The organism is Paenarthrobacter sp. NCHU4564, from assembly GCF_052156435.1.
GTDB lineage: Bacteria > Actinomycetota > Actinomycetes > Actinomycetales > Micrococcaceae > Arthrobacter.
In genome coordinates this window covers 1-55,281 of record NZ_JBQLIS010000027.1, presented here as the reverse complement: position 1 = coordinate 55,281, position 55,281 = coordinate 1, and the positions used below count along the sequence as shown (strand labels likewise).

Genomic DNA, 55,281 nt, shown 5'->3' with positions numbered 1-55,281 from the left:
ACTTCACCATGGCAATCGACACCCTTCAATAATCAGGCGTTGCGATCACCGCATGATACGAAGGGCTCAAAACGCGCTTAACTGCGACCTAGTTGGGTGGGAGGGTTTCGAGTGCCCGTTCGAGGAAAGTCTTCAGTTCGCTGTCTCCCAGGATCGGGGTGACCACGCCCAGTTCCAGGGTGGGCTGGGTTCTTGCGCCGGCAGCCGTCAGTGCCCGCTCTACGTTCCGCCGGCCCTCAGCCACTCCTGCTGAATCGTTCCGTGCGGAGGCCTCCAGCATCTCGAGGGCGTCTTCCACACCGCGGCCATACTCAGCGGCCGCGGTACTCCAGTGCGAGGCATCGGATGCGAACCCGGGGACCGCCATCCGTTGCAGCAGCTCGGGCAGCCGCTGCAGTAGCCGCGCCCTGGCGAGGAGATCCCCTGAAGGTGACCTGCCGGCGTCGTAATCCGACCAGAACCGCTCAATATCAGCACGCAGCTGTGGAGCTGACGGTGTCAGCGGATCATCCTGCCACTCCTGGTTCAGGTCAGCGAAGGCGCGGACTGCCGAGCGCACCTCAGGGTCCGGCCCGGCCAGGAGGTCCAAGGCAGCGTCCATGGAATCCTTGGGATCGTAGGCCGGTCCGTTCCAGGTGAAGTCCGCATACGTGAAGACTGCCGGGAGGGACAGATACGGCTGGATCATGGGGTTGGTGACCATCCCGCGGACGGTTTGGTGCAATGTGGCATCACGGCCAACGACGGGAGCCATGAAGAGGTGGTCCTGGGAAAAGTCGTTGACCGGGTAGTTGTCCCAGACCACCAGGGCACGGGGTGTGCCGGCAGTCCCGTAGGTGCGGCTGGCGTCCCGAGCGGACTGTCCGGTGATGCGGTGGGAGACGACGTCCTCGCCGGTCCACTGCACCACGATCGAGGGATCAAGCGATTCGCCCAGCAGTTCCTTGTAGGCATTGCTTGCCGAGCCGTTATAGAAGGTGGGGACCGTCTCCAGTGGCTGGAGGCCCTCCTTGGCCGCAATGAATTGTTCATTCACGCGGTTAAGGAACCGGGCCTGGGCCCTGGCCAGGTTGGCCTGTCCCGCGCCGAATTCCTCCAGGTCCCCCGCACACTGCACGCGGGTGGCAATGTCATCCAGCGGAATGACAAAGGACCTGACCCCCAGCGAATACAAGGACTCAAGTTTGGCCAGCGCGTCCTCAAGATCGGAGGGACGCGAATAGCAAATGTCGATTCCGGGCGACAGGGCGTAGCTGAAGCGGACATGGTTGGCGGTGGCCGTGGTGATGAGCTCCTGCAGCTCCGCCAGCTCTTCGTCCGTGTACAACTCCCGCCATTTGTCCCGCAGCAAGGGATCGTCCTTGGGTGAATAGATGTAAGTGTTCATCTTTTGGCGGCCCGCGAACGCTATGACATCAAGGCGTGCCTGGTGCGACCAGGGAGTGCCGTAGAACCCCTCGATCACGCCGCGGGTTTCCATCAGCGGCCAGTCGCTGATCCGTACGCTGGCCACCGCACCGTCCTTCACGAGCTGGCGGAGGGTCTGCACGGCATGGAACAGCCCGTCACCGTCGCGCGCGGCGAGTACCGCCGTCGGGATCCCCTCCCGCTCTCCGGTGGCGATCGCGTAACCTTCCGGGCGCTCCAGGGCGTCCTGCACGGTTTCGGGGTTCCCTCCCGCCACGTCCTTCAGCAGCGTGCCCGCAGCCTCATCAGTCCCGAGGTGGACTTCCGAGGAACCCTCCTCCGGACTCCCGGTGGCGGCCCCGGGTTCGGACATACCCCCGGCATCTGCCACAAGGTCCTGGATGACGCTGATTGACGCCGGGTCCGTTCCCGGCGCGGCCACAATGTAGACCCGCCCGTTCAAGGGAACAGTGCCGTTTCCGGACCTGACATCCTGGGGCATCGGATGGACGGCCGGTATGCCTTTCCGGTCCTCCCCCCGGGGATCCCCGCCATCACGGGCAACTGTGATCCACGCCACCACAACCACCAATGCCATCGCGAAAGCCGCGGCAACGATCAGCAGGGATCGCCTCCGCCTGGTGCCAGCGCCGGCAGGTGCTGCGTTCAAATCGGGTATCCCCTTGGGTATGCCGTCTCCGGCTCACTGGAACGATGTGTCAAGACAATCACACCCCGATGGTGCTGGATAGGGGCGGGACGAGCGTCGCGCCAAACTAGAGTTGTTGCGTGAACCTCCTCATTGCCGCGCTGGGTGTGCTGGGCGTTGCGTCGTCCGGGCCCCTGATCGCAGGTACCCTCGGCGCTACCTCCGTGACGGCACTGGCCATCGCGTTCTGGCGGAACGCTCTTGCGGCCGTCATCATGGCGGCGCCGGTGGCCATCAAGGAGCCAAGGCAGTTTGCGCAGATCACGCGCCGCGAGCTGGGCTGGTCCGTTGTTGCGGCCGTGGCACTGGCATTCCACTTTGCCTGCTTCATCACGGCGCTCCAGCTGACGTCGGTCGCGGCCGCCACGGCACTTGTCTGTCTGCAGTCGGCATGGATTGCCGTCTTCCAACTGTTCCGCGGCACCCGTCACCGCTGGCCTGTGCTGGCGGGCCTCGGCATCGCCTTCGCCGGTGTCGTGGCTATTACGGGATTCGACATGGGCTCGTCCCCGGAAGCGCTGCTGGGCGACATCCTGGCCTTGGCCGGCGGAGCTTTGGCGGGCCTGTACACGCTGGCCGGCGGAAAGGCGCGGCAGAGCATGGGTATCGGGACGTACACCGCCCTGTGTTACGGAATGTGCGCGGCCTTGGTGGCGGTCATGGCGTTGGTGGGCGGCCAGCAACTGACAGGGTTCGACGCCGGAGGCTGGCTTGGGATCCTTGCCATCACCGTCTGCGCGCAACTGGTGGGACATACGGCGTTCAACCATCTGCTGGCAACCATGAGCCCGCTGGTCGTCTCCATGATCATCCTGCTGGAGATCCCCGGCGCTGCCGTCCTTGCGGCGGTTTTCCTGGCCGAGGCCCTACCCGCCGGGATTTACGCGGGCCTGGGGCTGATCCTCGCAGGACTAACGGTGGTGGTGGCCGGCCAGCGCCGGGACCGGGCGGAAGCACACCGGCGCGAGGCGGAACTTGGCGCTGACTGACGTGCCGCCGTCGGGCTGTTCCGTAATTACAGCCCGACGCGTCGGGCGCCCTGGGCAGCGTTGGCCGTGTGGATTGCGCGCAACAGCTTGGCCGGGAAATACACGGAGAAGAACACCACCATGGGTGCCTTCAGGGCCATCTTCTTGACGTTGTGTGCCTTGTACGTGCGGTCGAACCGCGTCACGTAGTAGCGGTAATCCCGCGGTGAATCTTCGAGGCGGCGCGCTGACATGCCGGAGACCATCTGCGGACAGTACTGGATGTGGAGGTCGTGTTCAGCCAGGTGCAGTGAGAGGTCGATGTCTTCATGCATCTCATCCTTCTCATCCAGGCAGGCTTCGTCCCGGATGGTTTCCCAGGCGGTGCGCCGGAGGGCCATGTTGGAGCCGAACAGGAAGTGGTACTGGTGCTTGGCCAGGCGCAGCATGAGCTGCCGCATTTTGTCGTCCGCCTTAAGCCCGAAGCGGCGCATGGGCATGTCGTAATAGACCACCGGGCCGGTGGCAGCCTGCACATGCCGGTCCATGAAGGCTTTCTGCACCTGCTCCACCCAGTCGGGCTCCAGCACCGAGTCGGCATCGATGCGGCCCACGATGTCAGAGGTGGCGCTGTTCAGTCCGAAGTTGCGGGTAGGGATGAGGCCCTGCACCGTGTCCTGCTTGAGCAGGATGATGGGGCTTTCCGGGTACTCCTGCTGCATCTGACGCACGATCCGCGCCGTCCGGTCCGTGGACAGGTTATCCACCACGATGATCTCATTGGCCGGAACAGACTGGTAGATGGCCGCGATGAGGCACTGGCGGATCACGCTTTCCTCGTTATACGCCGGGATGACGATTGATACGCCGGGCGGTTCCGGAGCATCCTTGAGGGCACCCGCGAGGGGTCTATCGGCAGACATCACTTCAAATCTAACACCAGCCACACCGCGTCAGGCTGAGCGCCGGATGACGCCCCGGCAAACACTGAAGGGACCCCTTCCGGGATCCCTTCAGTGTTTTGTCCGGCAGTGATTGCCGCGCGTTCCTAGAGACCGGAGTCCTTGGATTCGGCGCCCTTGTCCTTGTCCAGGCTTGCGGCGATGTTCTTGACAGCCGTCTTGGCGTCGGTGGCGACGGTGCCCTCCACGTTGGCGAAGGCGTCCTTGGTGGCCTGCTCGGCCTCGGCTGCAGCTTCCTCCGGCGTCAGGTCAGCAGTGTGCTTCTCCGGACCAGTGGATGCTGCCGCGGTGGCGGCGGTTGCCGATGCCGTGGCATCCGACGCAGCCGTGTCCGATGCCACGGGAGTGGTTGACGGTGTGGGGGTCACGGGCGACGGTGTCTTCCAGGGATCTTCAACCGGCTTCGCAGCCTTCCAGGCTGCTACCCCGGCGGCCACGGCAGCAGCGATGACGGTGACGATCAGCAGTCCACGCTTCCGGGGCTTCTGCTGCTTGCCGAGCTGCGCGGAGACAGCGTTACCGGCCTCGTCCGCAACGACCTTGATGTGCTTGCCAGTTGCCTGGGCCTGTTCCTGCACACTGTGGACAACACCCGAGTCTGCAAGTTTCTGGGCAACGGCGTCCACCTGCGCCGGAGCGTTCTCCAGGACGTGATGGACTGCCACCGAGGCCTGGCCAAGCTGTTCGGACAGCTTGGGCAGGTACTCCACCACAACTTTGTCCCGTGCAAGGCCGATGGCCGGGGTGGCCTTGTTCAGTGCTTCCTGGATCCTGGGAGTCGCATCCTCCACAGCGTCATGGATCTTCGGCGCGAGGTGGGCCAACCCATCCTGGATCCGCGGGGTTACGGTCGCAACGCCGTCCGCCAAGTTGTGGGCTGCGCTCTTCAGGCCCTCCTGGATCTTGGGGGAAGCGGTGTCAATGCCGTGCTGGATGCGGGGAACAGCCCAGTTGACGGCAGCTTCAACGCGGGGCGCCGCCCAGTCGCGGGCGTTATCCACACCAACCACCACGGAGTGTTCAATGTCGCGGGCAATACGGTCTGATTTCTTCACAACTACCTCCCGATACACATGCTCGTTTGTTGCTAGCCTACGTGGCTTGGGGAACACCGGCTATTCATCTGCGCGATTCTTCCCGGATTTCACCCAGCGCGGAACCGGCTTGCGGGCCCCACCGGCGTTGACCCTGCATGAAAGAATGGCTCCATGACCATTGCAACCGCAAAAGCAACAATCCACACGAGCCTGGGCGACATCAAGGTTGACCTCTTCGGTAACCACGCCCCCAAGACCGTGGCCAACTTCGTCGGCCTCGCCACCGGTGAAAAGTCCTGGACGCACCCGGAAACCGGTGAAGACAAGACCGGCACGCCGCTGTACAACGGCACCATCTTCCACCGGATCATCAAGGACTTCATGATCCAGGGCGGCGATCCCCTGGGCCGTGGTGTTGGCGGACCGGGCTACAAGTTCGACGACGAAATCCACCCCGAGCTGACCTTCAACGCCCCCTACAAGCTGGCCATGGCCAACGCGGGCATCCAGATGGGCAAGGGAACCAACGGTTCACAGTTCTTCATCACCACTGTCAACACCGACTGGCTGTTCGGCAAGCACAGCATCTTCGGTGAAGTCACGGACGAGGAATCCCGCAAGGTTGTGGACGCGATCGAGGCCGTCCGCACCGGTATGGGCGACCGCCCTGTTGAGGACGTCGTCATCAACAGCATCGACATCGAACAGCTCTAACCTGCACCCATGAGCTACGGAATCCCGTCGGCAGAGCCGTCCGCTGATATCCCGGTGTGCCCGAGGCACCCGGACCGGCCCTCCTATGTGAGGTGCCAACGCTGCGGGCGCCCCGCGTGCCCCGAATGCCAGCGGGCGGCCGCCGTCGGGTTCCAATGCGTTGACTGCGTCAACGAGCAAAAACGTACGACGCCGGCCTACAAGTCCGCATACGGCGGCGCCTTGGCCATGGGGCGTCCTTTGGTGACGTACACGATCATCGGGTTGTGCCTGCTGGTCTTCATCCTCCAGTGGGTGCTGCCGGGAGACGTCATCTTCCAGAACTTCGCGTTCGCCAACATCTTCGCGGAGAGCCAGCCCTGGCGCATGCTCACCGCGGCATTCCTGCATTCGCAGGGCTTCCTGCTCCATATCGTCCTGAACATGTACACCCTGTGGATCTTCGGCCAAGCCCTTGAGCCGTTGCTCGGGAGGATCCGCTTCCTCGCTGTGTACCTGATGTCCGCGATCGGTGGTTCCATAGGTTTCCTGCTCCTGACACCCGACCGTCCGATCGTGGGAGTCGTGGGGGCCTCCGGCGCCATCTTCGGCCTGTTCGGCGCCATGTTGGTGGTGCAGAGGCACCGCGGCGGAGAAACCAAGCAGCTGTGGGTCCTGATCGCGATCAACGGTGCGATCGGCTTCTTTGTCCCCAGCATCGCCTGGCAGGCACACCTGGGTGGGCTCATCACCGGTGGCCTTGCTGCTGCCGCCATTGCGTACGCGCCGCGCGGCAAGAACCAAGCGCTCCTGCAAGCGGGTGGGCTGGTCCTGGTCGCCGGGCTACTGGCCGTAGTTGCCGGATTCAGGCTGGCTGCGTAGCGCCTATTCCCCAGGGACGACGGGGTTCCGGGGCAGTTGGCCCGCTGCTGGTATCACGGGCTGGCGGAGGATCGTTTTGAGCTTCTCCGGCGCCGTGCGGCGGGCGTCGCTCAAGTAGATCTCATGGTGTTTGCCGGTCATCGTGAGTGAGTTTTCCGGGATGAACCCGTTGTGCATACTCTCCAGCACCGGCCCCTCGGCATCGTAAGGGCCAATGTGCAAGGTCTGGACGCAGAGCCCCTCCTCCAAGGGCTCCAGTCGTAACGCATCCAAGGATGGCGCTTCCCCTTTGGCCGCAACCACCTCAAGGATCCGTTCCAGATGGTCTTGGCCGATCCAGTCCGGGACCAGGTTCAGGGCTGTCCATGACCACCGTGATTTGTCGCGTGCGCTGGTGAAACTCTCCATATCGTCCGCCCACCAGAGACCCTCCAGCGGCATCACACCGTAATCCCTGTCCAGTTCCTTCTTGCTGAAGAACTTGAGTGCGTACGCCACGGGGTAGATCGTCTTGAGGGCATCCTGATACCCCTGTGAGCTGTTGGGATCACCGTGCCCGTCAATCATCAGGTACTGCAGCCGCGGCACTGTGACGAGTGAGAACTTTCCGCGGGGCGCAGTGTAGGAGGGAACGGAATTTTTCAGTTCTGCCTTCTCCATGCCCACTCCACTCCTTCTTTCGGCGGCTGTCACTGTCCCTGCCGCCCTTCGTCTCTTTAGCGTTTATCCACAGGAGTTTTCCACACTGTGAGTAACTTACATAGATGTAGTTAAAGGTGACCCCGGTGTCAGAGGTGGTCTGTGGGGACAGATATCCCCTCCAAGGCATGAATTAGTCCACATCTGTGGATAACTTTGTCCCCTACGGGGCTGGAAATGTGGACAAGTGAGGTTCAGGACCACCATCTGTGGAAAACACTGTTAATTCCGCACGCTCAGCCCGGGTTTCAACAGGTTTATCAACACTGTTAATAACTTACAGGACTGTAATTCAGGCGTGACGATGACCCCGGATCCCAACAACGGCGGGCTCTGTCCGGTGAAATGCCACAGGTTTTCCCCACCTGTGGATAACTTGTGGGTACTGGCATGTTGTTAAGTGGGTAAGTCTCACGGAGACGCTTTGGCGCTCCGGGCGGAGCGGCGGATCATCCTCTGCGGGGAGGAACCAGAGTGGGTGACGCCGGCAATGCTGTGACCGTGAACTTTCCGTGAAGTCACGGCCACTATCCACAGCGATGTGCACACTGGGTAAAACTCTCAGCAGGGTACTTTTGGTGGCCGGACACCGTCAGGACGCGGGAGATGTGCTGAGATGCGTGGATGTCCACAAACTTTATCCCCACCTGTGGATAAAGTTACGCACTTTTGTGGACAGGGCCGGGCCTCCATGCACGCGGCGTTGTGCTGCCGAGGGCTTCAGGCCCACACTCCGGATGAACCGCGCCTGTGGCTGTCCAGCAAGTGGGTATCCACGATCCCCACTGCCTCCATGAGGGCAAACATGGTGGTGGGTCCCACGAAAGCAAACCCCTTCTTGCGCAGCGCCTTGGACAAGGCAATGGATTCCGGTGACGTGGTGGGAATGTCAGCCACGGTCCGGGGGACGGGAGTTGAAGCGGGCTGGAAGGACCACACGAAATCCACCAGGCCGCCCTCTTCGCGCAGGGCAATGGTGGCTTTGGCATTGGTGATGGCAGCGTTGATCTTCAAGCGGTTGCGGACGATCCCGGCGTCCAGCATGAGGCGTTCAACGTCGGCCTGGTTGAAGGCGGCCACACTCTCAGGGTGGAAGTCCAGGAAAGCTTTCCTGAAAGCATCGCGTTTGCGGAGGATGGTGGCCCAGGACAGTCCAGCCTGGAATGCCTCCAAACTGATGCGCTCGTACATCCCCTGCTCGTCCCGGACCGGCATGCCCCACTCGTGGTCGTAGTACGACTGCATCAAGGGGTCAGCGGCTGCCCACAGTGGACGCGCCAGGCCGTCAGGACCGACGATGATGCCGTTTTCTCCAGGGGTCACGCAGTTCTCCTCCATTGCTCCTGCGGATATTGTGCACCGCGGCCCTGACATTTTCTGATGACGCTTTCAGGACAGGCCGGTCACTCTCATGGTGATGTTGATCCGTCCCCCGGAAAGACCGCATCCGTCCGGTGCTGTTCCGGGAAGGACCTTGGGAATCCCGTGGTAGGCGAACCGGGACGGTCCACCGAAGACGAAAAGATCACCGGAGCGAAGGTGCACGTCGGTGTAAGGCTTGGTCCGGGTCAGCGTATTCCCAAAGCGGAAAACACACTCGTCTCCGATGCTCAAGGACACTACGGGGGCATCAGACAGTTCGTCCTTGTCCTGGTGCATGCCCATGGCTGCGCCGTCGGAGTAGAAGTTCACCAGCGCGGCATCAGGCGTGTATTTTGCTGACAGTCCTGACAGGGAGGGGTCTGCCCCGGAAGACGCGGCTTCCAGCGCCTTCCTTCCCAGCCGCACCATCCAGTCCGGGAAGTCCAGGACGGGCAGGCCATTGACGTCGGTTGCTTCCCGCGTGTAGCGGTACGGCTGCCAATGCCAGCCCAGGCACACTGTCCGCACGGACATCCGGCGGCCTCCTGGCAGGGTTGCGGCACGCAAAGGTACTGGTCCCTGGCTCCACTCCTCGAAGCGGGCCACAATCCACTGTTGTTGTTCCAAGGTCAGCCACCCAGGCACATGGACTGCCCCGGGAGCTATCTCCCGGGGTCCGGAGGGTGAGACATCGGCAGGTGCCACCAGCTCCCGTGGGAACAACGCGTCTTCACTCATGCGGCCGCCTCCAACGCGAGGAGGGTCCGTTTGGCCTCGGTTCCCCCGAGGTAGCCACCGTAGCTGCCGTCCGTCCTGACCACCCTGTGGCACGGGACGATGACGGGGATCGGGTTGGTGGCACAGGCTGTCCCCACCGCGCGGACGGCATTCGGGCTCCCTGCTGCACGAGCCACTTCCGCGTAGCTCTCGGTCCGGCCATAGGCAATCTCCGGAAGGTGGTGGAGGACGTTCAAACGGAAGCCCCGCGACAACCGGAAGTCCAGCGGAAGATCAAAGGTCCTGCGTGTTCCGCGGAAGTACTCGGTCAACTGCCGGGCAGGTTCCGCAAGCTGCGACGGTACGTGAAGGATGTTGGGGCTGACTGTTGCGGCCAATTTCTCCAGCACCGCCTGGTGATCTTCGTTCTCGAAGGCTACGCGGACTATTCCCTGTTGCGTTGCCGCCACCAACAGGTTGCCCACCGGGGAGGCGACCACGGTATAGGCGATCTTTAGGTCGCCGGTCTCAAGCGCTGCCTGGGCAAGCCGCTCATGAAGCCCGGCAAGTGCCGGCTCCAGTCGATGGTCCAGTGGTTCGAGCAGCATGGCCGCCCCGGCGCTGTCTGTGTGTTCCACGGCTGTTCCGTCCTGGTGGAGGGACTCCGGAGAAGATGATGGCAGGGTCATCGTGGCGCTCCTTTCGCGGTGAGGGAGGTGGGGGGTGCAGGCTCATGCGGTGTGTATAAGGGACGCTGCAGGGTTCCACGGAGGGCTTTGATGCCGTCGGACGCTGCACGTCTTGCTGCTTCCGGTGTTCCACCCAGCAGCAGCGCAATGTCCTTGTAGGGAACTCCGGCCAGGAAGTGGTAGGCAATCGCCTGCCGCTGCTTGGGCGGCAGCTGCCCCACGGCGTCGAGCAGTTCCGCGTAGCCCCCGCCCGGGATGCCCAGCACGGAAGGCCGCTCCGGCGGCTGGTCGACGGGCGCAGCCCGCCTGGAACGGGCCCGGAGGATGTCCACGCACTTGCGGTGCGCGATGGTGACGAGCCACGCCTCGATGTTGGCGTCCGGGGGGAGCTTGGAATACGCCTGCAGGGCAGAGAGGAAAGTGTCCGACCAGGCGTCGTCGGCCTCCTGGGCACCCACCACGGCGCGGCAAACCCTGAGTACGGACGCCCCGTGTTCCTGGACGATCACTTCAAACGGCAGCTTGGGGTGCCCCGGCGCGCGTGCCATCAGAAGAGTTTGCCCTCTTTGGCGGCAGCCGGTTCTTCGAGGTCCAGGAGGAAACGCTTGTTCCGCAGGCCCCCGGCGTAACCGGTCAGCTGCCCGTTTCTGCCCACCACGCGGTGGCATGGAACGATGATGCTGACCGGATTGCGGCCCACTGCTGAACCCACTGCCTGGGCCAGGTGGGGGTCGCCCAACTCCGCGGCAAGTTCCCCATAGGTAATGGTTTCGCCGAACGGGATGAGGTGGAGCCGCTCCCACACCCTTTGCTGGAAGGCATTGCCCGCTGTCTTGAATCCAATGTCGAACGCGGTGCGGCGGCCTTCAAGATACTCCTTGAGCTCTGCCGCAGTTTGCGCGAAAACGGGGTCATCGGCGGGTGCTGCAGCACCAAAGTAGTCCGGTGGGGGCAGGTGCCAGTGGCCTTCGTAGAAGACGCCCGTGAGGAAGTCCCCGTGGGCAGTCAGCGTCAACTGCCCCAACGGGGAATCCATGGTGGTGTGCCTGGTGGTCATACCCTGTAGACGCTCACGGGCACCTTAATGTGAGGTGCGGTTCCTAGGAGCGCCAGCGCGTGGTCATGAGGAACCCGACGATCGCGATGCCGAAGCCGGCCACGATGTTCCAGGAACCCCAGTCCTGGACGGGAAAGCGGCCCTCGGTGATGTAGAACGTGATGATCCACAGCAGCCCCAGGATCATCAGTCCGAACATGACGGCCTTGTACCACACGGGGTTCGGCTTGTACTGCTGCGCTGCGGAAGTCTGCTCGGCCTGACGGGCAGGCCGCTTGCGGGGCTTGGACTCGGGCACGGAGCCTCCTTGGCTGGCGGTGTGGACCCCCGATGCGCCGGCCTTGGTATCCTGCAGGAAGGAAAATTCCAGCGGTCAACGGCCACGCGGCGTTCCGGGTTGTTACTAGCTGTCAAGTCTAGCCGCAACTCCGGGTCATCCTGTGCCGCCCGCACCGATCAAGGAGACCCCCCGTGGCGCACCAGCAGACGACGGCCGATGCCAGCCGTCCGCCTGCCCCCGGGCAGAGGCGCCGGCAGCCGACCACGCGCCTCCGTGTCTCCGATGTCCTCCGCAAAATCAGCCAGATATTCGGCGAGCTCCTGATTACCGGGGGGATCGTCCTGCTGCTGTTTGTGGGCTGGGAATTGTGGTGGACCAATGTGGAAGCCGATGCCAAGCAGTCAGAGGCGATCAAGAGCTTCGCCCAGGAGCTGACAGGCCCGGTTGAACCGGCTGTCCCGGGCACGGACTACGGACCACCCGTAGTGGGCACCGCTCCCTCCAACGGACAAACGATCGGCATCATGTACATCCCGCGCTTCGGCGCCACGTACACCCGGCCCATCATTGAGGGAACCGGAGCAGATGTCCTGGACACCCTCGGAATCGGCCACTACGCAGGCACCTCCATGCCAGGGGCCAAAGGCAACTTCGCGGTAGCAGGACACCGCCAGACCCACGGCGCAGTCCTGGACAGCATCCACACCCTGGTCCCGGGCGACAGGATCTACGTCCAGACACCCGACGGCTATTACACCTACGTTTTCCGGAACAACCAGATCGTGCTGCCCAACCGTGCTGATGTTCTCCTGCCCGTCCCCACGCAGCCAGGGGCCGCGCCCGAGGAGAGCATCCTGACCATGACCAGCTGCAATCCCCGCTTTGGCGCGCAGGAAAGAATCATCGCCTATTCCGTGCTGGACAGCTGGCAACCTTCCTCAGCGGGACCGCCGTCGGAAATAGCCGCCCAAGTAGCCCAAGCCCAAGGAAAGGGGTAACGGATGTACGCCTGGATCTTTCGCAATTTGCCGGGCCCCTTGTGGGTGCGGATACTGACATCAGTGGTGCTGGTGGCCGTGGCCCTGGTCCTGATGGTTCAGTTCCTCTTCCCCTGGTTCTCCCAGTTCACCACCTTGACCGACTCAACGATTGGTGCAGTACAGCAGCCATGAGCACTACAAAAATCCTGGTCGTGGATAACTACGACAGCTTCGTCTACACCCTGGTGGGCTACCTCCAGGAGCTGGGCGCCGAAACAACCGTGGTCCGCAACGACGACGTCACCCTGGCCGAAGCCAAGGAACTCGCCGCGGCCCGTGACGGCGTCCTGGTCTCCCCCGGCCCCGGAACGCCCGCTGAAGCCGGCGTGTGCATCGACCTCATCAAATGGTGTGGTGAAGCCAGCAAGCCCATGTTCGGGGTCTGCCTGGGCCATCAGGCCCTCGCGGAAGCTTACGGTGGCGTGGTGACCCACGCGCCGGAGCTGATGCACGGCAAGACTTCTCCGGTCAGCCACGAAGGCAAGAGCGTTTTCTACGGACTGCCGTCCCCGGTGACAGCTACGCGCTACCACTCACTGGCCGCCGTGCGCGACTCCATCCCGGACGTCTTGGAAATCACCGCCGAAACCACCAATGGTGTGGTCATGGGCTTGCAGCACAAGACCGCACCGCTCTGCGGAGTGCAGTTCCACCCTGAATCCGTGCTGACCGAAGGCGGCTACCAGATGCTGGGCAACTGGCTCGAGTCGCTCGGGATGCACGGCGCCGCAGAGCGTGCCGCGAAGCTCAGCCCTCTGATCCAGCACTAGCGTTCAGGGGGCCGGTTCAGTCCTTCTTGGTGGGCGTGGGCTTGGAGCTCGACGTCTCCGTTGGCTTCGGCGTCGGCGTGGGGTCCGGGGCAGGGGCCTTGGCGACAGTAACCGTGATGGTCTTGCCCTGATCGACTTCCGTGTCCGCAGGATCGCTTTGGGCGGTTACCTTTCCGGCGGCCACCTGCGAGTTTTCCTGCTCCACGACGTTCATGACCAGGCCGTTTTCCTTCAGGCGCGCCTCGGCCTCCTGCTGGGTCATACCGATCAGCTGCGGCATCAGGACCTTGCCCGACGAAAGTTGCAGCAGGATCTTGGCATCCGGCGCAATCGCTCCGCCGGGAGCCGGGGACGTCCCGACGATCTGGCCCATCAGCACGGTGGGGCTGTGGGTACGCACGGTTTCCATGACACCGGTGAAGCCGAGCCTCTTCAGGTAGTCCCTGGCATCGGGCTCGGTCCGGCCCACGATGTCTGCGGGAATGGTGAGGGAGGTCGGTCCGCTGGAGATGTTGAGGATGATCTCCGAATTCTCCTCCAGCATGGCGCCAGCGGTCGGGGACGTGCCTATGGCCATGTCCTTGGCGACCGATTCACTGGAAACCCGTGAGGTTTTCGGGACCAGCTTGGCCGAGTACAGCTCCTGGAGGGCTTCGGATTCGGTCATGTTGGCGACCGTGGGAACGGCAACCTTGGCGGGGGCGGGTGGCTGCGTGTTCACCACGTTGTAGATCCAGAAACCAGCGCCTGCCAACACCAGGACAGTGAAAATCACCAGGGTGGCAGTCCAGGCACGACGGCGGGACTTCTGCCGTGCGGTCCTCTCGCGTTCCGGTGGGAGGCCCAGCGGAAGGGCCTCGTCAGCAGGCGGGTTGAAGCGTCCGGCCGCGTACTGGGCATCGTTGTACACATCAGTGGTTTTGTCGTCGTCCACGGGGTCAACGTCGAGGAAACCCACGGCAGTGGCGCTGAGCAGCTGGGTCGGCGGATCCTCCGCAGCTACGTGGTCCTGAGGATCCGTGGCTGCTTCACCCGACGGTACGACGGGTACGGCAATTCCATTGCTTGCCGCCCGGAGAGCGCGGCGGAAAGCAGCTGCATCCTGGAAACGGTCCTCACGGTTCTTCTGGAGGGCCTTGGCGAGGACGGAATCCAGGGCTTCGGTGACATCCGGGTTGTGCGTGCTGGCGGGTTCCGGCATCTCACGGACATGCTGGTACGCCACGGACACCGGGCTGTCCCCAACAAACGGCGGACGGCTGGTCAGGAGTTCGTAGAGCAGGCAGCCCGCCGAGTAGAGGTCGCTGCGGTTATCCACGGTCTCACCGCGGGCCTGCTCCGGTGAAAGATACTGGGCCGTGCCCACCACGGCCTGGGTCTGGGTCATGGTTGCTGCGGAGTCGGCCATGGCACGGGCAATGCCGAAGTCCATGACTTTGACGTCACCGCTGTCCTCGCACACCATGACGTTGGCCGGCTTGATGTCGCGGTGGACGATGCCGGCCCGATGGCTGTATTCCAGCGCGGAGAGGACACCCAGCGTGTAGCGGATGGAATCCTCCACGCCCAGTTCCTTGGCCTTGATCATGTCCCGCAGCGTCCGGCCTGCCACAAACTCCATCACGATGTACGGAACGCGCACATCCTCGGCGGGGCCGCCGTCCACGGAGAACTCGCCGGTATCGAAAATAGCCACGATCGAGGCGTGGTTCAGGGCAGCAACAGCCTGGGCCTCGCGTTTGAAGCGGGCCTGGAACTGGGGATCGCGGGCGAGGTCTGCACGCAGGACCTTGACCGCGATGGTCCGGCCCAGCAGCGTGTCCGTGCCGCGGTAGACATCGGCCATTCCGCCACGACCGATCAGGTCGCCGAGTCCGTAGCGGCCATTGAGGATGCGCTGTGAAGACACAGAAGGGTTCTCCTCCCTGTGCGCGGGACCTTCGCGGTGTGCGGGCCCCTCACGATGTGGGGAACCAGGCCTGGGTGTTGACATGGCGGGCTGCTTAGTTGCCCGGACGGCTGGTGGGGCTGCCGCTGGACGTAGACGGGCTGGTGGGCACTACTGACCTGGAGAGGTAGTAGGTGACGTTGGAGCCCTCAGGAACCTCGGTCCCGGCGGCCGGCGAAGAGCGGACGAACGTGCCCGGCTGCTGGCCGACTGCACCATTGACGGGATCACCCGGAATCCATTTCAGGCCGGCACCTTCGATCGCCGCCCGGACCTGGTCCTCCGTGGCCCCGACGCCGATCGTCGGAACGGTGACTGTGGCCGGTTTCTCCGGGCCCTTGGAGTACGTGACCGTGATGGTGGTGCCCGGATCGAGCGGACCGGTGGGGTTCAGGCCGGTCACCAGGCCAACAGCAGCCGTGTCACTGAACTCTTCCCGGCCATCTACACCGAAACCGAGGCCCCGGAGTTCGGCACTGACGGTCTCGAAGGGCTGTCCCAGGTACTGCTCCGGAATGACGTTGATCTTCTGGGGAGTACTCTGCGTTGGCGAAGGTGAGGGCGCCTGCGAGGTCTGCGTAGGCGTGGGTGCGGCCGACGAGGACGCGGGGCTCGACGTCCGGCTGGGGCTGGACGACGTTGTTTCGCTTGGACCAGGGCTTGGTGAGAAGAAACCTGACTGTGAAATCAGGAAGCCGACCAAGGCAAACAGGACCAGGAGAATGAGGGCCACCAGCGGCCACGTCCACGGGCTGCGCTTCTTGCGCTCGGGCTCGGGGTCGTCGTAGGTGGTTTCCTCGTATTTGGTGGCGTCATCATTCAGCTGGCGCTCAGCCTCCAGCGCATTCGCACGCGCCAGGGGGTTGTCCGCCGAAGCTGCAGCGGCGGCCCCAACAGCAGCCCCTGCCGCACCGGCACCAACCACCGGAAGTGCGGAGGTCGCCGTCGTGGTCTGCTCTTTGGCGATGGGTGACGTGACTACGCCGGTAGGGGCAGTGATGGGTCCTGTGGCGCCTTCGAACAGGAGCATGCCGGGAACGGCCGCGTGTGCCGTGGCGATGTCACCGTTGCGGATGGCCTCGGCGGCCTCGGCCAGCTTGATGGCGTTGGCCGGGCGGTTCTTGGGATCCTTGGCCAGCATGGACATCAACAGAGCGCGCACGGGCGTAGGCAGCGTCTCCGGAAGCGGCGGCGGAGCATCGTTGACCTGTGCCAAGGCGATGGCGATCTGTGACTCACCCGAGAACGGTCGGTGCCCGGTGAGGCACTCGTAGCCAATGACGCCCAGGGAGTAGATGTCCGAAGAGCCCGTAGCTGTTTGGCCTGTCGCCTGCTCAGGGGCAAGGTACTGCGCAGTGCCCATGACCTGGCCGGTCTGGGTCAGCGGCACCTGGTCGGCAAGGCGGGCGATGCCGAAGTCGGTGACCTTGACGCGGTTGTCCGGCGTGATCAGCAGGTTGCCCGGCTTGATGTCGCGGTGAACCAGCCCCTGCGCGTGGGCCACGGCCAAAGCCCGTGCCGTCTGGGAAATGATGGACAGGGTCATGTCCGGGGACAGCACCTGTTCCTTTTCAAGAATGGCGCTCAGCGGGTGTCCCGGAACGAGCTCCATCACCAGGTATGCGGAACCGGCTTCCTCGCCGTAATCGAAGACGTTGGCAATGCCCACGTGGTTGAGCAGGGCGGTGTGGCGGGCCTCGGCGCGGAACCGCTGCAGGAAGCCCGGGTCACCGGTGTATTCCTCCTTGAGCACCTTGATGGCAACAATCCGGCCCAGGATCTGGTCCTTGGCCTTCCAGACTTCACCCATGCCGCCAATCGCAATGCGACTGGTCAACTGGAACCTGCCGCCGAGTGTGATTCCCGAAGTAGGCCTCACTTATTCAACACCGCCTCAAAAATCTTCTTTGCGTTCGGACTGGTTAGCTTGGAACCGGTGACCACGTCCACACCCTCCATGACGATGGTGACGGCCACTTGCGGATCGTTCGCCGGGGCAAACCCGGTGAACCATGAGTTGTTCAAACCTGAATCGCCCAGTTCAGCGGTACCGGTCTTGCCGGCCACCTTGACCCCGGAAACGGAAGCTCCATTGGCGATGCCGTTGTCTACAGCGCTGGTCATCCACTCGGTGATCTGGTTGGCGATCGGCTCGGTGGTGCTGGTGCGGAGCCGTTCGGACCTGGTCTCGGTGATGACGCGCAGATCGGGAGCCCGTACGGTCTTGACCAGGTACGGCTTCATCTGGACGCCGTTGTTGGCGATCGCGGCAGTCATCATGTTGATCTGCAGCGGCGTCGCCTTGACGTCGCGCTGGCCCACGGAGGACTGGGCGAGCTGGGCCTGGTCCAGGTCGGTCGGGAAGATGCTGGGGGCCATCTGCAGTTTCAGCTGGTCGCCGAAGTTCTGGCCGAAACCGAACTTCTCGGCCTGCTCGCGGATCGCATCCTGTCCGAGGTCCAGGGCGATGCTGGCAAACGGCGTATTGCAGGACTGCTCCAGCGCGAAGGAGAACGACGCCGTCTCCCGCACGTTGCAGTTGCCGCCCGCATAGTTGGGCAGGCTTGCGCTCGAGCCGGGCAAGGGCAGGCTGCTGGGGTTGGGAAGCTCGCTGTCCTTGTTGTACTTGCCGGAGTTCAATGCCGCGGCGGTGTCGATCAGCTTGAAGACCGAGCCCGGGGACAGCAGGTTGCCCGTGGGGCCGCTGACGTTCTGGTTCAGGTTGATGCCCGGCACCTGGTTGAGCTCGGCGTAATTGGCCTCTGCCGCGGCGGTGTCGTGCGTTGCGATCAGGTTGGGATCATAGGAAGGCTTGGAGACCATGGCCAAGATGGCGCCGGTCTTGGGGTTGGTGACCACGATGGAGCCGCGCTGGCCGTCCGGAATGAGGTCGTAGGCAAGCTTTTGGACCTCGGGGTCCAGCGTCAGCTCCACCGATGCGCCCTTGGGCTCGTTGCCCAGGAACATCTGGCTCACACGGTCCAGGAACAACTGGTCGGAATTTCCCGCCAGAGTATCGCTCATGGATTGCTCAAGGCCCGTGGATCCGAAGCCACGGGAGAAGTACCCGGTGACGCCTGCGTACAGCTCCGGCTGCGTGTACTTGCGCTGGAACGCGCAGGATTCGGTGCCGGTCACGGACTCCGCGACCGGTTTGCCCCCGACAATGATGGATCCACGGTCGTTGCAGAACGATGCCAGGATGGCGCGCTGGTTCCACGGATTGGCGTTGAGGTCGTCCGCGCCAATGACCTGGACGTAGCTGATGGCGCCGAAGATCAAAGCAAACATGGCCACGGCTGCCATCCACGAACTTCTGATGGCCTGGTTCATTGTTGCTTCACCGCCTCGGTAAGTGCGCCTGATGTGGGGGGATTGGCCGGCTTGCGGGCAGCCGGGTTGCTGCTGGTGGCCGGGGGTTTGTTCACCATGGGTGTAGTGTCCACAGGACCCCGGGCCGTGTTGGAAATCATCAGGAGCAATCCGACAATGATCCAGTTGGCCAGCAGGGAGGACCCTCCGGCGGCTAGGAACGGCGTGGTGAGGCCGGTCAGCGGAATGAGGCGCGTTACGCCACCGATGACCACGAAGCACTGCAGGGCGATCGCGAAGGACAGGCCGCACGCCAGCAGCTTGCCGAAAGCATCCCGCGTACCCAGCGCGGCACGGAAACCGCGGGTGAAGAGCAGCAGGTAGAGCATCACGACGGCGAAAAGCCCGATAAGGCCCAACTCTTCGCCGATGAGCGCAACGATCATGTCGCTGTTGGCAAAGGGAACCAGATCCGGCCGGCCCTGGCCAAGGCCGGTACCCACCAGGCCGCCGTCGGCCATGCCGAACAGGCCCTGCACGATCTGGCCACTGCCGCCGGGAGACCTGCCGAAGACCTCCGGGGTGAAGGCATTGATCCAGCTGTCGATGCGGAAGGCCACATGCGAGAAGATCCGAGAGGCAATGAATCCGCCGCCCAGGATCAGGGTCAGGCCGATGACCACCCAGGAGATACGGCTCGTGGCCACATAGATCATCACGATGAAGAGGCCGAAGAACAGGATGGACGAACCGAGGTCGCGCTGGAACACCAGGACGCCGATGCTGACCAGCCAGGCCGTGATCATGGGGCCAAGGTCCTTGAACCGCGGGAACTGCATGGGCCCGATCTTCCGGCCGGCAAGGAGGATCAGGTCCCTGTTGGACGAAAGATACCCGGCGAAGAATATGGCGAGGGTGATCTTGGAGATTTCACCGGGTTGGAACGTCATGGGGCCCACCCTGATCCACACCCGGGCACCCAGGATTTCACCGGCGGATATGCCGGGCACCAAGGGAAGGATCAGCAGGAAGGCGCTGGCTGCAAGCGAAATGTAGGTGAAACGGCGCAGGATCCGGTGGTCCTTGAGGAACCAGATGACTGCGATGGACACAGCCATGGCGATGAGGGTCCACCGCAGCTGGTTGTTGCCGGTATCGTCCGCCGGCCCATCCATGCGGTGGATGAGGGCCAGGCCGAGTCCGTTGAGCGCCACCACAATGGGAAGAATTACCGGATCGGCATACTTGGCGCGGAGCCGGAGTACGACGTGGAAGGCGAAGGCGGCCACGGCAAGCAGGCTCGACTGGAACCAGAAGTCCCGGTCCAGGCCGCTGTCCGAGTTGATGCTCACCAGGGCGCTCGCGCCGATTCCCACGGCCAAAGCGAGCACGATCAGGACGAGCTCTACATTGCGGCGTGGCTTGGTGGCGGTATCTGTTTGAATCACGGTGCCACCTCACAGGGAGTCGGGACGGGGGAGGGCGTTGGCTCTCCAGGTGAACTGGCGATCGCAGCTGTACTGGGAACTGCCACGCTGGTGGCAGGTGCCGGGCTCGGCGTGGGGGTGCCCGTAGCCGGTGCTCCCGGGCTTGGGCTGGCTCCCGCGGTTGCGGGGCTTCCCGCGCCGGGTGATGCAGCCGGTGCCGTGGGGGTGCCGCTCGTCGTGGGGCAGGCGCCGGACGTGCTGCCGAAGTTCTTGAGGTTCTCCACGATCCTTTGGGCGTCGTCCAGGTCTCCTGCCGGGACCGTCTGCCGGACGCTTTGCTGGCCGTACTCCGGAAGGGAGTCGACACGCAGTTCGGTCACCGATTCCAGGCGCGACAGCTGGATGGGACCCAGCCGCTGCGAGATGCCGTTGAAGATGGCCACCCGCTGGTCGAACTCGCCCACGTAATAGCGGGTTTGTGTCCAGGCGTAGCCGAGCCACAACCCGACCACCACTCCAAGGACCACAAAGGCTGCGACGGCGGGCATAAGCCAGCGCACGCGGCGGCGCGGTGGCTCTTCGAGGTCTAGCCTGTCCTGTTCGGCTTTGTGCGTCAGGACGGTCGCCGCGCGGCGGGCCACTGTTCGCCCGGCCACGGTGGGGATGGAGCCCGTCTCGGCAGCAGTCGCAGCGGCGCCGACGAGTTCGTGCGGCCTGCTGGCGAGTTCTTCGCGGAGAACCTCCGCGGAAAGGTGCTCGCCGAGGTTGGGGTCAGTGGTTGCAGGGGGCTCTGCTTCCTCTGCGGCGTCCTTGGCCTCGGTGGCGTCGTGGGGCTTGGCGTCTTCAGGGGTTTCTTCGCCGGACTTTTCCCGGGAAGCAGCAGTGGAAGCAGCCGGGGTTTCCTCGGCGGACTTGGTGGCGGAGGGGCCTTCCGTTACCTTTTTGCCCTTGGCCGCATCCTTGGAGGCCGCAGGTCCGTCCGCCGCGGCAAGCGCTGCGGGCGGTACGACGTCGACGGCGGCGGTAGTGACGTCGTCGTCGGTTTCCTCGGCGATTTCCAGCATGACCACGGTGACGTTGTCCGGCGCGCCGGCCTCCAGCGTGAGGTCCACCAGGGTCTCAACGCATTCACGCAGGTCCTTGGTTTCACGGACCGTACGCTCCACCACATGGCCGGCCACGTAGTTCAGTCCATCCGAGCACAGGAGCCAACGTTCGCCGGGTTCGACATCCAGGATGTCCAGGTCCAGCTCCGGGCTGGCGTCCACGTCACCCAGAACGCGCATCAGCACATTCTTGTGGGGGTGTGTCTCGGCTTCCTCCGGACGCAGCCGGCCCTCGTCAATCAGGCGTTGGACGAACGTGTGGTCGATGCTGACCTGCTCAAACGTCTTGTTCCGCAGTCGGTAGGCGCGGGAATCGCCGATGTGGGCGAAATGGAGCTTGCGGCCCTCAAGGAGCAGGGCAGTGACTGTGGTTCCCATGCCCGACAGCTTGGGATTCTGGTGCACCAGCTCGGAAAGCAGCGAATTGGCGGTCTGGATCTCGTCCGCCAGGACGGTGTCAGCTCCGTCCGGATAGTCGTCGTGATCCAGATGGATCATGTCCAGCACCGTGGAAGCGGAGGCGACATCGCCGCCTGCGTGACCGCCCATGCCATCGGCAACCACGGCAAGGTGGCGGCCCACGTATGCGGAGTCGTCATTCTTGGAGCGGATCCTGCCGACGTCGGAACGCGCGGCGTAGCGCATGATGAGGGGGCGCTCCGCCGGCTTCTCCTTGCCTTCGGTGGTCTGGGGTGCAGCCATGGACTACGGCCTCAATTCGATGACCGTCTTGCCGATCCTCACGGGGACGCCAAGCTCGACCGGAAGCGCCCGGGTGAGCTGCTGATCGGCGAGGTAGGTGCCGTTGGTGGAGCCGAGGTCCTCAATGAACCAGCGGCTGCCCTGCGGGAACAGCCGGGCGTGGCGTCCGGAAGCGTAATCATCCTCGAGGACCAGGGTGGCCTCCTGGGCCCGGCCCAGCAGGATCGGGCTCGCAGCAAGCGGTACCGTGGTGCCCTTGAGCGGCCCTTCGGTCACCACCAGGTTGCGGGCATGCTGGATGGCAGGCGGCGGCGATGCAGCGAGTTCCGGGTGCTTGCGCACTTCACGCGCCGTGGGCGCACCCGTGGCAGCCTTGCGGCCGATCTGGAAGTCCCGCCGCATGGTGGAAACGATGCTGAAAATGAGGATCCACAGCAGGAGGAGGAAGCCGAAGCGAAGAGCGGTAATGGTCAGTTCGCTGATGTCGTTCACGCGTGGCCACCCGGGTTCTGGGGGAGGAGGCGGAAAATGATCTTGGTACGTCCCATCGTGATGGTTGAGCCGTCAGTGAGTTCCACGCTGCCGTCGACTTTATGCCCGTTGACATAGCTGCCGTTGGTGGAACCCAGGTCCACAGCCCAGGTGGTGCCGTTCTGGGTGCGGACTTCAAGGTGCTTGCGGGACACTCCGGTGTCATCGACCAGGATGTCGGCTTCTGAAGAGCGGCCCAGCACGATCGACTGGGCATTGAGCGAGTATCGCTGTCCGCCGATGTCCAGCACGGGCTGGAGGCGGGTGGGCTGCCTGGAGGGGGCTGCCGGAACGTTCGGCCGCGGCGCCTGGGGGGCGGGAGCGCCGCCGTCGGAGGTTTTCTCCGTCCGCGAGGTGATCTCGAAATGCCCGGCGCGCTCTTCTTCGTTGCGGCGGAAGGAGATCCGGACCGGCCCCTGGAGGGTGTAGCCCTGGCTGCGGACGTGCTGGATCACGACGTCGCACAGTTCCTCGGCCAGCGGGGTTCCCCATTCCTGGGCCCGGGCAAAGTCTTCGTCACTGAGCAGGACGTCGAAGACATTGGGAGCCAAGGTACGCCCGGCCGCGATGGTGATGGACTTGTTGTCCAGTTCCCGGCGCAGGTTGCTCGCGATCTCCACCGGCTCGACCCGTGCCCGCGACCCTGTGGAGAAGACGTTGCGGACAGCTTTTTCGATGCCGCGCTCGACTTTATCCAGCAAACCCATGGTCCTTCTCCTTTCCTTGCCGCGGCACGGTCAGTGCCTGTCCGATAGTCCGTCCGTTCACCCTTCTGCGCACACAGCGAAATGAGCGCCGAACGGCCCTTCCACTTCCCGATACTACTGGGCGTGACTGGGAATGGCCTTAATCCACAACGCCTTGCGACCCGGAAAAGTTCGCTCGCGCCCCGTCCATACGGCCTTCCTGCGGGGTGAAATTTCCGCGCTGTTCAGGCGAAGTTTCGTCTGTGAAGCTTCCTTCAAAGACCTTGCCATGATGCCCTGTTTTGCTCGATTGGTGTTTTGCCCGGGGTGTCCGTTATGCTTGATCTCGCTGCTTTTGAAGGAAGCGAAGCCGGTTTCCGGTGGATCGCCTGAAAAAGAAGTTGCGCGCGAGTGGCGGAACGGCAGACGCGCTGGCTTCAGGTGCCAGTATCCGAAAGGGTGTGGGGGTTCAAATCCCCCCTCGCGCACGCAATGAAAAGAGCCCCGATCTACGGATCGGGGCTCTTTTGTTTCCCCTCGCCCCCAACTAGGTCGCATTTGTGCGCGTTTAGAGGGCCCAAAACGCGCACAAATGCGACCCAGTTGGGTGAGGGGTTAGAGGGATTGGCGCTTCAGGGCCCGTCCCAGGCGGGCAGCGGCCTCTTCCAGCTTGTCCCCGGATACATCTCCATAGGCAAGGCGGAGGTGGCGGTCGGCGTCCGTTCCTGGTCCTGAGGGGAAGAACGAGCCGCGCTGGTACTCCACGCCTTCGGCAGTGGCATCGGCGGCCAACTGATCCGCGTCCACAGAGTCATCGGCCAGCCGCGGCCACAGGAACAGGCCACCCTCCGGAAGGACAGTCTCGAAAGCTCCCGGGGCTTCCCTGTGCAGCGCTTCTACCAGAGTCTCCGCACGGCTGCGGTACAGCGCGCGTGCGCTCTCCAGCGTTCTATCGAAGACTCCGGGATCGGACGTGACCAGTTCGCCGATGATCGCCTGCACCAAAGTGGAACTGTGCGAGTCCTGGCGGCTGCGGAGCGCCACCAGATCACGGGCCAGGTGCTCCGGTGCCACAGTCCAGCCAAGCCGCAGGCCCGGCCCCAGTGTTTTGGTGAACGTATTAATGTGCAGCACGTGGTCCGAGGTGTTGAACTCCTCCACACTTTCCTGTTCGCCGGAAAAACGCAGTTCACGGTAGGGGTTGTCCGCCAGGATGACGAATCCGTAGTGCTCCGCCAGCCGCACCAGCTCCGCACGCGCCTCGCCCGGAAGCGTGCCCTGCGAGGGGTTGTGGAAGTCCGGCACTGTATAGAGCGCGGACGGACGGGCTCCCGAACGCAACAGGTCGCTGAGATGGTCAACGTCCAGGCCACGCGGGCCAACGAACACGGGCAGTGTCTGGGCATCGGAGAGCTGCAGGCCGCGGAGGAACAACGGGAAGATCGGGTTGTCCACGGCCACCAGGTCGCCGCGCTCAACTACAGCCTGAATGGCCAGCGACAGTCCATGGAAGCCGCCGTTGGTGATCAGGATCCGGTCAACGGAGACTCCCTCGCGTTCGGCGATCCACTCGCGCAGCGGAGAGATGCCTTCAGTGCGCGAATACTGGAGCGCGGGTACGCCCGGCCTGGCCAAAACCCGGGCCGTGGCTTGGGCGAGTTCCTGGGTCGGCAGGACGCCGGGGTCCGGTATGCCGCCGAGGAGTTCAATCGCGTCAGCCCGCTTGTCACGCAGGGTGGCGTCACCGAATCCCTTCGGTGCGGTGAAGGCCTCGATCAGTGCAGGCCGGCGGGTGCTTGTCAGGTTCACGGTCATGCGGTTGCCTTCGCTGGTTGTTTGGTTTCGGATACAGGCGTTGCCAAGGGAATGGCGTCCAGGAGCGCCTGGGTGTAGGGATGTTGCGGCCGCAGGAAGATGTCCTCCACAGGGCCGTCCTCCACAACATGGCCACGGCGCAGCACGGAGACGGTGTCTGCCACCTGGCGCACCAGTGCGAGGTCGTGGGAGACGAACAGGTACGTCAGGCCCAGTTCCCGTTGCAGTTTGGAGAGCAGTTCCAGGATTCCGGCTTGGACGCTCACGTCGAGGGCGGACGTCGGTTCGTCCAAGACCACGACGTCGGGACGCACCACGAGCGCGCGGGCAATGGCCACGCGCTGCCGCTGGCCACCCGACAGGTGTGCGGGCGTGCGGGATGCGACGGACTCCGGCAGGCCTACTGCGTCCAATGCTTCCCGGACACGCTGTGCCCGTTCGGCTTTGGTGCCGACGCCGAATTGGTCCAGGGGCTCCCGGATGATCCGGCCCACCCGCCAGCTGGGGTCCAGGGACGTGAACGGGTTCTGGTAGACGAGCTGGAGATGGCGCCGGATCCCGCGGACTTCCGACCGCGACCTGCCCGATGTCGACTGGCCGGCTACCGTGATATCTCCGCCATCCGGTTGTTCCAGCCCCAACAGCAGCCGGACAGCGGTGGTCTTTCCGGAACCCGATTCGCCCACCAGCGCGTGCGTGCGTCCCCGTTCCACGGAGAAGGAAACACCATCAAGGGCCACCACTTCCTTGCCGCCCGCAGTGAAGCGCTTGGTCACGGCCCGGACGTCAATCTGCCGTTCGCCCGCCGACGGCGTGCTGTCCGCCGCAGTCCGGAAGCCGCCGTCGTACGTTCCTTCACGGGTGGAGCGCTGGTTCCGGTACCTGTCCGGGTGCAGCGCGGGAACGTCGGCCTGGAGGTTCCGGGCGTACTCGGTCCTTGGCCACGCAAAGATGTCCCGGGACGCCCCGCTTTCCTGGACCGAACCGTCCTTCAGCACCACCAGGGAGTCGGTGCGCTCGGCCGCGATGGCGAGGTCGTGGGTGATGAGGAGCAGACTGATGTCCAACTCGCTGCGAAGCTCGGTCAGCATGTCCAGGATCAGCTTCTGCACCGTGACATCAAGCGCCGACGTGGGCTCATCGGCCACGATCAGGGATGGACGTGGCAGCACCGTCAGTGCAATCAGTACGCGCTGCAGCATTCCGCCCGAGAGCTGATGCGGATAGGAGTCGTAAACCCGGGCAGGATCCGGGAGCCCCACCTGCTCCAGGACGTCCAGGATTTTCCGTCGCCGCTTTTGCGGATCGGTTTCGCCCAGCAGCGCGGCGGCCTCCTGAGCCTGCGCGCCGATGGTCCGCACGGGATTCAAGGCGGAGGCGGGATCCTGCGGGATAAACCCAAGCTCCCTTCCCCGGAGCGGGCGGAACTGCCTCTCCGGGAGGGCCAGGACGTCCCTGCCGTTCAGCTCCACTGCACCTGTGGCGGTTGAGTCGTGCGGAAGCAGCCGGAGGACGGCCTTGGCGATGGTCGACTTGCCGGAACCCGACTCACCGATGAGCGCGAGGCTCTCACCCTTGGCGAGGGAGAACGACACGTCATGAACGACGGCGGTACGGCCGTACGCGATCGACAAACCTTGCACTGTTAAAAGGGAGCTCATGTCACTTCGCCTTTCGCAGCCAGCGGCTGATGCGGTTCACGGACAACACGGTGATGACGATGACCAGTGCCGGCGCGTACACGAGCCATGGAGCCGTGACGTAGGTCTTGCCGGAGGCCACCAGCAGTCCCCAATCGGAGGACGGTGGCGGGTCGCCGTAGCCGAGGAACGCCAGCGAGGCGATGACGAGGATGGACGTGCCGAACTGGAGCACTGCCAGCACCAGCACCGAGCGGTAGGCGTTGGGCAGGATGTGTCCAAGCAGGGCGTGGCGGCGGTTGCCGCCTTCCAGGTAGGACGCTTCCACATAGCTGGCGCTGCGGACGCGGATCACTTCCGCGCGCATCAGCCGGGCGAAGACGGCGACGGCGGACACTCCGGTAGCGATGGCAGCGTTGATGGTCTGGAAACCCAGGGAGCTGACGATCACCACGGCCAGGAGGAATCCCGGGATGGCCAGCAGGACATCGACGAACCGGCCCAGCACAGCATCCAGCCAGCCGCCGCGGAACCCGCTGGCAAGGCCGATGATGCTGCCTGCCACCAGGCCGATGAGTACGGCCACCAGGGCGCTTGTGACCGAGGATGCCGTTCCGTAGACCACCCGGGCGTATTGGTCGCGGCCGAGGTAGTCGGTTCCGAACCAGTGTGCGGCGCTGGGCGCGGCCAGTTTGCTGGCGGTATCGCCGGTAACCGGGCTGTAGTGCGTGAAAAGCCCGGGAGCGAGCGACCAGAGGATCACGATGAGCACCACGGTGAAAGACAGGAGCACTGTGACGGGCGGCAGGCCCGCGAAGAGCCGCTTGGGTGGAGCCACCGGTCCGGCGAGTTCGGGGTTGCTGAGGATGGCAGTCATGCGCCCACCTTTTCCTGGAGTTTGACGCGGGGGTCGAGCAGCGGCGAGGCGAGGTCGGCCAGGAGGTTCACGCCGACGAACACCACTGCGGAGAGGGAGACCACGGCCTGCAGGACGGGCTGGTCCTCACCCGTCACGGCGCTCTGGACGACCGTGCCGATTCCGTCGCGTCCGAAGATGGTCTCGGTGATGACCGATCCACCCAGCAGCTCGCCAACGATGAGGGCGATCATGGCCACCGACGGCAGGGCTGAAGGCTTCACCAGGTGCTTCGCGAACAGCCTCGCCTCAGTCAGCCCCCGTGACCGTGCCACCAGCGCGTATTCCTGCCGGGATTCATGATCCAGGCTGGCGATCAGCACTTCGGCCAAGGGTGCGGACACCGGAATAGCCAACGTGATGGCAGCGAACAACGTCGCCACGGCGCTGTTGGGGTCGGTAGTAGTGAAGGTATGCAGCCGGAACGCGAACAGCTCGATCAGCACCAGGCCGATCACGAAGTTGGGCACCGACAGGAACAGCGATGGGATGGAACGCACGACGGCGGCTGCCCGGCTTGGGAGGTACTGCGCACCGTAGGCGATCCCCACCGCGAAGACAACGGCGATGACGAGTGCCGTGGAAGCCAGCGTCAGCGTTGACGGCAGCGCGTCACCCACCAGCTGTGCTACGGGCAGGTTGGACTGCAGGGAGAAGCCCAGCTCACCGGTGAGGAAGCGGCCAAGGGAGAGCAACAGCTGGACGATCACAGGTTCGTCCAGGCCGTAGTACGACACAATCCTTTGGATGTCTTCTTCACTGAGGCCGCGCTGCGGGTCACGCAGCGTGTTGGTGATGGCGTCGCCCGGGAGCACGCTGATCACCAGGAACGTCACTACGTAAGCGAGCAGGATGACGATTGCCGCCTGTCCCGCCCTGACCACAGCGAAACGCTTGTACCCGGAGGTCACTTTGCTATCCAGGCGGTGTAGAAGTTGGCGTAGGCAAGGCCGTTGTAGTGGACGTCCTGGACCTTGGGGCTGATGAGGTAGAGGCGCTGGACCAGCTGGTTAAGGGGAACGAAATAGCCCTGCTCCAGCACGTACTTCTGCAGTTCGTCGGCAACCTTTTCACGGGAAGCGCGGTCCGAGGCGGTGGCGATCGCCGTCGAGAGGTCGTTCAGCTTTTGGTCGCTGGTTCCGACGCTGAACCAGTCCTCGCCCTTGTTCTGGCTGGTCAGGACACCGGCGACCGTTCCGACGTCGACGAAGCTGCGGGAGGTCTGGAACAGCGGCGGCTTGCTGGCCTGGACAGCTGCGTAGCCGGCAACATCGACCACCTTGAGGTTGACCTTGATGCCGACCTTCTTCAGCTGTTGGGCGATGAGCTCGTCCTCGGCCTTGGTGGAGGGGACGTAGGGGTTCGGTGTCAGGGTGAACTCGAGGGTCTTGCCGTCCTTGGTGCGGTAGCCATCGGAGCCCTTGACCCAGCCGGCGTCGTCCAGCACCTTGTTGGCCTTCCCGGGATCGAACGCGAAGGAGTCGCTGAACTCGCCCGCTTCGGGGACGTTGCCCTGGATGAAGGTGGTGGCAGCGTTCCAGTCGTCGGTGTAGACGGTCTTGCGGATTTCTTCACGGTCGATGCCGTGCTGGATGGCTTGGCGGACGGCGAGCTCGTTGGTGGGGAATGCCGCGGTGTTGACTTGGAAGCCGTCGACGAAGCCAAGGTAGCGGGGTGTGCCAACGGTAAAACCCTGGGCCTTCAGGGACTCGATTTCCTGGGGTTCCACGTTGAAGGCCACGTCCGCCTGGCCGGACACCACGGTGGATGTACGGACCGAGGTGTCCTTGATGACCTTGTACGTGATGGTGTCCAAGCGGGCCGGACCCGTGTGTCCGAGTGCCGCCGGGCCCCAGTTGTAGTCCTTGCGCTTCTCCAGGACGTAACTGTCGCCCTGCTTCCAGGACTTGACCACAAAGGGACCGCTGCCAATTTCCTGGCTGAGATCTGCTTGCGCTTCAACCGGCAATGCCAAGGTCCTCGGAGAAAGCAGGATGCAGCCGTGGTACGCCAGGGTGGCGATGAAGCCCAGGGCCGGCGAGGAGAAAGCAACCTTGACCGTCCTGGGATCCACGGCCTCCGCAGAGACGAAGTTGGTGGAGGGGAACAGTCCAACCTTGCTGATACCGCGCTCTGCATCGCCCTTGGCCCAGGCATTGAGGTTGGCCACCACGGCGGCCGCGTCCAGCGGGCTTCCGTCGGAGAAGGTCACGCCCTCCTTCAAGTGCAGGACGAAGTCCTTGGCACCGTTGAGCTCTTCCCACTTCTCGGCAACCCACGGGCTGAGCTCGCCCTTCTCGTTGACGTACACCAGCTTGTCGGTGATTTGGCCCCAAAGGTTGCCCTCGTAGCTTGAGATCGCGGTCTTGCTGGGAACCCAGCCGGTGTCGTAGCCCTGGATCAGGAAGGTGATGTTTCCGCCCTCTACCGGGCTTCCTCCGGTAGAGCCGGTGCTGGCGGTAGGCCCGCCGCAAGCGGTGACCAATGCCGAGGTGGACAGGGCGCCGAGGCCTGCGAGGAACGCGCGCCTGCGGAATTCGGGGGTGCCAATGATGTTCATGAGGGGTCTCCTTGATGCTGTTGGGATTGCGTTGCCGGGCCTAGATGGCTTTGCCGGGGTTAAGCAGGTGGGCGGGGTCCACGGCTGCTTTGATGGCGTGCTGCAATGCACGGCTGCGCTCGGAGAGTTCCAAGGCAGCCCATTCCTTCTTGATGGTTCCCACGCCGTGCTCACCGGTGACGGTGCCGCCCAGGGACAGGGCAACCTTCACCAGTTCAGTGGCAGCTTCCTGCAACGGGGCAGGCGGGGTGGGACCGTCGTCGGGCGTTTTGTCCAGGGTGATCAGGGGGTGGAGGTTGCCGTCGCCGGCGTGTGAGACGGCCGAGATGGTGACGCCAAACCGGGCTTCCAAAGCCGGAAATGCGGCGTAAACCTCGGCCAGGCGCGACTTGGGTACCGCGATGTCCTCACCGATGTACCACTTGTCCTGCGGGAGTCCGCGGCCGCTGCGGCGCAGCTCCCAAAGCCGCACGCCGTCGTCGTCCGCTTCCACGGTGACCCGGCCACCCACCGCACTGAGGGCGGTGGCGAGGTCCGCGGCCTGGTCGCCGATGCCGTAGCCGTCGAGCTCGATCAGGATCAAGGCGGCGCCCCGGCTGCGGAGGGCTGTGCCGGAGTGGGCGTCGATGTTTGCCAGGCTGGGCGTGTCAAAGAATTCAATGGCCGCAGGGCGCACGGGCGAGCGGGTGATGGCTGCCAGGCCGCCGGTGCCTTCAGCGGTGCTGTCGAAGAAGGCGCTGACGGTCTTGCGGGCTACCGGGATGGGACGGAGGCGCACCGTGGCTTGGGTGACGATACCCAGGATGCCTTCGGAACCGACAAACAACGACGTCAGATCAAGACCGGTGACGCCCTTGATGGAGCGGTGGCCGACCGTGATGAGGCTGCCGTCGGCGAGTACGACGTCGAGGGACAGGATCGATTCGCGCGTCACCCCGTACTTGGCGCAGCGCAGCCCGCCCGCGTTGGTGGCGATATTGCCGCCGATGGAGGAAATGTCGAAACTCGCGGGATCCGGGGCATAGAAAAGGCCGAAGGGCTCGAGGTGTTTGTTCAGATCAGCATTGATGACGCCGGGCTCTACGACTGCCACTTCGTCCAAGGGAGAAACTTCGATGATGCGGCTGAGTTTTTCCGTGGAAATAACCACCTGGTTCCCGGTAGCCGCAGCACCGCCCGAAAGGCCTGTGCCGGCACCCCGCGGAACCACGGTGACACCGAGGTCCCCGGCAAGCTTCACGGCTTGCCGGACTTCGGCCGCCGATGCTGGAAGCACGACGGCGGGACCTTGCGTTTGCGCTGCATTGGCAGCCTTGGCGGTGGCTGCGTCGTGGCTGTACCGGGTAGTTTCAGCGCCCGGTTCGAGGACAGCGATCTCCGGGGACAGCTCAGTGAGCTTCCGGAGGTATGCCTGTATGGCCGGTGCTTCCGTGATCTGCTGGGTTGTCATGCCGGGATCTCTCCTCCCGGGGCGCACACATGACGGAATGGCGCAGCGTGCAGCCCGGATTCTTTTTGATGGATATCCCGGCCGCGAAATGACTGGGAGTCAGTCATAAAAAATTATCGGTCCTCGGAATCCGTGCGCCAGTTAAGGGAAATGTCGATCAATAGTTCTCAACGGAGCGACGCGGTGATTCCCATTTCGTTAAATGGCGTCATTGCACGACGAAATATGTCGGCGGGGGGCGGAGTAATTCGTCATGTGACGCCCTCCCGCCGCCCCTACCCAACTGGGTCGCATTTGTGCGCGTTTTCAGCGCTCAAAACGTGCTTAACTGCGACCCAGTTGGGTAGGTGAGGGGTTAGAGGTTAGCTGCGTGCGGAAGCCTTGAACCGGCGTCTTGAGTTGGCCAGGTGAAGGCGCATGGCGGCAGCGGCAGCGGCTGGGTCGCGCTCGGCGATGGCTGCGTAGATGGAGGCGTGCTCATGGACCACTTGGGCGAAACGGTCGGGGGAGTCCGGTTCTTCGCTGGAGAGCAGTCGGGGTCGCGGCATGGTGATCATCGTTTGTCCCAAAGCCGTGATGCAATCCGTGTAAAAGGGGTTGCCCGAGGCTGCGGCTATTGCGCGGTGGAACTCGTAGTCGGCCTTCATGGCGTGCGCAGGGTGGCCGGAGCTGGCGGTGAATAGTTCCAGGGCACCGTGGACAGCCTTCAACTGGCGGTCCGAGTGGTGCTGCGCCGCCAGGGCTGCCGCTTCCGCTTCGACACCGATGCGGAAGTCCAGCATGTTCAGGCGGTCTTCAGCGGTGGAGACCTGCCGGGTGCCGGGCGCCTGGGTGGGGCCGTCGGCGGGCGGGGTCAGCGCGAAGCTGCCCCGCCCGCGTTCGGTTTCCACCAGTCCCTCGGCCTGCAGGCGGGTGAGTGCGGAGCGGACAACGGTCCGGCTCACGCCAAACTCGCTGATGAGGGTGTTTTCGCTGGGGAGCTTCTCACCTGGCTGGATGACGCCGTCGACGATCCGGTTGCGAAGGTCGGCGGCGAGGTCCGCGGTCAGGTTTCGGCTCATGCGTTCAAGGTTACGCGCCGAACTCCACGGACTCGGTGGTCCAGGCGCGGGCCTGTTCGGACAAGGTGACGCCCAAACCGGGGCGGTCCGGAACGATCATGCGGCCGTTCTTGGTTTCCAGCCGTTCCTCGAAGAGCGGGTCCAGCCAGTCGAAGTGCTCCACCCAGGGTTCAGTGGGGTAGGCGGCGGCGAGGTGGAGGTGGATTTCCATGGCGAAATGCGGGGCCAGGCCAAGGCCTCTTTCATCCGCCAACGCGGCGAGCCGCAGGAACTGGGTGATGCCGCCGACCCGTGGGGCGTCCGGCTGGATGATGTCGCAGCCATGCGCGCTGATGAGGCCCTTGTGCTCCGCGACCGAAGCCAGCATCTCACCCGTGGCGATGGGGGTGTCCAGGACCTGTGCGAGGTGCGCGTGGCCCTCGAAATCGTAAGCGTCCAGGGGTTCTTCGATCCAGATGAGATTGAACTCCTCGAGCTGGCGGCCCATCCGCAGGGCGGTGGCGCGGTCCCACTGTTGGTTGGCATCCACCATGAGCGGGACGTCCCATCCGATGTGCTCCCGGATTCCGGCAACGCGGCGGAGGTCTTCCTTGGAATCGGGCAGTCCAACTTTGATCTTGATGCCGCCGATGCCATCTTCAATGGATTGCGTAGCCCTTGCCTTGACTTCGTCCAAGGTGGCGTTGAGGAAGCCGCCGGAGGTGTTGTACGTCTGGACCGAGTCGCGGTACGAGCCAAGGAGCTTGGCCAGGGGAAGACCGGCACGCTTGGCCTTGAGGTCGTAGAGCGCGATGTCGATCGCTGCCAGCGCCTGTGTTGCCACCCCTGACCTTCCGACTGACGCGCCGGCCCAGAGGAGCTTGGTATAGATCCTGCCGATGTCGTTGGGGTCCTCGCCGATGATGCCCTCCGCGACTTCCTTGGCGTGGGCGTACTGGGCGGGGCCTCCGGCCCGCTTGGAATAGCTGAAGCCAACGCCGCTGTGACCCTGTTCAGTGGTGATCTCTGCGAACAGGAACACGACCTCGGTCATGGGCTTCTGACGGCCCGTGAAGACTTTGGCGTCGCTGATGGGCACGCTGAGGGGCAGCCGGGCGGTGGACAGTTTGACGTGCCGGATGAGATCTACGGGGCTCACTGGGTCTCCTAAGTGGGTGTGATACTTAGGATACAAGTTCGATACTTGTCCTACAAGAGATATTCTTTGGAGGAGCCCGCCGGATGGTCACTGACCTGCCGGCGGGCTGATCCGTCAGCCGCGTTCCACCGGTAGCCAGAGTTCACAGCTCGCTGTCCGGAAGTCGGCCGCGCGATCGAGAACTGCCACAATCGCTGGGCCCGGGCGGAGCCGCCACGGGTTGGAGGGGAACCAATCGGTGGCAGTGGAGGCCCACGTGGACTGAAGAACCTCCGGGTAGGCCCCTTCGGCGTGGAACACCGCCCACGTGCCGGCGGGGACCTCAACCGTGTCGAGCCCTTCGGGCACCGGTGTTGTTTCGGTGACCGCGACGCCATGAAGGTAGGTCAGCTCGCTGCCCTCCGTATAGTCAGGGTCGACGTCGGCACTCACCTGGAGCAGGCCAGCGGGGTTGGTGTTGCTCAATTCCTTGAGTCGGGCGTGCTCTGATACCGGGAGTGAGGCGATGTGTGCCTGGATGTGCGGGTTTGGGCCGCTGTGTATCAGCGGGACACGTGCCGAACGACCGATGAGTTTGAATGCCGGCCGGTCTGCGATGCGAGTGTCCATTGTGGTGTTCCCTTCTACGGTCAGGCGGAACCTGAGCTGCGGTTGTGTGCGAAGGGGTCCGCCGTTTCGGCGCACGTCGCTCGGACCGACGCCGTGCACTGACCGGAATGCCCGGCTGAAAGCCTCGGTGGAGCCGTAGCCATACCGCACCGCAATAGCCAGCAGGTCACCCGTTCCGAGAACGTCCGTTGCAGCCACCGTCATTCGGCGCCTGCGGACGTACTCGGAAAGCGGCATGCCGGCCAGCGATGAGAACATCCGACGGAGGTGGTACTCCGTCATGCCGATACTGACCGCCAAGTCATCAACATTGATCTCCTCAGTGAGGTGGCCATCGATAAAGTCGACGAGTTGGTTTAGCGCTGAGATCACGGTTCTCCCTTCGACTACAAGCCTGCTCGTCCGGTTCACCCCGAACCCTACTATTGCGGTCCGATTCGATCGTCGCCCATCCTGCAGAGCACACCAGGGCGCACCTCCCGGGGCGCTTTTGCATTTGTGCGTTGACGCTGGGAGGTAAATGGCACACTTCTGGCGGCACCATGGCCACCCGGACGGCGCGCACGCGAAGCGGTAAGTGTCGGGCCACATGCACGCGCTGGAATATAGGCCATGTGGACGGCAATGGAGTGCGCCGGGCTAGCCGATGGCTCGTCACCTTGAGACGGATTCCCTCATCTAAGGGACCATCTTCACCGTGCCTCCAATGGTGAGCACTGCCGAACCAGCTCGTCCGGCGATGAGGACTCGGAATGAGAGCTGATCGCCATAGGTAACCGTTTCATAGTTTCTTACATTGCTCATAGTGCCGTGGAAATAATAGTTCGCAGGAACTGTGTGGGGTGCATTCTTCCCTTGACGAACCCCCGCTTTGTACCAAACAAGGCCTGATTCACTTACATTGCTTGATATTTTACCCCGAAGTAAGGAGGAGATCTGGTAACTCCAGTTAGCATTATTGTAGGGGCAATTATTCCGGATCTGGAAAGCGCCGTTAGTATCCGAGAAACGGTAGTTCCCAATTTTGCAGCTGATATTCTGATTGACCGCTGGACCGTGTACCAGCGGAGGTGCAACGTAGCTCATGGGCTGTATCAAAGGCTTGTCGCCCAGTCACGTCGAACTAGCGGCCGCGGTCAGGGGTAACGTAGCAGATGAAGAGGCTCGAGCAGCGGAGGCGGGCACATAGCGGTAGTGAGAGAGGCCTTCATGAGAGTAGAGATCGTAGAGATCATCCGTCAGGTGTTGCGGGATGTGAGTTCCGCCGGGCTTGAAGAACCACGCATCGAAGAGAGCGACTGGGACGACGACCCGCGGATGCTCTCGGCGATGATTTACAGTACGCGAGATTCCACAGGTCAGGGTGTGTCGGTCAAAGCGGACCTACCACAGGCCGAGCAGCTTGTATCAGTGGCGGACCAGGTCCAAGAATGGGTTATCGAGGAGAACGGCCCCACTAACAGTAATTGGCCTTGTTGCCCTTGGCATCCCAACAATCACCCTCTGGCCGCCCAACTGATCGATGATCAAGGTTTTTGGGCCTGCCCCGTACTAAACACCCCTGTAGCCCTGATAGGTGAGCTCAGCGTAAAGGACTGAACGGATAGGCCTGTCTTGCGCTGGCCTTCTCGCTAACGCTTTTCCGCTCACCGCATTGAGACGGTCTCACTGTCACGTTCCTCACCCATCGCCACCGCCGGTAGAATCCGACAACGCGTGCGGCACCCCACGGATCCATTAGCATTGCGTTCAATTGATCACCAACGAAGGGATTTCACTCATGCAGCAGTATGTCGTTCTCCAGGTGATCCTGAAAGAAAAGCTGATGGGAGCCGGATCGGGCAATTTGCCGTCCCTCGAGAAAGCCATCAACGACCAAGCTGCCAAAGGCTATCGCCTGCACACCATCACCACCGCGAGCAGCGGCAGCAAAGGGATGATTGGTGGAGGCGACCGGATTCAAGCGACGATGGTGTTCGAACGCCTCAACTAGCTTTCAAACGCGTCCGTCTTCGTTCCTCACGCCGCCCGCGGCGTCGCCACGCCGCCCGGCGTCGCCGGCACGTCCGTCGTCACCACCGGCTTGGCAGACCGCCTGCCACCATGCTGCGCCGCCGTCCCCGCCACTACAACCAGGGCGATCCCGAGAACCTGCATCAGCGTCGGCGCCTGCGCGAGCACCAGCAACCCGATCAGCACACCGAAGGCAGGTTCAATCGACAGCAGAGTGCCAAAGGCCGTATGGGTCATGCGTCTCAAGGCAAGCATCTCCAGGCCAAACGCGATCACGGGGGTAATCAGCGCGATTCCCGCGGCAACCGGCAGCACCCACCATTCAAGCGACCCACCCAATACCTGCGGCAAGCCAACGGGCAGGGTGGCCAAGGCGGCAACGGGGATGGTGAGCGACAGCCCGCTGATCCCCGAGAAGCGGTCGCCCACATGCTGGGTGAGCACGTTATACAAACCCCAGCACGCGCCTGCGGCCAGGGCGAAGCCCACACCAACCAGGTCGATGGTGCCGTGCCACGGCTCCGTCAGCAGAACCACTCCGATCAGTGCGAGCAATGGCCACACCAGCGCCTTCCGGCGATGACTCATGATGCCGGCTACCGTGAGGGGTCCGAGGAATTCAATGGCGACGGCGGTGCCCAGCGGGATGCGCTCGACGGCGGCAAGGAAGAAAGCGGTCATGAAACCCGTGACCACTCCAAGGGCTATCAGCGCCGGAAGATCGCGTCGGCGTATGGAACGAATGGCCGGCCGGCTGATCATCCACAGGAACACAACGCCGAAGCACATGCGCACCCAAGCGGTACCCGCAGGTCCCACCTGGCCGATGACTGATACCGACAGGGCGTTGGCCAGCTGAATGGTCAGCATTGCTGCGACGGCCATCGACCAGGGCGGAGCTGCCGTAAGAGTACGGGTCAGGGCGCTACGCATTGGTGTTCTCCGTGCGATGTCCAGCTCCAACGCCTGGTTCAAAGACTGCCAACGTAAAACGGGTGGGCAACGCAAAGGGATTCACATAGGAGTGGGGAACATCGCTTCGGAACGTCAACGCATCGCCGGTGTTGAGCTCGTGGCCCTCTGATTCGATCAGCACGGTGAGGGAGCCCTCCAGTACCTGCAGCAGCTCGCGGGTGCCGTCAGAGTGCGCCTCACTTTCATGCCGCTCGCCGGGGGCAAGCGTCCAGTCCCAAAGCTCGACGACGTCGGGAGACTCAGTGCCCGCGACCAGGATGCCGCGGCCTCCCGAGGGCCCGGTCCACAGCACGGCACCCTCGCCTGCGCGGACCACCTTGACCGCCCGTAATGCCGGAGGTTCGACCAAGGCCGGCAATCCCACCCCCAGCGCATCGCTGAGGCGCAGCAGTGTTCCGATGCTTGGATTCACGCCGCCCTGCTCGACATTTACCAGCATCCGGCGGCTGACGCCTGCCAGTTCAGCCAGCTGGTCGAGTGTCCAGCCGCGGCCCTTGCGTTCCTGGTTCACCCGCCTGCCGATGGCACGGGACAGCGATTCCGCACTTTGATCCATAGAGTGCAGCATACTGCACTAACTTGGCATTATGAATCCAAGCACCTGCTAGTTGATAATCTCCCCGCGGTCATCTGCGAGGAGCGCATTCAGGCGCTCCCGCCACATATCCAGCGCTTCGGGTGTCAGCCGTGCCCAGTCGTTGACCTCCTCAACCACCCTGAGCGGAGAAGTGCTGCGGTACGAGCGCGTGGGGTTCCCGGGAAACTTCTTGTCCGTAACGTTCGGATCGTTCTCGAACGGCCCGGTCGGCTCAACGAGGTAGACGTGCGGCGTCCCGTTGCCGGAGGCAAGCTCGACGGCGAGCTCCGCCGCCAGTCCTGCACCGTCGCGCAACGCTGTGAAGTAGATGTGGTTCATAACGACGTCGGGCCGGTAGTTGGAGCGATAGCCCGGCGAGAGGATGTCACCCACCTGAACTTCAGCTTTCGTACCGTGATAGAAGGGACCTTCATCCAGCGGTTCAGTCATGGACCTAGCCTAGGCAAATCAGGCCCGCATCGCCCCGAATCCCGCGATGAGCGCTTCCAGCCCCAGGCTGAACGCCGCATCCGTGGGGCGCTCGTGGCCTGCCAGGGACAAGCGGTCCACGGCGGAGGTGAAGTTCGGGACATCCTCGGCGAGGTCGCCGGCGTCGAAGATGTCCTCCGGTGCGGTGACGTCGTAAGCGGCGCCGAACACGAAGGCCTCCAACGCAACGATCGCGGAGATGATGCGTTCTTCGGGGAATCCGGCATCCCGGAACCCGGCTGTTACGGCCTCGTACATCGCCAGGGTTTTGGGGGCGTTGGCAACGGGGAGCACGGCGATGATCGGAATCAGGGGAGTGTGCTCGGAGAAGACGTCGCGGTAGGACCAGGCCCAACGACGCACGGCAGCTTCCCACGGCTCCTTGCCGAAGGCGGACACATCCACCATGGCCGCGAGGTGATCTTCGAGCAGCACCAGCACGTCGTCCTTGGAGGAGACGTGGTTATACAGCGCAGACGGCGCAACGCCCAGTGAGCGGGCCAGCGCCGCCATGGTGAGTCCGTCGTAACCCTTGCTGCTGATCAACTCGAGTGCCGCCGTCGTAATTCCGTGCTGGTCCAGGATCCGCGCAACCGGGCGACCGGCACGACGGCGGGACTTGCCGGCGGCGGGGGCTGAGCCAACAGCCGCGGGTGCGGCCTCGGGTGTGGGTGCGGGCATCGGGAGCCTTTCTGCTGCCAGTATCCCCTGCATTATTCCATCGGGGCTTCACAGGTGCCGATTCCCGGGCTACCATGGAGATAAATGAATGACATTCATTTATTGGTCAGTCACCAACGGACGGCCACGGAGAGGACATCATGCAGAATCTTGATCGCGACGTTGTGATCGTCGGTGCCGGGCCGTCAGGGCTGACGGCGGCACGCGAATTGAAGAAGGCCGGACTCAGCGTCGTAGTGCTCGAAGCGCGCGACCGCGTGGGCGGCCGCACCTGGACCGACACCATCGACGGCGCCATGCTGGAGATCGGCGGCCAGTGGGTTTCCCCTGACCAGACGGCCCTCATGGAGCTGCTGGACGAACTCGGCCTGAAAATGTACTCCCGCTACCGCGATGGCGAATCCGTCTACATTGGCGCAGACGGCAAGCGCGTCCAGTACACCGGGGACACTTTCCCGGTCAACGAGACCACCAAGGCGGAGATGGACAAGCTCGTCGCCATCCTGGATGAGCTCGCCGCGGAGATCGGCCCCACCGAACCCTGGGCACACCCCAAGGCCCGGGAGCTGGACACCATCTCCTTCCACCACTGGCTCCGCCAGAACTCCAATGACGAGGAAGCCTGCAACAACATCGGCCTCTTCATCGCCGGCGGCATGCTCACCAAACCCGCCCATGCCTTCTCTGCCCTGCAGGCGATCCTCATGGCTGCCTCGGCCGGTTCCTTCACGCACCTGACGGATGAGGACTTCATCCTGGACAAGCGCGTGATCGGCGGCATGCAGCAGGTTTCGCTGCTCCAGGCAGCGGAGTTGGGTTCCGACGTCGTCCTTAACAGCCCGGTCCGCAGCATCACCTGGGAAGAGAACAACGTCACTGTCGTTTCCGACGGCGCCACCGTGAACGCCCGCTACGTGATCATGGCCGTCCCGCCGAACTTGTACTCCCGCGTCTCCTTCAACCCGCCGCTGCCGCGCCGCCAGCACCAGATGCACCAGCACCAGTCCCTGGGCCTGGTCATCAAGGTGCACGCGGTCTACGACACGCCGTTCTGGCGCGAAGACGGACTGTCCGGCACGGGCTTCAGCGCCGGCGCGCTGGTCCAGGAGGTTTACGACAACACCAACCACGGCGACACCCGCGGAACCCTGGTGGGCTTCGTATCCGACGAAAAGGCAGATGCCGTCTTCGAGCTCAGCGCCGAGGACCGTAAGAAGGCCATCCTGGAATCAATCGCCGGCTTCCTCGGCGACAAGGCCCTGACCCCCGAGGTCTACTACGAGTCCGACTGGGGCTCGGAGGAATGGACCCGCGGCGCATACGCGTCCAGTTACGACCTCGGCGGCCTGCACCGCTACGGCAAGGACCAGCACGCGAACGTCGGCCCGATCTACTGGTCCTCCTCCGACCTCGCCGCCGAAGGCTACCAGCACGTGGACGGCGCGGTGCGCATGGGCCAGGCGACCGCCGCTCGGATCGTCGAAGCCAACAAGCTGGCTTCGGTCGCGGTCTAGCCGCAGAATCAAGCAACCGGCAGTCCGGGGGAAGTGCCGTCCCCGGGCTGCCGGCAGCACTGTTTAAGGAGAATCATGCGCTACGTGGTCGGCTACACCGCCAACGCGAGGGGCCGCGACGCCGTGCACCTCGCCATCGCGCTGGCCCGCGGCCAGGACGCCAGCCTGGACCTGGTCCTGGTGGTCCCCGAGGACTCCCCGTACAACGCCGTGTACCCGCCCGAGCCCGGCTACGACTCGATCCTCAACGAGCAAGCCCGGCAGTGGCTCGACGACGGCCTGGCCCTGGTTCCCGACGACGTCACTGCCCGCGCCCACATCCGCCGTGGAGACTCGGAAGCTCAGGCACTCATCGATGCCGCCGTGAACTTCGATGCGGCCGCGCTGGTCATCGGTGCCACCAACAACGGCCTGTTCAAGCGGTTCACCATCGGTTCAGTGGCCAGTTCCCTGCTGCACTCATCGCCGGTCCCGGTCGCTTTGGCGCCCCACGGGTTTGATCGGACAGCGGGCATCACCCGACTCAGCTGCGGTTTCGGCACGCGGCCAGGTGCGGATGAACTGCTCGACGTCGCCGTGGAGTCCGCGCGTGACCGCCATCTTCCGCTGCGGCTAGTCTCCCTGTTGGCGCTCGACGGCGGTAACTCGCCCGGGCTCGCCGACGCCGCCTGGGTGCATGCCGCCGACCGTCTTGCCGCCGTCGGGGGTTCCGACTCCGGCTCCGCCCCCGGTGACGCAGGCGCTGAACCCGAAATCGTCGTCGCGCAAGGCCGCACGATCGAGGAGGCCGTGGACCGGCTCGAGTGGGAAGACGGCGAAATCCTGCTTATCGGCTCCAGCCGCCTGGCGCAGCACCGCGCCACCTTCCTTGGCACCACCGCGAACCGGATCCTGCGTGCCCTGCCAGTTCCCATGATCGTGGTTCCCCGCGACTACACGCGACAGCGCTCCTAGCCGTCGCCCGAGAGGCAATACCCATGTCAACTGCACCAAAGACGGTCCAGTCGAAAGATTCGGCCCTGAGTGAGAAGGGCCTGAAAGCCGGATCGGTGGGCCTCATCGGCGCCGTCGTGATCGGGGTTTCCTGCATCGCGCCGGCGTACACGCTGACCGCCGCGCTTGGCCCCACCGTTTCCGAGGTGGGTGTCCACCTTCCCGCGATCTTCCTGGTGGGCTTCATCCCGATGCTGCTGGTGGCGCTCGGCTACCGCGAACTCAATAACGCCATGCCCGACGCCGGAACCTCCTTTACGTGGGCAACGCGCGCCTTTGGTCCGTGGATTGGCTGGATGGGCGGGTGGGGGCTCATCGCGGCGACGATCATCGTGCTGTCCAACCTCGCCGCGGTTGCCGTGGACTTCTTCTATCTGATGCTCGGGCAGGTCTTCAGCGATCCGTCCCTTGCCGAGCTAAGCAAGATCCTCCCCCTGAACATCGCCACAACGCTGGTGTTCATCGCCGCGGCTTGCTGGATTTCCTATCGGGGCATGGAAACAACCAAGGGCGTGCAATACGTGCTGGTGGCCTTCCAGTTACTGGTCCTTGGCTGGTTCGCCGTTTCGGCGTTCGCGCATGTTGCCAATGGCACGGCCTTCGACGCCACGGCCATTTCGCCCGACTGGTTCAACCCGTTTGCGGTTGACTCCTTCACGACGTTCACCGCGGGTGTGTCCCTCTCGATCTTCATTTACTGGGGCTGGGACGTCACGTTGACCATGAACGAGGAAACGAAGAACCCTGAAAAGACACCCGGCCGAGCCGCAACCGTGACCGTGTTGGTGATTGTGGTCATCTACATGACCGTGGCCTTGGCGACGTTGTCCTTTGCGGGCGTTGGGGACACGGGCCTGGGGGCGGGCAACCCGGAGAACCAGTCGAGCATTTTCGCCGTACTGGCCGGTCCGGTGATGGGTCCTTTCGCGATTCTCATGTCCCTGGCCATCCTGAGCAGTTCCGCGGCCTCCCTGCAGTCGACGTTCGTCTCACCCGCCCGGACGCTGTTGGCGATGGGTCACTACCGCGCCATTTCCCCCAAGTTCGGCCGCATCAGCCCCACCTTCAAGTCTCCGAGCACAGCCACCATCGCCGCAGCCATTGCTGCGGCGGGCTTCTACGTGGTCACCCGTACCGTTTCCGAGAATGCGCTCTGGGACACCATCACGGCCCTGGGCATGATGATCTGTTTCTACTACGGCATCACGGCACTGGCCTGCGTCTGGTACTTCAGGGCTGCGGCCTTTGCCGGTGTCCGCTCGTTCTTCTTCAAGTTCCTGTCACCCCTGCTGGGTGGCGTGATCCTGCTGGTCATGTTCGTGAAGACCGCGATCGACTCCATGGACCCGGAGTATGGTTCGGGTTCGTCGGTCGGTGGCGTGGGTTTGGTGTTCATTCTGGGCATGGGAGTGATCCTGTTGGGCGTCGTGATCATGCTGGTGATGTATCGGGTGCGCCCGGAGTTCTTCAGGAACTTCTCCCGCCGAGGTGGCAATTGATGACAATGTTGCGGCCCAGGATTGTCATTAAGTGTCATCTCGGCGAGGGGAGGATGGTGGGGACGCCCGCGGCCCGTTCGGCTTCACGCAGGGCCTCTGCAAGGTGCTCGACGGCGGCCCTGTAGTCGGTGCCCGCAGTCACCTTGCAGCGCTCGGCCTCCCGCATGGCCTTGGCGAGGGCTGCGGTTTCCGTGATCCGGACGTCGGACATGCCCGGGTAGTCAATGGTCCGTGCAGGGTCCAACTCGTAGCGCCGCCATTGGGTGAGGATCTCGGTATGCCGGGCGGAGTCGACAGCAAAACCTGCCCGCCGCCACGGGTCTGCAGCCTGCACGCGCTCGACTTTCCGGATGGCAGCCAGGGTTCCGGCCGCCGTCGTTCCTGCCAGCGCGACCATCACCAGTCCCGCCGGTGGCCACTGCACCGAGGGAACCAGGATGGCTGGCGCAATGACGGTGAGCCCTGCGAACACATCCCAGAAAATGGTGTCCGGTTCCGGGCCTCTGCCGTGGGTGAGCTTGCGGTGCAGGAGAAACGTCGTGGCCGCGGTGGCGAGGACCAGGGCCAATCCCCACAAGAGCATCGGAGCACCTCCCGGACGCAAAGGCTGTGGTTTCAGTATGCGGCAGCGGCTGGCTGCGCGACACCTCCCACCGGACAATTCACCACGGCGTGCGCCGGTGTCTTGTCCGGTTCAAGGTGATTCTGCCCGCGGGACACTGTCGGGGCCGGAGCGTAGCCTAAGCCCATGAGACTGAAAATGTGCAGCATCCACGTCAAGGACCCCGCAGCAGCCCACGCGTTCTACACGGGTACGCTCGGTTTCGACACGCTGATGGCCATGCCGGAGTACAACCTGTTCATCATCAAGAATCCCGGCGCCGATGACAACGCAACAGGTCTGCTGCTTGAACCCAGCGACAACCCCATCGGCGCCAACTACATGAACGCCGTGTACGACGCCGGGATGCCGGCTGTGGTGCTTGGCGTTCCGGACGTACGGGCAGAGTATGAGCGCCTGCTCGCCGCCGGAGTCTTGTTCAAGGGGGAGCCGGCAGAGGATCCCTCCAGCATCAGCGCGGTCTTCGACGACGGTTGCGGCAACTTCGTCCAACTGCACCAGGACTAGTTAAAAGCCGGTGGCCGGGACATTGCTGTCCCGGCCACCGGCTTTGATGGATCATGAGTTGCGCTTGGTTCCCTTGGGAGCTGCGCGCTTGGCGGCCGCGTTCTCCTTGGCCTCCTTGGTGGCTGCCTTTTTCCGCTGCTCTTCCTTGACGCGCAAGGCGTCGGCGCGGACGGCGGCATGGGTGGCGCGCTCAACCACCAGCCACTGTGGGGGAGCCTGCAGCAGCTCGGCGATTTCCGCCGTCGTGAGTGGTTCCGTCACGCCGCCGCGGGTGAGGCCGCTAATGGAGATGTTCAGTTTCTGTGCCACTACCGGACGCGGGTGCGGACCGTTGCGGCGCAGTTCGGCGAGCCACTCCGGCGGGTTGGCCTGGAGCTCGGCGTATTCGTCGCGGGTGACGGGCGAGTCCTGGAACTCCTGCGGTGCGGCGGGCAGGTAGATGCCGAGTTTCTTGGCAGCTGTTGCCGGCTTCATGGTCTGGGAGTTCTTGGGAGTCATGCTTCAAGGGTATCCGGCCCGGTACTGTGAGTGTGTGCCAGCCCCCGAAGAAACCCCCGAAACTCCTGAGCTCCGCTTCGCCTATGTGGCCGGTGTAACGCCCGGCAAGTGGATCCGCCGGTGGGAGGAACGGATGCCGGACGTCCCGCTGCATGCGTTCATGTCCGACGACGGCACTCAACTGTCGGTACTGCGTGACGGTTCCGCTGACGTCAGCTTTGTGCGGTTGCCGGTGGACCGGGAAGGCCTGAACCTCATTCCCCTTTATGAGGAGCAGCCTGCGGTGGTGGCTCCCAAGGGACACGAGATCTCCGTCTTCGAGGACGTGGCAGTGGAGGACCTCGCCGAGGAGAACTTCCTGGACGTCGCGGACATGGGCGGCCCGGACATGGCGTTGCAGGTAGTGGCCTCGGGGGCCGGCCTGGTGATCCTGCCGATGCCCGTGGCCAGGCACCTGAACAACAAGCAGACCGTGAGCCGGCGTCTGTCAGGCGTACCGGGGACACAAATCGGTGTTGCGTGGCTCGCTGACAAGGACAGCCCGCTGATTCAGGAATTCATTGGAATCGTCAGGGGTCGTACTGCCCAGAGCTCGCGGCAACCGTCGGCGCAGGCGGAGAAGCCGAAGAGGGCGCCCAAGCCTGATCGCCGAGGGTCTTCCGGCGCGAAGAAGCCGGCCGTCGCCCAGCGGTATGCGCCCAACCCGGATAAAGGCCGCGGCCGCGGTTCGCGGAAGAAGGGCAAGCGCTGACGTTTCCGCCCCGCCAAGGTCTACTCGCCGTGGCCTACTCGCCGTGGATTGCGGCCTGCTGTGCCTCTGAACGGTTGAGATAGGCCAGGAGGAGATCGCCGGCTTTCTCAAGTTCGCCGCTTTCCAGCGCCGCGCAGATCTGGTCGTTCTCGGCCAGCCAGTCGGCATAAAAGTGCGCGTCAACGGTGGCTTTGTGGAAGTAGAGCCGCATCTCGGCCAGTACCTGGGCCATGATTGTGTTAAGCCTGCTGCTTTCCGCCAGGGCCACGATCGCCCCGTGAAAATGCTGGTTCGCACTGCCCAGGCCGTCGTTGTCACCTTCGGCTGAGGCGCGCTTGCCCTCCTCGACGGCGGCCCTGACGGCGGCGATGCGGTCCGGGGAACCCCCCGCCCGGATGGAGCTGACCTCGATGGCGCGGCGCACGGTGTAGACGTCGTGGATGTCCCCGGCCTCCAGGGTGGCCACGAACACGCCCCTGTTGGGAAGCCTGACCAGCAGGCGTTCACTGGCCAGTTCCGCAAAGGCCTCCCGGACGGTATTGCGGGAGACGCCAAGGTCTTCGGCGATGGTGGCTTCGGTCAGCTTGGCACCCGGTACCAGGAATCCCTCTGCCAGTTGGTACCGGATTTCCTCTGCCACCCGTTCGGCCACCGACGGGACGCGGACGCGCATGCGGGCTTTGGAGCCCGAGGCGTCCGACGTGCTGTTAACGATCCCGTCTGCGCTGGCCATGCATCAAAATTTACACGATTGCCAAAAGGGGAATCGCTGGATTGTTGAACAATCCGGCGATTTGGTGCATTCTTGATGTAACGCACCTCACGAGACAGGGATCACACCATGCCCAGCATTGACCTGAACAGCGACGTCGGCGAATCATTCGGCCGGTGGACGCTGGGCGATGACTCAGCCATGTTCCAGTCAGTCTCGAGCGCCAACGTTGCGTGCGGATTCCACGCCGGTGACCCCAGCGTCATCCGCAGCACCTGCCACAAGGCGGTCCAGGCCGGCGTCGTTATTGGTGCCCACGTGGGATACCGCGACCTGGCCGGCTTTGGCCGCCGGTTCCTGGACATCGATCCCAGGGAACTCGCCGATGACGTCGTTTACCAGATCGGAGCACTGCAGGCGCTGGCTGCAACCGCAGGCGGCACAGTCCAGTACGTCAAGCCGCACGGTGGCCTCTACAACGCGATCGTCAGCCACACTGCCCAGGCCCGCGCCGTGGTGGATGCCGTGAAATCGGTGGATCCCACACTGCCAATCCTTGGCCTTCCCGGATCGGAAGTGCTGCGGCTGGCTGACGAGGCAGGTCTGCGGAGTGTCTCCGAAGCTTTCGCGGACCGTTCCTACAACCCCGACGGCACCCTGGTCTCCCGTTCCCGGCCCGGTGCAGTCCTCCACGATCCGGAGGAAGTCGCCCGCCACGTTCTCCGCATGGCTACTGAAAACAGCATCCAGGCAATCGATGGCTCCATCCTCAGCGTCCAGCCGGACAGCATCTGCCTGCACGGTGACTCACCCGGTGCCGTGGCCATGGCGGGCGCCGTGAAGTCCGCCCTGGATGATGCCGGTGTCAGCATCTCCCCGTTCGTCCAAACCCCAACAGAATCCCTCATCCCCGGAGGAAAACCATGACCAGCACCAACAAGGCAGCCAAGGCCGTGACAAGGAAGCCACCGGCCGGCGCCCTCAAGGCATACATCGCCAGCCTCACCGGCACGTCGCTGGAGTACTACGACTTCGCCATCTATTCCGTGGCCTCCGCCCTGGTCTTCCCCAAGATCTTCTTCCCGGCGGGCGACGAATTCGTTGGCCTCCTCCTGTCCTTCTCAGCCTTCGCCGTGGGCTACCTGGCCCGTCCCATCGGTGGCGTCGTCTTCGGACGGCTGGGCGACAAGATCGGGCGCAAGTTCGTGCTGGTCTTCACGCTGGTGCTGATCGGCGTGGCAACAGTCCTCATCGGCGCGCTTCCCGACTACTCGGTCATTGGCGTTGCCGCACCCACCATCCTGGTGCTGCTACGCCTGGCGCAGGGCATCGGTGTTGGTGGCGAATGGGGCGGCGCGGTCCTGCTGTCCAGCGAATTCGGCGATCCCAACAAGCGTGGATTCTGGTCTTCCGCAGCCCAGATCGGCCCGCCCGCCGGCAACCTGATGGCCAACGGCGTACTCGCGATCCTCGCGGCCTCGCTCCCCACCGATGCCTTCCTGTCCTGGGGCTGGCGTGTGGCCTTCCTGGCCTCGGCCCTCCTGGTGGTGTTCGGCCTGCTGATCCGGCTCAAGCTGGAGGAAACGCCCGTGTTCAAGGCCATCCAGGCTCACGGTGAACGTCCCAAGGCACCCATCAAGGAAGTCTTCACCACCCAGCCCAAGGCGCTGGTCTCCGCCGCCCTGTCCCGCGTTTGCCCTGATGTCCTGTACGCACTTTTCACCGTCTTCGTCGCGGTGTACGCCACCAAGGAACTGGGCATGACAACAGGCAACGTCCTGGCGGCCATCCTCATCGGTTCCGCGTTCCAGCTGTTCCTCATCCCGGCCGCCGGTGCCCTGACCGACCGCTTCAACCGCCGACTCGTCTACGGCGTCACCGCTGCCGCCACGGCTGCCTACATTCCGCTGTTCTTCCTCATGATCCATGGGAAGTCCGTGGCCATGCTGACCATCGGCGTGGTGATCGGCCTTGCCCTGCACGCCTTCATGTACGGTCCGCAGGCAGCATTCATCACCGAACAGTTCCCTGCACGCCTCCGGTACGCCGGCAGCTCCCTGGCCTACACGTTGGCCGGTGTCATTGGCGGAGCCGTGGCACCGATCATCTTCACTGCCCTTTACGGTGCGGCCTCCGGCGGCTGGTACCTCATTGCCCTTTACCTCCTCGCCACGGCCATCGTCACGATCGTGGGCATGCTCATGGGCCGTGACCCCAAGCCCGAAGAGGAAGCTTTGCTCCTGCAGGAGCAGCGCGCCTAGGCGGCGGTTTCGGCAATGATGGACACCGTGACGCAAACCGCCGCACCGAGGAAGCTCCGCTCCGTTCGCCCTGTGGGCACCCGGGCGGTGCTGGTTGAACTCGACGACCTCCAGGAAGTCCTTGCCCTGCAGGATCTCCTGAACCGGTCGCCGCTGCCCGGACAAGTGGATGTCCTGGCGGCAGCGGAGACCGTCATGGTGGTGGGCGAGTCGGCCTCGGCCACCCGTGCCATCGGTGCCCGGCTCCAGGACGTGGAACTCACGCCACCCGAAGCCGCCGATTCCAGCCTGGTTGTTATTGAGACCGTGTACGACGGCGAGGACCTCGCCGATGTCGCGGAACTCACCGGCCTCAGTGTGGACGGCGTGGTGGCCGCCCACACCGGGCAGGTCTGGACTGTGGCCTTCGCGGGCTTCGCTCCTGGCTTTGGCTACATGGTCGGCGAAAACCAGGCCCTGGACGTCCCGCGCAGGTCCTCCCCGCGCACTGCGGTTCCGGCAGGCTCGGTGGCGTTGGGAGGCCAGTACTCGGCCGTGTACCCGCGGAAGTCTCCCGGCGGCTGGCAGTTGATCGGCCGTACCGGAGCCCGGATGTGGGACCTGGACCGGCCACAACCTGCTCTGGTCCGGCCGGGCGACAGGGTCCAGTACCGTGCAGTCCGCGAAGTCGTGACTGCTCCCTCTGCGGCGAAGACCCCCGAAGCCGGCGAGTCCGACGGCCCCGGCCTCCGCGTCCTGAACCCGGGAGCCCAGAGCCTTATCCAGGACCTGGGAAGGAAGGGCTTCGGTCCGCTGGGTGTGTCAGCGGCCGGTGCGCTGGACAGGGCTTCCCTGCGCCGCGGCAACCGGCTCGTGGGAAACCCTTCATCTGCGGCAGCCATCGAGACCGTCAACGGCGGGTTGGTGGTGGAGGCCGTGGGTGATCAGGTGATTGCCGTGACCGGTGCCCCGACGACGCTCACCATCCAGCCGCCGTCGTGGGTTGATCACGACGGCGGAGCCCGGCAAGGTGCCGGCCGCACCGTTGCCATGACCACGCCTTTCGCGCTGCTCGACGGGGAAGTCCTGTCTTTGGGCGCCCCCGACACCGGCTTCCGGAATTACGTGGCCATCCGGGGCGGGGTGGACGTTCCTGAGGTTTTGGGGAGCCGTTCGTCGGACACGATGTCCGGGATCGGCCCGGCGCCCCTGCGCATCGGAAGCCGGGTACCTGCCGGCCGCCTCACGGCCTCGACTGTGGTGGGCAGCCCGGAGTTGCAGCCGGATTTCCCAGGCACGGACGTCACCGTCCTGGATGTAGTTCCTGGTCCCCGGGCCGATTGGTTCGACCAAGCAGCGATCGATTCGCTCTACAGCCAGGAATGGCTGGTGACGCCGCAATCCAACCGGGTGGGCATGCGCCTGGACGGGACACCCCTGCAACGGGCACGGCAGGGTGAACTTCCCAGTGAAGGGACCATGGCCGGAGCGGTTCAGATGCCGCCCGCGGGCTTGCCTGTCCTCTTCCTGGCCGACCATCCCATCACCGGTGGATATCCCGTGATCGGCGTGGTGGTCGACGGGCATCTGGACCGTGCCGCACAGGTACCCATCGGAGGCCGCATCCGGTTCCGTCCCGTACCGGAAGCCTCTCCTGCCCCCACGATTTCCTCGAAGAAGTGAGTTTTTGATGCGCAAGGTCCTGATTGCCAACCGCGGCGAAATCGCCGTCCGGGTAGCACGAGCCTGCAATGATGCCGGTATCGCCTCCGTTGCTGTGTATGCGGATATCGACGCCGATGCCTTGCATGTGGGCGCGGCCGACGAGGCCTACAGCCTTGGCGGCAACAGCCCCGCCGAAACCTACCTGAACGTCGGCAAACTCCTGGAAGTTGCCGCGCGCTCCGGCGCTGATGCCGTGCACCCCGGCTATGGTTTCCTGTCTGAAAATGCGGACTTCGCCCAAGCGGTCCTCGACGCCGGACTGGAGTGGATCGGCCCGTCACCGGAGTCCATCCGCCAGCTGGGGAACAAGATCACGGCCAGGGAGATCGCCGTCCGGGCCGGTGCGCCACTGGTATCGGGCAGCGACGGCCCGGTTTCTTCTGCTGCCGAAGCCCGGGTATTTGCCGAGCAGCATGGTCTTCCTGCGGCCATCAAAGCCGCTTTCGGCGGTGGCGGACGCGGGCTCAAAGTGGTGCGGGAGCTCGCCGAAGTTGAGGAGGCTTTCGACTCCGCTGTGCGGGAAGCCGTGGTGGCTTTCGGACGTGGCGAATGCTTTGTGGAGCAGTACCTTGACCGGCCCCGGCACGTGGAAGCCCAGATCATTGCCGACAAGCACGGCAACGTTGTGGTGGTGGGCACGCGGGACTGCTCGTTGCAGCGCCGTCATCAGAAGCTGGTGGAAGAAGCACCGGCACCGTTCCTCACGGGGCAGCAGCGGACCAGCATCCATGACGCCGCCAAGGCAATCGTCCGTGAGGCCGGCTACTACGGAGCCGGAACGGTTGAGTTCCTGGTGTCCGTCACGGGCGCTGTGGCATTCCTGGAGGTCAACACGCGGCTCCAGGTTGAGCACCCCATCACGGAGGAAACCTCCGGGGTGGACCTGGTGCAGGAGCAGTTCCGCATCGCCGCCGGCTTGCCGTTGAGCATCACCGAGGACCCGGAAGCGAAGGGCCACTCCTTTGAGTTCCGGATCAACGCCGAGGACGTTGGCCGGGGGTTCCTGCCGTCGCCCGGAACCGTTGCAGCTTTCGACATCCCCTCCGGCCCGGGCATCCGCGTGGACACCGGGGTTCGTGCCGGCTCGACGGTTGCTCCGCAGTTCGATTCCCTGCTGGCCAAGCTGATCGTCACCGGGGCGGATCGCCAGCAGGCCATCCGCAGGGCACGCCGCGCCTTGGCCGACTTCAGGATCCAGGGCGTGGCCACCGTGCTTCCCTTCCACCAGGCTGTCCTGGAAGCCCGCGACTTCACTTCCCCGGAAGGCCTCGCGGTGCATACCCGGTGGATCGAAACGGACTTCGCAGACCGGATCCCAGCCGATCCCGCCTACAACCCGGTTGCTCCCAGCGGTTCCCGCCGCACCATCACCGTGGATGTCGACGGCAAGCGTCTGGCCCTGGGACTCCCGGCTGACCTCCTGGACGGCTGGGCCCGATCAGGACAGGGGCTGCCCGCAGTTTCTGCCCAAGCCGATGCGCCGCACTCCGATCATTCACCCGCCGAGTCCGCTTTGGTCTCGAGCATGTCCGGCACGGTGGTGAAGTGGCTGGTTGAACCAGGTGCCGACGTCGCAGAGGGAGACCCTTTGGTGGTCCTCGAAGCCATGAAGATGGAGAGTCAAGTGCCGGCCCACCGCGGCGGAACCCTCACCGAGGTGCTGTCGCAGGCCGGTGGCGTGGTCACTGCGGGTGCTGTGCTGGCCCACATCGAGTAAGCGGGCCGGCACCCAAACACCGCGCCGCCCCGGCAGGTGACAGGTCCGCCGTCGGGCATTAACGTCCGTTAGCTGTCCGCCGGAACCGCGACGCCCAGCACCGTGTCCAGAAGAGCGTTGCGGAACTTGCCACTGGGATCATTGGCCTGGACCAGGGTGCGGAAATCTTCGAACCGCGGGTACAGTGACGCGAAGTCGTACAGCCCCGGGGTGAAGAGCTTGCCCCAGTGTGGGCGGGCTCCGAAGGGTGCCAGGGCGGCCTCCAGTTCGGGGAGCACGTTCTCCACGTCGGCCTGGAGGGGTTTCCACGTGAAGTGCAGGGCCACGCTCTGTTGCTGGTAGAACGGGCTGAGCCAGAAGTCGTCTGCCGCCACGGTGCGGATCTCCGAGACGAACAGCAACGGGGCGATCCGGTCCGCCAAACCGCGGACAGCCTCCAGGGCGGCAGGAGCATCGTCCAGGGGGAGGAGGAATTCGCTCTGGAGTTCCTCACCGTTGCTGGGGGTGAACTCGTGGCGGAAATGGGGCAGTCTGTCCAGCCACTTGCCGGGCTCGTCCAACTGGCCAGTGCAGTTCTCCGCGGACATTCCAAGCAGCGGGTGCATGGCGACGCTGGCAGCGGTGGAGCCGAACAGGTCAGGCAGCGCGGCTTCCGTGTCCAGTGCCTTCAGCCATACCTGCGGGATGGTGTCACCGGTGTAGTCGGTAAAGAAGCTGACGCTGTACGCGCTCGATGCAATCTCCCGGAAGGAAGCCAGCGCCCGCTCCCAGGGCAGGCCGGTCAATACGCGCTGACGCATCTGGAAGCTCGGGCGCACCTCAAGTTCCAGGGCTGTCACAATACCCAGCGAGCCGATCCCCACCACGCTGGCCGGGAAGTCGCGGTCGCCACGGGTGATGGTGACAAGTTCGCCGGAGGCCCGCACCAGGTCGATACTGACGACGGCGGCTGCCAGGGAGGGGTTGTCCACTCCACTGCCGTGCGTGCCGGTCTGGATGGCCCCGGCGACGGAGATGTGGGGGAGGGAGGCGAGGTTGTGGATCGCGTAGCCTTGTTCCTCGACCGCCCGGCACAAGGCGCCGTAACTGATTCCGCCGCTGACCCGGACCGTTCCCTTGTCTGGATTTACGGTGATGTCCTGTGGCAGGGCATCAAGCAGGATATGCGTGCCGTCCGTATCAGCCACGGTGTTGAAGGAGTGGCGGCTGCCGATGGCTTTGACTTTGGCAGCCGTGGCCACCAGTTCCTGTAGTTCGGCCACAGAGCGTGGCCGGCGCACTTCGGCAGACGAGTACTCGAGGTTTCCTGCCCAGTTCTTCATGACGTGATCTTTCCCTATGGTCTTCGAGGCGTCCCAACAGTGTGAGCGTTCACAAAACGAGCCGTCAAGGGGTGCCCACGTGGTGGCGATAGAGTGCAGGAAAGCCGCCGACCAGCAGGAGCACCATGTGAGCAAGGGATCCAAGCCCACCATCCGGGACGTTGCGACCGCTGCGAACGTCTCCCTCACCACAGTGTCCTACGTGTTGTCCGGCCGGCATGGAGGGACTACCCGGATCAGCCAACCGACGCAGGACCGGGTGCTGGCTGCCGTGAAGGAACTGGGCTACGTCCCGAACCAGGCAGCCCGGGGTATGCGCCGCGGGAAGACGGATGTGGTGGCTGTTGCGATCGGCAACCTGGAGTGGCCCTGGGACCGCGCACTCGCGACGGCCGCGGCACGGATCCTGCCGACCCACGGGTACCAGCCCGTGATCCTGCTGGGGGACGACTGGCGGAAGTTCATGATGTCCGGAGGAGCCGATGGCGTGATCATCGGCTACTTCCCGGAAGCCACCGCCGAGGATGCGACCGTGACGGAGTTGGCCCGCCGCGGGGTGGCGCAAGTGGTCATCTCGGGCACCATGGAGCCGGCGGGGTTCGATGTGCTGGCCCCGGAGCAGGACGCCGGCCTCAAGGAGTGCATGGAGTTCCTCACGGCCTCCCACCGCAGGATTGCCTGCATCCGCAGGGCGGAGCCGTCCGGCAGGCGGAAGAGTCGGTTCGCGGCGTACGCTGCCGGCTTGGAGGCGGCAGGCATCGGCCTGGATGAATCCTTGGTCCGTACCTCACAGCACCGCCCGGATCTTGCCTACCAGTCGGCCTTGGAGCTGCTGCAGCTTCCGGACCGGCCCACTGCCATTTTTGCCACAGACGACATGGAGGCTTTGCAGGCTGTCCGCGCGGCATTCCGCCTGGGCCTTCGGGTTCCTGAGGACATCCAGATTGTTGGCGTCGGGAATTCCACCGAGGGGCAGCAATACGATCCCGCCCTGACAACAGTGGGGCCGGAGCCCATCTTTGACCGCGTGGTAGGGATGTTGCTGGACCGGCTTTCAGGTGCCACACCGGTGGAGGGGATCCGCGTTCCGGCGGCATGGAAGCTGCACCGCCGGGGAACCACGCTGGGCTAGCCTTTCAGCGGACGGCGGGCCAACCAAGCGGCCACGATGGCGCCGGAAATGTTGTGCCAGAGTGAGAAGACCGCGGAAGGCAGGGCCGCGAGGGGGCTGAAGTGCGCTGTGGCAAGGGTCGCGGCGAGGCCGGAGTTCTGCATGCCAACCTCGAATGCCAGGGCTCGGCGGGCCTTGTCATCCAGGCGGCCGAGCTTGCCCGCGAGGTAACCGAGACCCAGGCCGAAGCCGTTGTGCAGGACAACTGCCAGGAACACGATTCCGCCCGCGGCAACGATCTTGCCGGCACTGCCGGCCACCACGATCGCCACAATCAGTGAAATCACGACGGCGGATGCCCACGGAAGCGCGGGAAGCACCTTTGCCACCAGTTTGGAGAGGAACAACCGGGCAAGAAGGCCTGCGATGACCGGGAGCAGGACGGTCTTCACGATGTCCAGCACCATGGCGCCGGCGTCGATGTGGAGGAAGGAACCGGCCAGGAGCAACGTCAGTGCGGGAGTGACGAGCGGTGCGATCAGCGTGGAAACCGAAGCCACAGCTACGGACAGCGCCACGTCGCCCTTGGCCAGGAATGCCATCACGTTCGAGGCAGTGCCGGACGGAGCGCAGCCCACCAGGATCAAGCCGACGGCGAGCTCAGGCGGCAGTTGCAGAAGGACGGCGATCAGCCAGCCTGCGCCGGGCATGATCACGTAATGCGCCACGATGCCCAGGGCCACGGCCCAGGGGCGGCGGGCCACCGAGGCAAAGTCCGGCGGGGTCAGCGTGAGGCCCATGCAGAACATGATGACTCCCAGCAGGTACGGCACGCTGACGCCAAGGGGTTTGAACAGATCCGGCAGGAGGAATCCGAGGACGCCGGCGATGACCACCAAAATCGGGAAAGCGGTGACGGCGATGCGCGCAATCCGCGCCTCGGCCGCAAGCGCAGGGTTTTCAGGGATTGCCGTGGTGGATTTTGTTGCCTCAAGCATTTATCCATGCTGACACCTGGGCCTCAAACGGAACTACTTTCGTTACATCCGTCCGGCGGTATATGTCAGACATCCGTCATCCCCAGCACCCAACTAGTACGAAAGTAGTGGTGGGTTAGGCTGCGGTGACCGGGGTGATGGTGACGTTGTAGCCGAGGTTGTTG

The 55,281-nt window shown here is 64.1% G+C and carries 53 protein-coding genes and 1 tRNA gene; 19 read left to right on the top strand and 35 right to left on the bottom strand.

The features are described 5' to 3' along the window. Positions 1 to 88: 88 nt before the first annotated feature. Entirely contained in the window at positions 89 to 2,077 is a 1,989-nt protein-coding gene (locus ACSVIE_RS19695) for a beta-N-acetylhexosaminidase family protein (protein ID WP_442424939.1), read from the bottom strand. Positions 2,078 to 2,196: 119 nt separating this feature from the next. On the opposite strand from ACSVIE_RS19695, the gene ACSVIE_RS19690 reads away from it, so the two are divergent. Beyond that, positions 2,197 to 3,105, top strand: a complete 909-nt coding sequence (locus ACSVIE_RS19690) for a DMT family transporter (protein ID WP_442424938.1) — start codon at positions 2,197 to 2,199, stop codon at positions 3,103 to 3,105. Between the two features lie 26 nt (positions 3,106 to 3,131). On the opposite strand, the gene ACSVIE_RS19685 is transcribed toward ACSVIE_RS19690, so the two are convergent. Both ACSVIE_RS19685 and ACSVIE_RS19680 read right to left on the bottom strand, forming a co-directional pair. Then, positions 3,132 to 4,007, bottom strand: a complete 876-nt coding sequence (locus ACSVIE_RS19685) for a glycosyltransferase (protein ID WP_426005018.1) — start codon at positions 4,005 to 4,007, stop codon at positions 3,132 to 3,134. Between the two features lie 125 nt (positions 4,008 to 4,132). Beyond that, positions 4,133 to 5,101, bottom strand: a complete 969-nt coding sequence (locus ACSVIE_RS19680) for a hypothetical protein (protein ID WP_442424937.1) — start codon at positions 5,099 to 5,101, stop codon at positions 4,133 to 4,135. Positions 5,102 to 5,254: 153 nt separating this feature from the next. Here ACSVIE_RS19680 and ACSVIE_RS19675 point away from each other — a divergent pair, with 153 nt between their 5' ends. Beyond that, positions 5,255 to 5,797, top strand: coding sequence for a peptidylprolyl isomerase (locus ACSVIE_RS19675; protein ID WP_426005021.1), 543 nt, complete (start codon positions 5,255 to 5,257; stop codon positions 5,795 to 5,797). A gap of 9 nt (positions 5,798 to 5,806) precedes the next feature. Beyond that, positions 5,807 to 6,658, top strand: coding sequence for a rhomboid family intramembrane serine protease (locus ACSVIE_RS19670; protein WP_426005022.1), 852 nt, complete (start codon positions 5,807 to 5,809; stop codon positions 6,656 to 6,658). A gap of 3 nt (positions 6,659 to 6,661) precedes the next feature. Here ACSVIE_RS19670 and ACSVIE_RS19665 read toward each other — a convergent pair whose 3' ends face one another. The 7 genes from ACSVIE_RS19665 to ACSVIE_RS19635 form a co-directional block, all read right to left on the bottom strand. Then, on the bottom strand, positions 6,662 to 7,318 hold the full coding sequence (locus ACSVIE_RS19665) for a GyrI-like domain-containing protein (protein WP_442424936.1): 657 nt from the start codon (positions 7,316 to 7,318) through the stop codon (positions 6,662 to 6,664). A gap of 759 nt (positions 7,319 to 8,077) precedes the next feature. Further along, the gene (locus tag ACSVIE_RS19660) at positions 8,078 to 8,695 is read right to left on the bottom strand and encodes a DNA-3-methyladenine glycosylase I (RefSeq protein ID WP_442424935.1); all 618 of its coding nucleotides are present in this window, start codon (positions 8,693 to 8,695) and stop codon (positions 8,078 to 8,080) included. Positions 8,696 to 8,746: 51 nt separating this feature from the next. Next, positions 8,747 to 9,457: an alpha-ketoglutarate-dependent dioxygenase AlkB family protein gene (locus tag ACSVIE_RS19655; RefSeq protein ID WP_442424934.1), complete on the bottom strand. Its 711-nt coding sequence runs from the start codon at positions 9,455 to 9,457 to the stop codon at positions 8,747 to 8,749. Beyond that, on the bottom strand, positions 9,454 to 10,044 hold the full coding sequence (locus ACSVIE_RS19650) for a methylated-DNA--[protein]-cysteine S-methyltransferase (RefSeq protein WP_442424941.1): 591 nt from the start codon (positions 10,042 to 10,044) through the stop codon (positions 9,454 to 9,456). The genes ACSVIE_RS19655 and ACSVIE_RS19650 overlap by 4 nt, the downstream gene beginning before the upstream one ends. 77 nt (positions 10,045 to 10,121) lie before the next feature. Next, a complete protein-coding gene (locus tag ACSVIE_RS19645) occupies positions 10,122 to 10,673 on the bottom strand; it encodes an RNA polymerase sigma factor (protein WP_442424933.1) in 552 nt (183 codons plus the stop codon). Next, positions 10,673 to 11,182 (bottom strand): methylated-DNA--[protein]-cysteine S-methyltransferase, encoded by a 510-nt coding sequence (locus ACSVIE_RS19640; protein ID WP_442424932.1) that lies wholly within the window; start codon positions 11,180 to 11,182, stop codon positions 10,673 to 10,675. The genes ACSVIE_RS19645 and ACSVIE_RS19640 overlap by 1 nt, the downstream gene beginning before the upstream one ends. 43 nt (positions 11,183 to 11,225) lie before the next feature. Then, positions 11,226 to 11,480 (bottom strand): cell division protein CrgA, encoded by a 255-nt coding sequence (locus ACSVIE_RS19635; RefSeq protein ID WP_426005028.1) that lies wholly within the window; start codon positions 11,478 to 11,480, stop codon positions 11,226 to 11,228. Positions 11,481 to 11,653: 173 nt separating this feature from the next. On the opposite strand from ACSVIE_RS19635, the gene ACSVIE_RS19630 reads away from it, so the two are divergent. The 3 genes from ACSVIE_RS19630 to ACSVIE_RS19620 are packed head-to-tail and all read left to right on the top strand — an operon-like array spanning position 11,654 to position 13,272. Beyond that, positions 11,654 to 12,460, top strand: a complete 807-nt coding sequence (locus ACSVIE_RS19630) for a class E sortase (protein ID WP_426005029.1) — start codon at positions 11,654 to 11,656, stop codon at positions 12,458 to 12,460. 27 nt (positions 12,461 to 12,487) lie between these two features. Then, positions 12,488 to 12,634: a hypothetical protein gene (locus ACSVIE_RS19625; protein ID WP_442424942.1), complete on the top strand. Its 147-nt coding sequence runs from the start codon at positions 12,488 to 12,490 to the stop codon at positions 12,632 to 12,634. Further along, positions 12,631 to 13,272: an aminodeoxychorismate/anthranilate synthase component II gene (locus ACSVIE_RS19620; protein ID WP_426005031.1), complete on the top strand. Its 642-nt coding sequence runs from the start codon at positions 12,631 to 12,633 to the stop codon at positions 13,270 to 13,272. Before ACSVIE_RS19625 ends, ACSVIE_RS19620 begins: the two co-directional genes overlap by 4 nt. 16 nt (positions 13,273 to 13,288) lie before the next feature. Here the strand turns inward: ACSVIE_RS19620 and pknB are convergent, their stop codons facing one another. The 7 genes from pknB to ACSVIE_RS19585 are packed head-to-tail and all read right to left on the bottom strand — an operon-like array spanning position 13,289 to position 23,005. Beyond that, the gene (gene pknB / locus ACSVIE_RS19615; RefSeq protein WP_442424931.1) at positions 13,289 to 15,265 is read right to left on the bottom strand and encodes a Stk1 family PASTA domain-containing Ser/Thr kinase; all 1,977 of its coding nucleotides are present in this window, start codon (positions 15,263 to 15,265) and stop codon (positions 13,289 to 13,291) included. A gap of 10 nt (positions 15,266 to 15,275) precedes the next feature. Further along, a complete protein-coding gene (locus tag ACSVIE_RS19610) occupies positions 15,276 to 17,099 on the bottom strand; it encodes a protein kinase domain-containing protein (RefSeq protein WP_442424930.1) in 1,824 nt (607 codons plus the stop codon). Next, positions 17,096 to 18,553 carry a penicillin-binding transpeptidase domain-containing protein gene (locus tag ACSVIE_RS19605; protein ID WP_442424929.1) on the bottom strand — a complete coding sequence of 486 codons (1,458 nt, stop codon included), beginning with the start codon at positions 18,551 to 18,553 and terminating at the stop codon, positions 17,096 to 17,098. The genes ACSVIE_RS19610 and ACSVIE_RS19605 overlap by 4 nt, the downstream gene beginning before the upstream one ends. Next, the gene (locus ACSVIE_RS19600; RefSeq protein WP_442424928.1) at positions 18,550 to 19,980 is read right to left on the bottom strand and encodes an FtsW/RodA/SpoVE family cell cycle protein; all 1,431 of its coding nucleotides are present in this window, start codon (positions 19,978 to 19,980) and stop codon (positions 18,550 to 18,552) included. The genes ACSVIE_RS19605 and ACSVIE_RS19600 overlap by 4 nt, the downstream gene beginning before the upstream one ends. Next, entirely contained in the window at positions 19,977 to 21,767 is a 1,791-nt protein-coding gene (locus ACSVIE_RS19595) for a protein phosphatase 2C domain-containing protein (RefSeq protein ID WP_442424927.1), read from the bottom strand. The genes ACSVIE_RS19600 and ACSVIE_RS19595 overlap by 4 nt, the downstream gene beginning before the upstream one ends. Positions 21,768 to 21,770: 3 nt before the next feature. Beyond that, positions 21,771 to 22,250, bottom strand: a complete 480-nt coding sequence (locus ACSVIE_RS19590; RefSeq protein WP_426007632.1) for an FHA domain-containing protein FhaB/FipA — start codon at positions 22,248 to 22,250, stop codon at positions 21,771 to 21,773. 5 nt (positions 22,251 to 22,255) lie between these two features. Then, a complete protein-coding gene (locus tag ACSVIE_RS19585; RefSeq protein ID WP_426005040.1) occupies positions 22,256 to 23,005 on the bottom strand; it encodes an FhaA domain-containing protein in 750 nt (249 codons plus the stop codon). Between the two features lie 384 nt (positions 23,006 to 23,389). On the opposite strand from ACSVIE_RS19585, the gene ACSVIE_RS19580 reads away from it, so the two are divergent. After that, a tRNA-Leu gene (locus tag ACSVIE_RS19580) sits at positions 23,390 to 23,472 on the top strand. Between the two features lie 127 nt (positions 23,473 to 23,599). Here ACSVIE_RS19580 and ACSVIE_RS19575 read toward each other — a convergent pair. The 9 genes from ACSVIE_RS19575 to ACSVIE_RS19535 form a co-directional block, all read right to left on the bottom strand. Continuing rightward, complete coding sequence (locus ACSVIE_RS19575; RefSeq protein WP_442424926.1) at positions 23,600 to 24,799, bottom strand: aminotransferase-like domain-containing protein; 1,200 nt, start codon at positions 24,797 to 24,799, stop codon at positions 23,600 to 23,602. After that, a complete protein-coding gene (locus tag ACSVIE_RS19570; RefSeq protein ID WP_442424925.1) occupies positions 24,796 to 26,460 on the bottom strand; it encodes an ABC transporter ATP-binding protein in 1,665 nt (554 codons plus the stop codon). The genes ACSVIE_RS19575 and ACSVIE_RS19570 overlap by 4 nt, the downstream gene beginning before the upstream one ends. Position 26,461: 1 nt before the next feature. Next, on the bottom strand, positions 26,462 to 27,316 hold the full coding sequence (locus ACSVIE_RS19565; protein WP_442424924.1) for an ABC transporter permease: 855 nt from the start codon (positions 27,314 to 27,316) through the stop codon (positions 26,462 to 26,464). Further along, the gene (locus ACSVIE_RS19560) at positions 27,313 to 28,266 is read right to left on the bottom strand and encodes an ABC transporter permease (RefSeq protein WP_442424923.1); all 954 of its coding nucleotides are present in this window, start codon (positions 28,264 to 28,266) and stop codon (positions 27,313 to 27,315) included. Before ACSVIE_RS19560 ends, ACSVIE_RS19565 begins: the two co-directional genes overlap by 4 nt. After that, positions 28,263 to 29,915: an ABC transporter substrate-binding protein gene (locus ACSVIE_RS19555; protein ID WP_442424922.1), complete on the bottom strand. Its 1,653-nt coding sequence runs from the start codon at positions 29,913 to 29,915 to the stop codon at positions 28,263 to 28,265. The genes ACSVIE_RS19560 and ACSVIE_RS19555 overlap by 4 nt, the downstream gene beginning before the upstream one ends. Positions 29,916 to 29,955: 40 nt before the next feature. Next, positions 29,956 to 31,365, bottom strand: a complete 1,410-nt coding sequence (locus tag ACSVIE_RS19550) for an FAD-binding oxidoreductase (protein WP_442424921.1) — start codon at positions 31,363 to 31,365, stop codon at positions 29,956 to 29,958. A gap of 362 nt (positions 31,366 to 31,727) precedes the next feature. Continuing rightward, entirely contained in the window at positions 31,728 to 32,426 is a 699-nt protein-coding gene (locus tag ACSVIE_RS19545; RefSeq protein WP_426005051.1) for a FadR/GntR family transcriptional regulator, read from the bottom strand. A 10-nt stretch (positions 32,427 to 32,436) separates the two neighbouring features. Then, complete coding sequence (locus ACSVIE_RS19540; RefSeq protein ID WP_442424920.1) at positions 32,437 to 33,564, bottom strand: L-talarate/galactarate dehydratase; 1,128 nt, start codon at positions 33,562 to 33,564, stop codon at positions 32,437 to 32,439. 114 nt (positions 33,565 to 33,678) lie between these two features. Continuing rightward, a complete protein-coding gene (locus ACSVIE_RS19535; RefSeq protein ID WP_442424919.1) occupies positions 33,679 to 34,545 on the bottom strand; it encodes an AraC family transcriptional regulator in 867 nt (288 codons plus the stop codon). Positions 34,546 to 35,382: 837 nt separating this feature from the next. Between ACSVIE_RS19535 and ACSVIE_RS19530 the strand changes: the two genes are divergently transcribed. Both ACSVIE_RS19530 and ACSVIE_RS19525 read left to right on the top strand, forming a co-directional pair. After that, entirely contained in the window at positions 35,383 to 35,772 is a 390-nt protein-coding gene (locus tag ACSVIE_RS19530; protein ID WP_442424918.1) for a hypothetical protein, read from the top strand. 154 nt (positions 35,773 to 35,926) lie between these two features. Beyond that, entirely contained in the window at positions 35,927 to 36,166 is a 240-nt protein-coding gene (locus ACSVIE_RS19525) for a DUF4177 domain-containing protein (RefSeq protein ID WP_442424917.1), read from the top strand. 26 nt (positions 36,167 to 36,192) lie between these two features. Here ACSVIE_RS19525 and ACSVIE_RS19520 read toward each other — a convergent pair whose 3' ends face one another. Genes ACSVIE_RS19520 through ACSVIE_RS19505 form a run of 4 tightly spaced genes read right to left on the bottom strand, consistent with a single transcriptional unit; the run spans position 36,193 to position 38,941 of the window. Next, positions 36,193 to 37,119, bottom strand: a complete 927-nt coding sequence (locus tag ACSVIE_RS19520; protein ID WP_442424916.1) for an EamA family transporter — start codon at positions 37,117 to 37,119, stop codon at positions 36,193 to 36,195. Then, complete coding sequence (locus ACSVIE_RS19515) at positions 37,112 to 37,717, bottom strand: helix-turn-helix domain-containing protein (protein ID WP_442424915.1); 606 nt, start codon at positions 37,715 to 37,717, stop codon at positions 37,112 to 37,114. Before ACSVIE_RS19515 ends, ACSVIE_RS19520 begins: the two co-directional genes overlap by 8 nt. 48 nt (positions 37,718 to 37,765) lie before the next feature. Next, positions 37,766 to 38,188, bottom strand: coding sequence for an NAD(+)--rifampin ADP-ribosyltransferase (arr, locus tag ACSVIE_RS19510; protein ID WP_426005060.1), 423 nt, complete (start codon positions 38,186 to 38,188; stop codon positions 37,766 to 37,768). Between the two features lie 18 nt (positions 38,189 to 38,206). Beyond that, complete coding sequence (locus ACSVIE_RS19505; RefSeq protein ID WP_442424914.1) at positions 38,207 to 38,941, bottom strand: TetR/AcrR family transcriptional regulator; 735 nt, start codon at positions 38,939 to 38,941, stop codon at positions 38,207 to 38,209. Between the two features lie 107 nt (positions 38,942 to 39,048). Between ACSVIE_RS19505 and ACSVIE_RS19500 the strand changes: the two genes are divergently transcribed. From ACSVIE_RS19500 to ACSVIE_RS19490, 3 genes are all read left to right on the top strand, one after another. Further along, positions 39,049 to 40,422, top strand: a complete 1,374-nt coding sequence (locus ACSVIE_RS19500; RefSeq protein WP_442424913.1) for a flavin monoamine oxidase family protein — start codon at positions 39,049 to 39,051, stop codon at positions 40,420 to 40,422. Between the two features lie 75 nt (positions 40,423 to 40,497). Beyond that, positions 40,498 to 41,376 carry a universal stress protein gene (locus ACSVIE_RS19495; RefSeq protein WP_426005063.1) on the top strand — a complete coding sequence of 293 codons (879 nt, stop codon included), beginning with the start codon at positions 40,498 to 40,500 and terminating at the stop codon, positions 41,374 to 41,376. A gap of 23 nt (positions 41,377 to 41,399) precedes the next feature. Further along, the gene (locus tag ACSVIE_RS19490) at positions 41,400 to 42,914 is read left to right on the top strand and encodes an APC family permease (protein ID WP_442424912.1); all 1,515 of its coding nucleotides are present in this window, start codon (positions 41,400 to 41,402) and stop codon (positions 42,912 to 42,914) included. 34 nt (positions 42,915 to 42,948) lie between these two features. Here the strand turns inward: ACSVIE_RS19490 and ACSVIE_RS19485 are convergent, their stop codons facing one another. Beyond that, positions 42,949 to 43,497 carry a hypothetical protein gene (locus ACSVIE_RS19485; RefSeq protein WP_426005065.1) on the bottom strand — a complete coding sequence of 183 codons (549 nt, stop codon included), beginning with the start codon at positions 43,495 to 43,497 and terminating at the stop codon, positions 42,949 to 42,951. Between the two features lie 165 nt (positions 43,498 to 43,662). Here ACSVIE_RS19485 and ACSVIE_RS19480 point away from each other — a divergent pair, with 165 nt between their 5' ends. After that, positions 43,663 to 44,043, top strand: a complete 381-nt coding sequence (locus ACSVIE_RS19480) for a VOC family protein (protein ID WP_442424911.1) — start codon at positions 43,663 to 43,665, stop codon at positions 44,041 to 44,043. Positions 44,044 to 44,094: 51 nt separating this feature from the next. Here ACSVIE_RS19480 and ACSVIE_RS19475 read toward each other — a convergent pair whose 3' ends face one another. Then, positions 44,095 to 44,541, bottom strand: coding sequence for a DUF5997 family protein (locus ACSVIE_RS19475; RefSeq protein WP_426005068.1), 447 nt, complete (start codon positions 44,539 to 44,541; stop codon positions 44,095 to 44,097). Here ACSVIE_RS19475 and ACSVIE_RS19470 point away from each other — a divergent pair. Further along, complete coding sequence (locus ACSVIE_RS19470) at positions 44,540 to 45,292, top strand: LysR family transcriptional regulator substrate-binding protein (protein ID WP_426005069.1); 753 nt, start codon at positions 44,540 to 44,542, stop codon at positions 45,290 to 45,292. The genes ACSVIE_RS19475 and ACSVIE_RS19470 overlap by 2 nt on opposite strands. A gap of 34 nt (positions 45,293 to 45,326) precedes the next feature. Here ACSVIE_RS19470 and ACSVIE_RS19465 read toward each other — a convergent pair whose 3' ends face one another. Continuing rightward, complete coding sequence (locus ACSVIE_RS19465; RefSeq protein ID WP_426005071.1) at positions 45,327 to 46,025, bottom strand: GntR family transcriptional regulator; 699 nt, start codon at positions 46,023 to 46,025, stop codon at positions 45,327 to 45,329. A 108-nt stretch (positions 46,026 to 46,133) separates the two neighbouring features. On the opposite strand from ACSVIE_RS19465, the gene ACSVIE_RS19460 reads away from it, so the two are divergent. Genes ACSVIE_RS19460 through ACSVIE_RS19445 form a run of 4 tightly spaced genes read left to right on the top strand, consistent with a single transcriptional unit; the run spans position 46,134 to position 51,686 of the window. Further along, the gene (locus tag ACSVIE_RS19460) at positions 46,134 to 46,931 is read left to right on the top strand and encodes a LamB/YcsF family protein (protein ID WP_426005073.1); all 798 of its coding nucleotides are present in this window, start codon (positions 46,134 to 46,136) and stop codon (positions 46,929 to 46,931) included. Then, positions 46,928 to 48,265 (top strand): MFS transporter, encoded by a 1,338-nt coding sequence (locus ACSVIE_RS19455; RefSeq protein WP_442424910.1) that lies wholly within the window; start codon positions 46,928 to 46,930, stop codon positions 48,263 to 48,265. The genes ACSVIE_RS19460 and ACSVIE_RS19455 overlap by 4 nt, the downstream gene beginning before the upstream one ends. Positions 48,266 to 48,283: 18 nt before the next feature. After that, a complete protein-coding gene (locus ACSVIE_RS19450) occupies positions 48,284 to 49,927 on the top strand; it encodes a 5-oxoprolinase/urea amidolyase family protein (protein WP_442424940.1) in 1,644 nt (547 codons plus the stop codon). Positions 49,928 to 49,934: 7 nt separating this feature from the next. After that, entirely contained in the window at positions 49,935 to 51,686 is a 1,752-nt protein-coding gene (locus ACSVIE_RS19445; RefSeq protein ID WP_442424909.1) for an acetyl/propionyl/methylcrotonyl-CoA carboxylase subunit alpha, read from the top strand. A 68-nt stretch (positions 51,687 to 51,754) separates the two neighbouring features. Here ACSVIE_RS19445 and ACSVIE_RS19440 read toward each other — a convergent pair whose 3' ends face one another. Beyond that, positions 51,755 to 53,008, bottom strand: coding sequence for a D-arabinono-1,4-lactone oxidase (locus tag ACSVIE_RS19440; protein ID WP_442424908.1), 1,254 nt, complete (start codon positions 53,006 to 53,008; stop codon positions 51,755 to 51,757). A 127-nt stretch (positions 53,009 to 53,135) separates the two neighbouring features. On the opposite strand from ACSVIE_RS19440, the gene ACSVIE_RS19435 reads away from it, so the two are divergent. After that, positions 53,136 to 54,140, top strand: a complete 1,005-nt coding sequence (locus ACSVIE_RS19435; protein ID WP_442424907.1) for a LacI family DNA-binding transcriptional regulator — start codon at positions 53,136 to 53,138, stop codon at positions 54,138 to 54,140. Here the strand turns inward: ACSVIE_RS19435 and ACSVIE_RS19430 are convergent. Next, positions 54,137 to 55,117 carry a bile acid:sodium symporter family protein gene (locus ACSVIE_RS19430; RefSeq protein WP_442424906.1) on the bottom strand — a complete coding sequence of 327 codons (981 nt, stop codon included), beginning with the start codon at positions 55,115 to 55,117 and terminating at the stop codon, positions 54,137 to 54,139. The genes ACSVIE_RS19435 and ACSVIE_RS19430 overlap by 4 nt on opposite strands. Positions 55,118 to 55,281 lie beyond the last annotated feature (164 nt).

Excerpts from the sequence above, each read along its gene's own strand:
- ACSVIE_RS19445 (WP_442424909.1), top strand. The coding sequence starts at position 49,935 with ATGCGCAAGGTCCTGATTGCCAACCGCGGCGAAATCGCCGTCCGGGTA.
- ACSVIE_RS19460 (WP_426005073.1), top strand. The coding sequence starts at position 46,134 with ATGCCCAGCATTGACCTGAACAGCGACGTCGGCGAATCATTCGGCCGG.
- ACSVIE_RS19480 (WP_442424911.1), top strand. The coding sequence starts at position 43,663 with ATGAGACTGAAAATGTGCAGCATCCACGTCAAGGACCCCGCAGCAGCC.
- ACSVIE_RS19505 (WP_442424914.1), bottom strand. The coding sequence starts at position 38,941 with ATGCAGGGGATACTGGCAGCAGAAAGGCTCCCGATGCCCGCACCCACA.
- ACSVIE_RS19640 (WP_442424932.1), bottom strand. The coding sequence starts at position 11,182 with ATGACCACCAGGCACACCACCATGGATTCCCCGTTGGGGCAGTTGACG.
- ACSVIE_RS19645 (WP_442424933.1), bottom strand. The coding sequence starts at position 10,673 with ATGGCACGCGCGCCGGGGCACCCCAAGCTGCCGTTTGAAGTGATCGTC.
- ACSVIE_RS19620 (WP_426005031.1), top strand. The coding sequence starts at position 12,631 with ATGAGCACTACAAAAATCCTGGTCGTGGATAACTACGACAGCTTCGTC.
- ACSVIE_RS19585 (WP_426005040.1), bottom strand. The coding sequence starts at position 23,005 with ATGGGTTTGCTGGATAAAGTCGAGCGCGGCATCGAAAAAGCTGTCCGC.
- ACSVIE_RS19605 (WP_442424929.1), bottom strand. The coding sequence starts at position 18,553 with ATGAACCAGGCCATCAGAAGTTCGTGGATGGCAGCCGTGGCCATGTTT.
- ACSVIE_RS19515 (WP_442424915.1), bottom strand. The coding sequence starts at position 37,717 with ATGGATCAAAGTGCGGAATCGCTGTCCCGTGCCATCGGCAGGCGGGTG.
- ACSVIE_RS19665 (WP_442424936.1), bottom strand. The coding sequence starts at position 7,318 with ATGGAGAAGGCAGAACTGAAAAATTCCGTTCCCTCCTACACTGCGCCC.
- arr (WP_426005060.1), bottom strand. The coding sequence starts at position 38,188 with ATGACTGAACCGCTGGATGAAGGTCCCTTCTATCACGGTACGAAAGCT.
- pknB (WP_442424931.1), bottom strand. The coding sequence starts at position 15,265 with ATGTCAACACCCAGGCCTGGTTCCCCACATCGTGAGGGGCCCGCACAC.
- ACSVIE_RS19685 (WP_426005018.1), bottom strand. The coding sequence starts at position 4,007 with ATGTCTGCCGATAGACCCCTCGCGGGTGCCCTCAAGGATGCTCCGGAA.
- ACSVIE_RS19655 (WP_442424934.1), bottom strand. The coding sequence starts at position 9,457 with ATGAGTGAAGACGCGTTGTTCCCACGGGAGCTGGTGGCACCTGCCGAT.
- ACSVIE_RS19500 (WP_442424913.1), top strand. The coding sequence starts at position 39,049 with ATGCAGAATCTTGATCGCGACGTTGTGATCGTCGGTGCCGGGCCGTCA.
- ACSVIE_RS19650 (WP_442424941.1), bottom strand. The coding sequence starts at position 10,044 with ATGCTGCTCGAACCACTGGACCATCGACTGGAGCCGGCACTTGCCGGG.
- ACSVIE_RS19495 (WP_426005063.1), top strand. The coding sequence starts at position 40,498 with ATGCGCTACGTGGTCGGCTACACCGCCAACGCGAGGGGCCGCGACGCC.
- ACSVIE_RS19520 (WP_442424916.1), bottom strand. The coding sequence starts at position 37,119 with ATGCGTAGCGCCCTGACCCGTACTCTTACGGCAGCTCCGCCCTGGTCG.
- ACSVIE_RS19545 (WP_426005051.1), bottom strand. The coding sequence starts at position 32,426 with ATGAGCCGAAACCTGACCGCGGACCTCGCCGCCGACCTTCGCAACCGG.
- ACSVIE_RS19455 (WP_442424910.1), top strand. The coding sequence starts at position 46,928 with ATGACCAGCACCAACAAGGCAGCCAAGGCCGTGACAAGGAAGCCACCG.
- ACSVIE_RS19485 (WP_426005065.1), bottom strand. The coding sequence starts at position 43,497 with ATGCTCTTGTGGGGATTGGCCCTGGTCCTCGCCACCGCGGCCACGACG.
- ACSVIE_RS19465 (WP_426005071.1), bottom strand. The coding sequence starts at position 46,025 with ATGGCCAGCGCAGACGGGATCGTTAACAGCACGTCGGACGCCTCGGGC.
- ACSVIE_RS19550 (WP_442424921.1), bottom strand. The coding sequence starts at position 31,365 with ATGACAACCCAGCAGATCACGGAAGCACCGGCCATACAGGCATACCTC.
- ACSVIE_RS19670 (WP_426005022.1), top strand. The coding sequence starts at position 5,807 with ATGAGCTACGGAATCCCGTCGGCAGAGCCGTCCGCTGATATCCCGGTG.
- ACSVIE_RS19490 (WP_442424912.1), top strand. The coding sequence starts at position 41,400 with ATGTCAACTGCACCAAAGACGGTCCAGTCGAAAGATTCGGCCCTGAGT.
- ACSVIE_RS19530 (WP_442424918.1), top strand. The coding sequence starts at position 35,383 with ATGAGAGTAGAGATCGTAGAGATCATCCGTCAGGTGTTGCGGGATGTG.
- ACSVIE_RS19430 (WP_442424906.1), bottom strand. The coding sequence starts at position 55,117 with ATGCTTGAGGCAACAAAATCCACCACGGCAATCCCTGAAAACCCTGCG.
- ACSVIE_RS19450 (WP_442424940.1), top strand. The coding sequence starts at position 48,284 with ATGGACACCGTGACGCAAACCGCCGCACCGAGGAAGCTCCGCTCCGTT.
- ACSVIE_RS19440 (WP_442424908.1), bottom strand. The coding sequence starts at position 53,008 with ATGAAGAACTGGGCAGGAAACCTCGAGTACTCGTCTGCCGAAGTGCGC.
- ACSVIE_RS19570 (WP_442424925.1), bottom strand. The coding sequence starts at position 26,460 with ATGAGCTCCCTTTTAACAGTGCAAGGTTTGTCGATCGCGTACGGCCGT.
- ACSVIE_RS19660 (WP_442424935.1), bottom strand. The coding sequence starts at position 8,695 with ATGGAGGAGAACTGCGTGACCCCTGGAGAAAACGGCATCATCGTCGGT.
- ACSVIE_RS19475 (WP_426005068.1), bottom strand. The coding sequence starts at position 44,541 with ATGACTCCCAAGAACTCCCAGACCATGAAGCCGGCAACAGCTGCCAAG.
- ACSVIE_RS19565 (WP_442424924.1), bottom strand. The coding sequence starts at position 27,316 with ATGACTGCCATCCTCAGCAACCCCGAACTCGCCGGACCGGTGGCTCCA.
- ACSVIE_RS19675 (WP_426005021.1), top strand. The coding sequence starts at position 5,255 with ATGACCATTGCAACCGCAAAAGCAACAATCCACACGAGCCTGGGCGAC.
- ACSVIE_RS19470 (WP_426005069.1), top strand. The coding sequence starts at position 44,540 with ATGCTTCAAGGGTATCCGGCCCGGTACTGTGAGTGTGTGCCAGCCCCC.
- ACSVIE_RS19555 (WP_442424922.1), bottom strand. The coding sequence starts at position 29,915 with ATGAACATCATTGGCACCCCCGAATTCCGCAGGCGCGCGTTCCTCGCA.
- ACSVIE_RS19595 (WP_442424927.1), bottom strand. The coding sequence starts at position 21,767 with ATGGCTGCACCCCAGACCACCGAAGGCAAGGAGAAGCCGGCGGAGCGC.
- ACSVIE_RS19575 (WP_442424926.1), bottom strand. The coding sequence starts at position 24,799 with ATGACCGTGAACCTGACAAGCACCCGCCGGCCTGCACTGATCGAGGCC.